Genomic DNA, 48,242 nt, shown 5'->3' with positions numbered 1-48,242 from the left:
TCGCACCTCAGGGAGCGGACGTGGGCTCCGAAAATCTCGTCCCCCTGAAGTACCTCCGAGGGCACATTGCCCTCGGACGCCCCTGAGCGGGACGCGTTTTCGCGCTGTTCGTACGGCAGAACGGGCGATCGTCGAGACCAGCCGGCAATAGTTTCGCCTGGCGAAAACCTATTGCTGGTCGCAGCGGGAGAGCCCTCGATACGAGGCGTACTCGCTTCGCTTGGTCGGCGCTACGCGGCCGGCGGGGATGCGTCAGACCCGTATCCCCTTGCCGACCGTCACGACGCCACCGGCGCTGACGGAGAAGCGTTCGCGGTCGGCGTCGGGGTCGACGCCGAGTTGCTCGCCGTCGCCGACGACGACGTTCTTGTCGAGGATCGCCTTGCGGACGACCGCCCCCTTGCCGATGCGTACGCCCGGCATGAGAACGGCGCCGTCGATGATCGCGCCGTCCTCGACGATGACGTTCGATGACAGCACCGAATTGCGAACGGTCCCACCCGAGATGATGCAGCCCGAGCCGACGACCGAGTCCTCGGCCACGCCACCCTGGACGAACTTGGCCGGCGGGAGGTTGTGTGTCTCGCCGCGGATCGGCCAGCGACCGTTGTAGAGGTTGAAGATCGGGTGCACGGACACGAGATCCATGTGCGCCTCGTAGAAGGCGTCGAGGGTTCCGACGTCGCGCCAGTAGCCCTTGTCGCGCTCGGTGGCGCCGGGCACCTCGTTGTCCTTGAAGTCGTAGACGTAGGCGGTGTCGCGGGCGACGAACGCCGGGATGATGTCGCCGCCCATGTCGTGGTCGGAGTCGGAGTCGGCGGCGTCCTCGCGCAGTGCCTCGACGAGCGCTTCGGTGGTGAACACGTAGTTACCCATCGAGGCGAAGGTCGAGTTCGGGTCGTCCGGGGTGCCGGGCGGGTCGGCGGGCTTCTCCAGGAATCGGGTGATCTTGCCGGAGGCGTCGGAGTCGATGCACCCGAAGGCGACCGCCTCGGCGCGCGGAACGCGGATGCCGGCGACGGTGACGTCGGCACCGGAGGCGATGTGCGCCTCGACCATCTGCGACGGGTCCATGCGGTACACGTGATCGGCGCCGAAGACCACGATGTACTCGGGTTGTTCGTCGGTGATCAGGTTCATCGACTGAAAGATCGCGTCGGCACTGCCGGTGTACCAGCGAGGTCCGAGGCGCTGCTGTGCGGGAACGGGCGTGATGTATTCGCCGTGGAAACCCGACGTCCACCAGGTCTGCGAGATGTGCCGGTCCAGCGAATGCGACTTGTATTGCGTAAGCACGCAAATGCGCTCGTATCCGGCGTTGACCAGGTTCGACAGCACGAAGTCGATCAGCCGGTAGGCACCGCCGAAGGGCACCGCAGGCTTGGCCCGGTCCATCGTCAGCGGGTAAAGGCGTTTGCCTTCGCCGCCTGCGAGGACGATGCCGAGGACGTGCGGCTGTGATCTCACTCCCCCAACTTAACCGCGATCGACAGCCTCGGCCAGATGACAGCACCGACGGATTCACAGTCGTGTTCGCACAGCGATGGCGAACTGCCCGCGATGCCACTAGCGTCGTCATCATGAGGGTGGCGATGATGACACGGGAGTATCCACCCGAGGTGTACGGCGGTGCCGGCGTACACGTGACCGAATTGGTCCGTCACCTACGCGATCTCGCGACTGTCGACGTGCACTGCATGGGTGCCGAACGCGACACCGCAGCGGTTTACTCACCCGATCCTGGCCTGGCCGGTGCGAATGCGGCGATCACGACACTCTCCGCCGACCTGCGCATGGCAGTCGGGGCCGAAGGCGCCGACGTCGTGCACTCCCACACCTGGTACACCGGCCTCGCCGGACACGTCGCCGCGCAACTGTACGGGGTACCGCACATCCTCACGGCGCATTCGCTCGAACCGTCACGCCCGTGGAAGGCCGAGCAACTCGGCGGTGGCTACCGGGTGTCGAGCTGGGTCGAACGCAACGCGGTCGAATACGCCGATGCGGTGATCGCGGTCAGCTCGGGCATGCGCAACGACGTCTGCAACACCTATCCACGGCTCGACCCCGAGCGGGTCCACGTGGTGCGCAACGGCATCGACACCACCCAGTGGTATCCCGTCGACGACCCCTTCGGACCGGAGTCGACGCTGACCGCGCTCGGCGTCGATCCCCAGCGTCCGATCGTCGCCTTCGTCGGACGCATCACCCGTCAGAAGGGCGTCGCACATCTCGTCGCGGCCGCCCACGACTTCCACCCCGACGTCCAGCTGGTGCTCTGCGCCGGTGCGCCCGACACCCCGGAGATCGGCGCGGAGATCGAGGCGGCGGTCGGCAAGCTGTCCGCGTCCCGACCCGGTGTGCACTGGGTCCGGGAGATGCTGCCGCTCCCCCGTATCCGCGAGATCCTCACCGCGGCATCGGTCTTCGTGTGCCCCTCGGTGTACGAACCGTTGGGCATCGTGAACCTGGAGGCCATGGCGTGCGGAACCGCGGTCGTGGCCTCGGAGGTCGGCGGGATCCCCGAGGTGGTGCGCGATCACGTCACCGGTCGTCTGGTGCCCTATGACCCCGTCGATCCGCAGACCTTCGAACACGATCTGGCTCAGACGGTGAATGCCGTCGTGGCCGATCCGGTGATGGCGACGGCAATGGGGGCGGCCGGTCGCGAGCGCGCCGAGGCCGAGTTCTCCTGGGCGACGATCGCCGAACAGACGCTCGGGGTGTACCGCTCCGTCCTGCGCTGACGCACCACCTGCGCAGCAGGTGGTCAGTTCCCGGCGACCGGCCGGCAGGTCGTGACGACGACCGACAGCGTCACCTCGACCCTGCCGTCGCCGACGAATTCCGCGGCACGTGAGCGGATGTCGGCGTCCTCGGCGTGGAAGGCCGACGGGCCCATCGCGACGAGGTCACCGACGGTCTGTGCGTCGAGTTGGAGAACGGAACGGACCGGCGACGAGTCGACGACCTCGAAACCGTCGGCGAAAGTGGCCTGCAGCCGTTCGGATTTGCCGGAGTCGACGCTCAGCATCTGCATCGGCTCGATGATCTCGGCGAGATGGTCTGCGGCCGGGCTGACGACCACGAGGCCTCCGCCGGGCTGCAGTATCCGCGCGAACTCTGCGGCATTGCGCGGCGCGAACACCGAGAGCGCAACGGTGGCAGCGTCATCGGCGATCGGTAGGCCGCGCCAGATGTCGGCGACGACCGCCGCGTGGCTCGGAGTGCCGCGCGAGATCGCCCGCGCACAGAACTTGGAGAGGTCGATACCGATGCCGCGTGCCTCGATCGAGGGCGATGCGTCGGCGAGGGCAGTCACCGCGGCGCGAAGGTAGTGGCCCCCACCGGCTCCCGCGTCCAGGACGACGGGTTTGTCGACACCGGCACCGAATTCGCGTGTCCGTTCGGCCACCGCGTCCAGAACCGGGATGAAGAAGCCGGCTTCGTGGACACGTGCGCGGGCCGCGACCATGGCCGCGGTGTCGGCACGCAGCGAGCCCGAACGTCCGTCGAGCAGTGAGACATAACCCTGTTTGGCGATGTCGAAGGAATGACCGTCACCGCAGCGGAGTGATCCTCCACGCGGCGACGGCCTGGACCCGGCTGCTGCCGGGGAAGTCTCGTCGTGCCCGGTCCCGGGCGGCGCGGTCTCGAAAGGCCCGGCACACACCGGGCATCGAAGCAGCTCGACGACGTCGGCGAGATCTCCGTTCAGCCGGTGACCCCGCGGAGTTCCTCACCCAGTGCGGCGGCTTCGTCGGCGGTCAACTCGACGACGAGGCGACCTCCGCCCTCGATCGGAATCCGGACAACGATTCCACGCCCTTCCTTGGCCGCTTCGAGGGGGCCGTCCCCAGTACGTGGCTTCATTGCCGCCATTCTCAAGCTCCCTTCACAGTGTCCCTGCTTTGAACATGATACGTGTCGTCGTCTCAATCGAATGCGAGTGCGCGACACAAGCACTGTTCCGACGTGTTCCGATCACCTGTCGAAGGTGATTGACGGACCTGCTTCGCGCGTGGCGGGTTTGGGGTCCGGATCGTCGTAAACCGCCTGATCCCGGGCGTTCTCGGGGTTGTCGGCATCCCCTGCGGCAGCGTCGGGAACGCCTGTCGTGGCGGGGGTCACATGTGTCCCGGACTCGCGCTCACGGAGGCGCGCGATGACCGTTCGGAGGTCGTCGACCTCGCGCGCGAGACGCGCCAGCGCCCAGTCGACCTCGGACTGCTTGTAGCCCCGGAACGTCTGCATGAAGCGCAGCGCCCGGACGTCGTCGCCGCTGATCCCGACCGTCGGCAGACGGGTGAGTGTGGTGTCGGGTTCGACCGGGGGCAGTTCCTCCCCGCGCCCGAAGACGAACCAGACGATGGCGAACACTGCCCCGGCGACGAGCGCCATGATCAGCAGGTACAGCAGCAGGGTCTGCATACGTCCCATCCTGACAGACCGGCGTCGGGCGGCCCCCGCGGCACCTGGCCGCCCCGTCGGGCGATTCGACCACTTCTCGACTCCGGCGACACTGCGCCACGCCAAGGGCGTGTCACGGTGTCGCCGGAGTCGAGAAGTGGTCGGTTGCTCACGCAGCCGTTATGAGGCCATCACCTTGGCGTCGACGGAGCGAAGGCTGTTCATCGGCGGACGGTCCTCGAGGTAGACCTCGGTGGTGTGCGGGGTGAACGAGCCGTCGGACTCGGCGGTGAACTGGGTGAGTCCGACACCGGAGTCCTCGATGCCGCATCGCCGCATGAGCGTGCCGACGATCTGCCGGCTCATGACGCCGAGTTCGATGAGCGGACGGTTGCGGTGGGTGCGCACGCCGAGATTGACCTGGCCGATACCGGCGAGACCGTACCGGTCGTAGGTGTCGATGAGGAGACCGATCTCCACGCCGTAGCCGGGCGCGAACGGCACCGACGACAGCATCTCGCGGGTGCCGGCGTACTCACCGCCGAGCGGCTGCAGGACCGCGGTGAGGTCGGGCTTCTGAGAGGCCAGCAACGGGCGGGCGACGAGTTCGGTGACGCGACCGCCGCCGTTGGCGTCCTGGGTGCCGCCGGTCCGCAGCGGGCGGCGGTAGTAGCCCTTCACCAGATGGATCTCCGGGTTCACCAGGAGCGGGCCGAGCATCTTCGGCACGAACATCGGGTCGGGGTCGATGAGGTCGGAGTCGACGAAGGCGATGATGTCGCCGGTGGTCGCGGCGATCGAACGCCACAGCACCTCACCCTTGCCCTTGACGGGTTCGAGTTCGGGTACCGCCTCTTCGCGGCTGATGACCTGCGCGCCGGCGGCGAGTGCACGCTCGGCGGTGGCATCGGTGGAGCCCGAGTCCAGGACGATCAGTTCGTCGACGAGCGTGCCGTACAGCGGCATGATCGAGGCGATCACGTCGGCGACGGTCTCCTCCTCGTTCAGCGCTGGGAGCACCACCGAGACGGTGCGGCCGTCCTTGGCGGCGACGAGTTCGTCGATGGTCCAATCCGGCTGTTCCCAGGTGTGCGTCGCCGACCACTGCCGCTTGGTACCGAGCGCCTCGGCCGGCGTCGGCCACACGGCGGCCTTGTCGCGACTGATGGGGTTACGTCGCTTCTGCTTGGTCATGCAAGTCCCCTGACTGTTCGGGCGGGCGGTCTCGTTCCCGCAATGGCAGCGACCATGTCGACCACACGACGGGTGGCGGCGACCTCGTGTACGCGAAAGATCCGGGCGCCTTGGGCGGCGGCCAGAGCGGTCGCGGCGAGAGTTCCCTCCAACCGTTGCTCCAGGTCTGTACCCAGAGTCTCCCCCACAAAATCTTTGTTGCTGAGCGCCATCAGCACCGGCCAGCCTGTATTAACAAGATCTTTCACACGGCGTAACAGAGCGAGCCCGTGGTGAGTGTTCTTGCCGAAATCGTGCGTCGGGTCGATAACGATCGCGTCTCGATGTACGCCTGCTGCCAGGGCCCGTTCCGCTGCCCGGGTCACCTCGGCGAGCACATCGGCCACCACCGCGTCGACCGAATCGCCGTAGGAGACCCGGTGCGGGCGGGTCCGGACGACGGCGCCGCCGGTGTGCGAACACACGATCCCCGCGCCGCGTTCGGCCGCCACTGCGACCACCTCGGGGTCGAATCCGGCCCATGTGTCGTTGATGAGATCGGCGCCCGCCGCGCACGCCTGGTCGGCGACCTCGCTGCGCCAGGTGTCGACGCTGATCAGCACATCCGGGTGGCGGTCGCGGATCCACGAGATCATCGGCACCACGCGAGCCGCCTCCGTGGTCGCGTCGACCTCTTCGCCGGGCCCTGCCTTCACCCCGCCGACATCGATGATGTCGGCACCTTCGGCGACCACCTGGTCGACGCGACGCTGTGCGGCGGTGTCGTCGAAGCTGGCGCCACGGTCGTAGAAGGAATCAGGAGTGCGGTTGACGATCGCCATGACCAGCGCGCGGTCGGTAGCCACCGGACGACCACACAGGGTCGGCGAAACGGTCATCCCTTGGGGACCTTGGCTGCCGCCACGTCGTCGGGGTAATCCTCGTAGAACTCCACGTAGCCCTTCTCCTTGCCGACCAGAACGTAGACCGAATCGGCCTCGACGTCGGCATAACCTTCCTTACGGAGTTCGACTTTACGGTTCTTGAACGTCGAGGTCTGCTCGAAGTCGTCCACGATCCGCACGAACAGCGGCACCGCGTAGGACGGCAGCGCCTTGTTGAGGTGTTCGGCGAGCCGCTTCGGCTCGAGGTCGGCACCGTCGCGCAGCTTGATCGCCACCATCCCGGCGCGGCCGTCGGTGCCGGGCACCTCGACGCCGTAGGCCACCGACTGGGCCACCGCGTCGTAGGAATCGACCGCACCCTCGACCTCGGTGGTGGCCACGTTCTCGCCCTTCCAGCGGAAGGTGTCGCCGAGACGGTCGACGAAGGAGATGTGCGCGAAGCCCTGATCGCGGACGAGGTCACCCGAGTTGAAGTACGCGTCGCCCTTCTTGAAGGCATCGCGGACGATCTTCTTCTCGGTCTCCTCCTCGTCGGTGTAGCCGTCGACCGGCACCCGATTGGAGATCTGCGCGAGCAACAGACCCGTGCCGCCCTTGCCGACCTCGGTCAGCCGGCCCTCGGAGTTGCGCTTCGGGTTGCCCTCCTCGTCGTACTCGACGATCTTGTACGGCAGCGGGCAGAAGCCAGCCGTCTTGTCGACGGTGAAGGCGTTGACGAAGGCGAGGTTGAGCTCGCTGGCGCCGTAGAACTCGACGACGCGGTCCACGCCGAACCGCTCGCGGAATTCGTCCCAGATGTCGGGGCGCATCCCGTTACCCACGACGGTGTGGACCGAATGCTGCCGGTCGGTGGGCTTCTCCGGCTGCGCCAGCAGGTAGCGGCACAGTTCGCCGATGTAGCAGAAGGCCGTGGCGCGGTTGAGGATCACGTCGTCCCAGAACTTCGACGCCGAGAACGACTTGCCGATCGCGAAACATGCGCCCGACGCCAGCACCGACGACAGCGAGACCGACAGTGCGTTGTTGTGGTAGAGCGGCAGCGGCACGTACATGGTGTCGCTGTGGCGCAGGCGGACCGCGAGACCGCCGATTCCGGAATAGCTGGCCAGCCACCGGTTGTGGCTCATCACGCTGGCCTTGGGCATGCCGGTGGTACCCGAGGTGAAGATGTAGAAGGCCTTCGTCGAGGCCGGCAGCTGCGCGGTGATCTCCGGATCGGTGTCCGGCTTGTCCTCGGCGGCGGCGTCGAACTCGGCGAAGTCATAGACGTGCTGGGGCAACGCCGATTCCGGGATCGACTCGAAGGCCTCGGCACAGTCCGGATCGTGGACGAGGACCTCGGCCCCGAGCAGCTTCACCGAGTGCTCGAGGACGTCCCCGCGCTGGTTGTAGTTCAGCATCCCGGCGATCGCGCCGAGCTTCACCGTCGCCAGCATCAGCAGCAGATCGGTGGTGTTGTTCTTGGAGAGCAGGGCGACGACGTCACCCTTGCCGACGCCGGCCTCGGAAAGGACTGCGGCATAACGGTTCACACGGCGATTGGCCTCACCGTAGGTGGTCGTGCGGCCCTCGAACCGGACAAACGGACGGTCCGGATGAGCGTGTGCCAGCTTCTGGAAGACCGAGCCGATCGTCTTCTTCGCCTCCGGCGGGCGGCGGATGAGTCCAGGCGCGTGCTTGATCATCCCGGTCGCGTGTGGCGCCATCTTCACCACGCCGCGCAAAAGATCCCCCACTCCGACCGTCTTCACCGTGTCCTGGTTCGAACCGTTCGTCGTCGAGTCCGACTGGACGTCCTTGGGCTGGGTCTCTGGGGACATGTGGCCTCCGCTCTCCGCTGGGCGTCGTTGAGTGCCCCGCGCACTCACCGCGCTACCTTACCGGCCGGTAGGAAGTTCCCACCGCTGTGTCGCCAACTCGATCGCCTCGTCGACGGAGGCCGTGACCAGCAGTCGATCCAACGATCGCTGGGAGACGAATCCGCTCGTCGACAACTCTCGCAGCCAGCCTAGGAGCGGCGCGTAGAAATCGAACGGATCGAGCATGACCACCGGCTTCTCGTGCATGCCCAGGTACCCGCCCGTCCAGGTCTCGAACAACTCCTCCAGGGTTCCGATACCCCCGGGGAGCGTGATGAAACCGTCGGCGCGCTCGTCCATGAGGCGCTTGCGTTCACGCATGGTCTCGGTGATGACCAGTTCGTCGGACCCGAGGTCGGCGACCTCGCGCTCGATCAGCGACTTCGGGATGATGCCGATGGTGTGGCCGCCCGCCGCGCGCGCCGACGTGACCAGCGCACCCATCATCGAGACGTTGCCACCGCCGGAGACGACGGTGTGGCCCGCGCCTGCGAGCGCCGCCCCCACCTCGGTGGCGAGATCGAGGAAGCGTTGTTCGACGGGACCGGACGCACAGTAGACACAGACGGCACTCACCGGGCAATCGTGCCATCGACTCCAGGCGGGTTCACGCCGGGCTGCGTCGGGGCGGCCGCCTCGATCGCTGCGACGACGTCGTCGGGGTCGTCGACGACGGTCAGCAGGTCGAGGTCATCGGGCGAGATCATGCCGCGCGCGGCGAGCACGTCGCGCATCCAGTCGAGAAGTCCGCCCCAGAAGTCGCTGCCCACCAGCACGATCGGGAATCGCACCACCTTCTTGGTCTGCACCAGGGTGAGCGCCTCGAACAGCTCGTCGAGCGTGCCCATACCGCCGGGCAGGCAGACGAAGGCCTGCGCGTACTTCACGAACATCGTCTTGCGGACGAAGAAGTAGCGGAAGTTCATGCCGAGGTCGACCCACGGGTTGAGGCCCTGCTCGAAGGGCAGCTCGATGTTCAGGCCGATCGACTGGGCGCCGGCCTCGTGCGCGCCCTGGTTCGCCGCCTGCATCGCGCCGGGTCCGCCGCCGGTGATGACCGCATAGCCGGCCTCACCGAGCGCTCGACCCACCCTCACCCCGAGGGCATATTCCGGCGAGTCCGGCTTCAGACGCGCGGACCCGAACACGGTCACCGCCTCGGCGACGCCGCTCATGGCGTCGAACCCGGCGACGAACTCCGACTGGATGCGCAGCACGCGCCACGAGTCGCGCATGGTGCGTTCGGCACGGCTCTCCGGGTCACGCGGGTCGACCCACTCGAGCAGACGCCGGTCGGTCGTCTTGCCCCGCTGTTCCGGCCGGATTCGGATCGGCCCGACGTAGTAGACGTCGTCTGCGGCGGGATCGTGCGCAGGAGGTTCCGGATTCGTCGACATGCAGGTCACGCTAGCAGCGTGTGACGCCCCTCCCCGACCGCGCTGAACCGACTCAGGACAGGGTCGGACCGACTCAGGACAGGTAGGCGCGCAGCAGTTCGGTGACCGTGCGGATCTGCTCGACCGGGACCCGCTCGTCGCGGCGATGCGCGAGATTGGGGTCGCCGGGGCCGAGGTTCACCGCCGGGATGCCGAGGGCCGAGAACCGCGAGACGTCGGTCCACCCGTATTTCGCGCGGAAGCGTCCCTGCGCGGCCTCGACGAGAGCGGCTGCCGCCGGATGTGCCAGGCCGGGCAGCGCGCCGGCCGCGGCGTCGGTGACCTCGAGGGTGACCGTGCCGTCGGCGAGGTCGGCCGCGAAGACCTCGCGGACATGATCGAGGGCCTGCTCGACGGACCGGTCCGGGGCGAATCGGAAGTTCACGTCGACGTGCGCGGCGTCGGGGATGACGTTGCCCGCGACACCTCCGGCGAGCCCGACCGCCGAGAGTCCCTCGCGGTACTCGCACCCGTCGATGTCGACGCGGCGCGCCTCGTAGGCGGCCAGGGTGGTCAGCACTCCCCCGAGCTTGTGGATCGCGTTGTCGCCCATCCACGAGCGGGCCGAGTGCGATCGCGTTCCCGACGTCGCGAGCCTAACCCGCAGCGTCCCTTGACAACCCGCCTCGATGAGACCGGCGGTGGGTTCGCCGAGGATCGCGACGTCACCGGCGAGCCACTCCGGCAGTTCCCGCTCGATGTCGTTGAGGCCGTTGAACTCGGCGGCGATCTCCTCGCAGTCGTAGAAGATCAGCGTCAGGTCGTGGGCCGGATCCTCGAGTGTCGCGGCAAGATGCAGGAACACCGCGTCGCCCGATTTCATGTCGACGGCGCCGCAGCCGTGCAGGACGTCGCCCTCCTCGGGATGCGTCTCGCGTCGCGAGGGCAGGTTGCCGGCGACGGGCACGGTGTCGAGGTGTCCTGCCAGGATGACGCGCTGCTCCTTCCCCCGGTTGGTACGGGCGAGCACCCGATTGCCGTGCCGGAGGATCTCGAAGCCCGTCGTCTGCTCCCGCAGTGCAGCTTCCACCGCGTCGGCGATGGCCGACTCGTTGCGCGACTCGCTCTCGATGTCGACGAGGGCGGCGGTCAGTTCGACGGGATCGGCGGCGAGGTCAAGTGCGGTGCTCACGCGATCAACCGTAGCGGGGTCAGTCGGTGGGCGGTGCGATCAGTTCCGCTGCGCCGAACGAGACGCTGAACTTCACGCACCACAGGAACACCGCGGGATAGGCGGCGAGGTCGACGTCTGCGGGGATCTCGTAGACCTGGTTGCCCTTGTTGCCTTTGATCATCCCGAGGTCGACGTGGGGCGGACCGGCGGCGGTGCGCCAGCCGCTGAAGCCCTCGACCACCTCGGCCTGCGACAGCCACACGTGGACGTCGGGCCCGGTGGTGGTGTCGAGGCTCTCGATCGCGAGAACCCTTGACCCATCCGGCTTCTCGATGATCGTCACGGTCCCCGAGGTCGGATGTTCGTGACTGATCATCCGCCCCTCGGACAGCACGGCGGGCGCGGCCGGCGGTCGACCGTCCCGGGACGTCGACGGCGTCACCGCGACCGGGATCTCGTCGTCGACCTCGGTGTCGACGAAGATCAGCCACGGCTGGAAGATCACCGCGGCGACCGCGACAGCGACCACGACCAGCAGGCCCACGCCGCCGAGCACCCAGGGCAGGCGCCGCCGACGCCGCGGGGCGGAGGTCGAAGGTCGGTCGTGGCCGGTCATGGCTGCGACGATACGAGTGCCGAACACGCTCCCACCAGGACTTTGCGCCGTTCGGATGACGGACGGGCACCCGTCGGCCCCGGAGCGTGACCGGCGGAGGGCGGCAGGAGGCACGGCGTCGTACACCGCGGTCGATCACCTAGACTCGGGTCTCGTGACAACTACTGGCGCACACGCAACTGGCATCGCAACCGTGATCGACGGGGGGTCGACTCCGGGAGTCGTGCTCGACGTCTGGTTCCCCGCACCCGAGCTCGACGGTGTCGAGACCGCCGAGACCGTCGTCCTCGACGAGGAGTCGACGCCGGCGGAACTGCGCGAACTGGTCGGTGTCGACGAGGCCCGCGGCGTCAAGACCATCGCGGTCCGCACCGGCATCGCCGACCTGTCGGTCGCCCCGGTCGACGCCTACGACGTCTATCTCCGACTCCACCTGCTCTCCCACCGCCTCATCGAGCCGCACGGCGCGAACCTCGAGGGCATGTTCGGGCTGCTCGCCAACGTCGCCTGGACCAACCACGGCCCGTGCGCGATCGAGAACTTCGAATCGGTGCGCGCCAAGCTGCGCGCCCGCGGCCCGGTGACCGTGTACTCGATCGACAAGTTCCCCCGCATGGTCGACTACGTCGTCCCCGGCGGCGTCCGCATCGGTGACGCCGACCGGATCCGTCTCGGCGCCCACCTGGCCGCCGGCACCACCGTGATGCACGAGGGCTTCGTGAACTTCAACGCCGGCACCCTCGGGGCGTCGATGGTCGAGGGTCGCATCTCGGCGGGCGTCGTCGTCGGCGACGGTTCCGACATCGGCGGCGGCGCGTCGACCATGGGCACGCTCTCCGGCGGTGGCAAGGAGATCATCTCCCTCGGCAAGCGTTGCCTGCTGGGCGCGAACGCCGGCTGCGGCATCCCGCTCGGCGACGACTGCGTCATCGAGGCCGGCCTGTACGTCACCGCCGGCACCAAGGTGACCGGCCCGGACGGCACCCAGGTCAAGGCACGCGACCTGGCGGGCCAGTCGAACCTGCTGTTCCGTCGCAACAGCCTGACCGGTGCGGTCGAGGTCGTGCCGTGGAAGGGCGACGGCATCGCACTCAACGAGGCGCTGCACAAGCACAACTGAGGTCGACTGCAGACCCACCCCTTTTGGCCGAACCCAGCACCGACAAGGTGCTGGGTTCGGCCATTTGTGGAGGGTTTCCGCCGCGGGTCACGCGCGGGCAGGTGGCCGGATCACCGGATGACTCGTACTGTGGAGCCATGAGTACATCGAACAGCAGTTCGACGCCGGGCGGCGAAGACGTCCTCGGCGCCGGGGCCGGCAACAGCACCGAGAAGGATCCCGACGACTGGGTGACCGGCGACGAGCCGATGACCGGCGCACAGCGCAGTTATCTCGACACCTTGGCCCGCGAGGCGGGCGAGACCATCTCCGCCGACCTCACCAAGGCCCAGGCGTCGGAAGAGATCGAGCGGTTGCAGAGCAAGAGCGGGCGGGGCTGACCGCCGAGACGCCTAGCCGGCCAGGCGCGCGGCCACGGCGGCGATGCGTTCGTCGGTGGCGGTGAGCGCCATGCGGACGTGCTTCTCCCCGGCCGGACCATAGAAATCGCCGGGGGCGCAGAGGATTCCGCGCTCGGCGAGCCAGGCGACGGTGTCGCGACACGGCTCGTCGCGGGTGGCCCAGAGGTACAGGCCGGCCTCGGAGTGGTCGACGCGGAAACCGGCCGCCTCGATCGCGGCGAGCAATGTCCGACGCCGGGCTGCGTAGCGCTCCCGCTGCTCGTCGACGTGGGCGTCGTCGCGGAGTGCGGCGGTCATCGCCCCCTGGATCGGGAAGGGCAGCATGAAGCCGGCATGCTTGCGGACCGCGAGCAGTTCGGCGATGAGTTCGGCGTCGCCGGCGAAGAAACCGGCCCGGTACGACGCGAGGTTGGAGATCTTCGACAGCGAGTGCACCGCGAGCAGACCGGTGTGGTCACCGTCGCAGACGCGGGGGTCGAGGATCGAGAGCGGCTCGCCCTCCCAGCTCAGCCCGAGGTAGCACTCGTCGGACACCACGACGGTCCCGCGTTCGCGCGCCCAGCCCACCACCTTGCGCAGGTGGTCGACGCCGAGGACCTTGCCGGTCGGGTTCGACGGAGAGTTGATGAACATCAGCGCCGGGTTCATCGGGCCGAGAGCGACGGTCGAGTCGGCCCGGATCGCGCGAGCACCGGCCAGCAGTGCACTGACCTCATAGGTCGGGTAGGCGACCTCGGGGATCACCACGTCGTCGCCCGGGCCGAGGCCGAAGGTCGACGCGAGGCCGGCGATCGCCTCCTTGGTGCCGATGACCGGCAGGATGCCCGACTGATCGAGGTTCGTCACGCCGTGGCGCCGGGTGAGCGACTCGGCAGCGGCCTCACGCAGTTCGGTGGTGCCGATGGTCGTCGGGTACCCCGGGAATCCGGACGCGTCGGCCAGCGCGTTCCGGATGAGCTCCGGCACCGGGTCGACCGGCGTGCCGACCGACAGGTCGACGATGCCGTCGGGATGGGACTGCGCCGTGGCCTTGGCACCCGCGAGGGTGTCCCACGGGAAATCGGGCAGCCGACCGCTCACGCGCGTCGCCGACACACGCAGCGGCGCTGCTGCGCGAGAGGTGGGGATGCTCACTGCGGGGCCAGTCCTATCCGTCCGGGGGCTTCTTCGAAGAACGGGGAGCCGTCGGGCGTCAGTCGTCTTCGTTCATGGGCGGCAGGCCCTTGATGAAGGCCGGGTCTGCGTCGGTCTTGCCGACCTTGCTCGCGCCGCCGGGCGAGCCGAGATCGTCGAAGAAGTCGGCGTTGGCGCTGACGTAGGGTTCCCACTCATCCGGGACATCGTCCTCGTAGAAGATCGCCTCGACCGGGCACACCGGCTCGCACGCACCACAGTCGACGCACTCATCCGGCTGGATGTAGAGCATGCGTCCACCCTCGTAGATGCAGTCGACGGGGCATTCCTCCACGCAAGCCTTGTCCAGGACATCGACGCAAGGCTCCGCGATGATGTAGGTCACCACTCACTCCTTCGCTAGGGAAGATCGTTGTCGGCGCGAGGCGGATGAGCAGTTCGGCGTCGAACGACTCTCCGGCGTCGGCGCCGGTTGCGGTCCGAGGGCTGGTCGAACCGCAACCCAGAGTATCCGCCCCGGTGGTACCCACGACGAAATCACCCCCGGCTACAGAGCACGCAGAATGCCCTGTTGTGCCGAGAATCACATCAACGGCGGCCTGGACCCCTAGCAGGCGCCGGCCATACCGACAGAGATACGACGATGTGAAGCCCGACTTTCGCTCAGCGTGCCGTCAATTCTCGACAAACGGTGAGTGACGAGGCATCCTCGGCGGCATGTTCGTCGTGAATCCGGTCGCTGTGGGCCGCCCTCGCACCAGCCTGTGGGCTGTGTCGGGGCTCGAGCCGGCGTCGCGGGTCATGTGTATGTGCTGTCGCTGATCACCGGCTCCCGACCCGCACATTCACTCCCCTTCAAGGATTCCGTCATGACCTCGACCCTTGCCCGCACCACGTCGGCCTCTCTCCGCTCGCAGAACGTCACTCCCCTGACCCGGACCCGGGCGGTCGCCGACACACCGCGCCCGCGGACCCACCTGCCGACGCATCTGCGTCCCGCCGACCTGCTGCGCATCACCGACCAGGGTGTCGCCGATGTCCTCGACGGCCGGCACGACGCCCTGCTCCCCGCCGAATGGGACACCTCGCGCCGTTGGTCGACGCGCCTCTACGCCGACGACGACCTCGACGTCTGGCTCATAAGCTGGACGGCCGGCGAGGCCACCGAACTACATGACCACGCCGGCTCGCTCGGCGCGCTGACCGTCCTCTCGGGCTCCTTGCGGGAGTACCACTGGACGGGGGACGATCTGGCCGTGCGTGTCCTCGACGCCGGCGACCAGGCCGCCTTCCCTCTCGGGTGGGTCCACGACGTCGTGAAGAACCCGACGATCCAGGTGGCCGGGCCGACGCTCAGCGTCCACGCCTACTCCCCGCCGCTCACCGCGATGTCCTACTACGAGGTGGCCGACGCCGGCCACCTGCGTCGTACCCGCACGGTCCTGACCGACGAACCCGAATGAGCGACAAGCCGACTCCGCGCACCATCGACGACGTGCTCGCCGAGGCACGCTCACGACTGCAGCGCGTCGACGCCGCGTCGGTCCCCGCCGAACTCGAGGCCGGGGCGATCCTCGTCGACATCCGACCGGCCGCCCAGCGCGCGCAAGAGGGCGAGACGGACCTGGCGCTCGTCATCGAGCGCAACGTCCTCGAGTGGCGATGCGATCCCGCCAGCGACGCCCGGATTCCCGAGGCCGTCGACCACGACGTGCGCTGGATCATCCTGTGCCAGCAGGGCTACACGTCGAGTCTCGCCGCGGCGGCATTGCAGGACCTCGGACTCCATCGCGCGACCGACGTAATCGGCGGGTACGAGGCGCTCGCGGCTGTGTTGCGCTGATTTCGATACGGCTCCTCGCTGCGCTCGTCACCTACTCAACCAGCAGGACAAACGGCCCCCCTCGCCCCGCTCAACCAGCAGCAGGGCGCGGCGCCACTCCCGCCGGCCGAGTGACCCGAGGCGATAGCCGAGGGACGTATCGAGGTCAGGCGACGGCCGGCCAGGGCCGCGGCGCGGGGCGGGTGTCGACGGCGAGTCCGGTCTCCGGGTCGGCCAGCGCGGCGACGTGGTGCGTGAGGGCCGGGTCGATCCAGTCCTCGGCGTCGAGCACGTACGTCGGCTGGGCCGTGATGCGTTCGGTGAGAACGAAATCCGACTCGGCGGTCCGGGCGGCGAGTGCATCCAGGTTGGGCCAGGGGCGTTCGGGGTTCACGTGGTCGGGGGTCAGCGGCGACACCCCGCCCCAGTCGTCGATGCCGGACGCGATCAGTGCGGCGCATTCGGCCGGCGACACCAGGTTCGGCGGTGCCTGGACGCGCATGTGGGGTCCGAGCACGATCCGCGCGACGGCGACCGCCGCCAGGAACTCGCTCATCTCCGCGTCGGGGGTGGATCGCATCGCGGTGTCGGGCTTGGCCCGGAAGTTCTGCACGATCACCTCCTGGATGTGACCGCCGGCGGCCTGCACCTCCGCTATGGCGAGCAGGGATTCGGCTCGCTCGTACAGCGATTCGCCGATCCCGACGAGGATGCCGGTCGTGAACGGGACGCGCGCGGCACCGGCGTCGCGCAGAACCTGCATCCGGACCAGGGGGTCCTTGTCCGGGCTGCCGTAGTGCGGTTGCCCCTTCTCGGTGAAGAGCCGACGCGACGTGGTCTCGAGCATCATGCCCATCGACGGGGCCACCGGCCGCAGGTGCAGCAGCTCCTCGAGGCTCATCACCCCGGGATTCAGGTGCGGCAGCAGGCCGGTCTCGGTCAGCACGGCCACGGCGGCCGCACGGACGTAGTCGAGGGTCGACGAATAGCCACGCGCGGCCAGCCATTCGCGGGCCTCCGGCCACCGGTCCTCGGGGCGGTCGCCGAGCGTGAACAAGGCCTCCTTGCAACCGAGTTCGGCTCCGCGGCGGGCGAGGTCGACGACCTCGTCCAGTTCGAGGTACAACCCTTCGCCGGCGCGGGCGAGTTTGCCGGGCACGGTCACGAAGGTGCAGTAGTGGCACCGATCGCGGCACAGGCGGGTCAGCGGGATGAACACCTTGCGCGAGTAGGTGACCTGCCGGGAGCGACCGACCGCGGCCAATCCCTCGTCGCGGATCTCGCCGGCGATGGACTGCAGACGCACGAGATCGTCACCCGCACAGGAGAGCAACGTGACGGCCTGGTCGATGTCGATCGGCTCACGGGCCTCGGCGGCGGCCAGGGCGGCATCGATCGCCTCACGCGAAGGACGTTCCGCGGCGGCGTCTTCCGCCTGGCCGGTGCGCACGGTGGGGATGCTGAGGTCGGTCATCGTTCCCCCTCCGGAGAATCGGTGATGGTCAGATAGGGCGCGGGATCGAAGGTGCCGTTGCGTTCTCGGAACGACGCCGCCGTCCCCGGCCACAGCAGCGTCAGCCGGCCGCTCTCCGGGTCGACATACCAACTGTCGCAACCGGTCAGCCACACCGTCGACGCACTGCGTTCGTCGATCTCGCGGGTGTAGGCGGCCTCGGCCTCCGCGGAGACCTCCAGCGCCCGGATCTCGGTGTCGCCCATGAACTCCAGCGCACCGAGCACGTAGTCGAGTTGCGTCTCGATCATGTAGATCGCCGAATTGTGGCCGAGCGCGGCGTTCGGCCCGTCGAGGACGAACATGTTGGGGAAGCCGCTGACGACGGTCGACGCGTACGAGGTCATGCCCGACGACCAGTGCTCCGACAGACGCAGTCCTGCACGGCCGACGACCCGGCTCGCGGCCGGCGGACGGGCGGACTCGAATCCTGTTGCCATGACGAGCACGTCGAGATCGAAGGTGCGTCCGCTGCGCGCGGTGGCCTTCGACTCGGTGATCGACTCCAGCGCGCTCGGCTCGAACACCACGTTCGTCCGCTGCAGTGCCGGATAGAAATCGTCGCTGAGAAGGATTCTCTTGCAGCCGATCTCGTAATCCGGGGTCAGGAGGTCACGCAGCTCCGGATCGTCGACCTGTTCGTGGAGATGGTTGCGGGCACGAGCCCGGATCTCGTCGATGTCGGGATGGAGGCCGAGCCGCTGGCGGAACGCCCCGTCGGCCTCGGTGAGAAGCCGGTGGCGAACCTCGCCGGCGACCTCGGGATCGAGCAGCGCGGCGCGTTCGTCGGCCGTGTACCGGCGGTCCTCGCGCGGCACCACATAGGGCGCGGTCCGACAGAACACGACGAGCTCCTCGGCGGCGTCGGCCAGGTGCGGGATGAGCTGCACGGCCGAGGCGCCGGTTCCCACGACACCGATCCGGGCACCGGCGACGGCCACGTCGTCGTGCCAGGCGGCCGTGTGGACGACCTGACCGGGGAATTCTCCGAGACCCTCGATGTCGGGGATCTTCGCCTCCGACAGCCGGCCGACGGCGAGGACGAGACTGCGCGCGCGGAACGTCCGGCCGGCCCCGTCCGCGGTCCCGGCGGTGATCGTCCAGCGGGCCGCGGCTTCATCCCAGGCGGCCTGCCGCAGTTCACAATTCAGCAGGATGTGCTCGGCGAGACCCTCGTCGGCGACGGTCTGCTCGAGGTAGTCGCGGATCTCGTGGCCGCTCGGGTACCTCGACGCCCAGTCGGCCGGCGGGCGGAACGAGAACGAGTACAGGTGCGCGGGGATGTCGCAGGCGATGCCGGGGTAGACGTTGTCGCGCCAGGTGCCGCCGACCGCGTCGGCACGTTCGAGGACGACGAAGGATTCGCGGCCGCGACGGGCGAGCTGCGTGGCCATCCCGAGGCCGGCGAAGCCGGCACCGATGATGGCGACATCGACGTCGGGCACCGTGTCGATGTCCACCCGCTCACCCCCCTGCGTCGTCGTCACCGTCACGAACGTACCTGCGGGATCGGGATCAGCCGATCGGCTTCCGGCTCGGCATAGCGGGTGGTGCGCTGACGCGGTGCGCGACCGGCGCGGTCGGCGATGGCGACGAGGGTGTCGACGTCGAGGACGCGGCCTACCTCCGGACCGGCATCCGGCATGAGCCGGCCGTCGAGCAGCAGGCCGCCGATGTCGTCGGCGCCGCCGCGCAACAGCAGATCCACGGTGTCGGGGTCCAGCTTGGTCCAGGCCACCTGGACGTGGTCGATGAGACCGACGGACATCAACCGGGCGACGGCGTGCAGCGCGCGGGTCTCCCGCTGCGAGGCGGTCGACGTCGCGGCGGCGGTCAGGTGCGGCGGCGTGTTGGTGGCGACCATCGGCATGAGGATCAGCTCGGTGAATCCGCCCGTGCGGCGCTGGATCCCGAGCAGCGTGCGCAGATGCGCGACCTGCTGCTGCGGGGTCTCGACATGCCCGTAGACGATGGTGGCCGTCGAGAAGAGGCCGGCACCGTGCGCGGCCTCGATGACCTCGATCCAGTCGCGGGCGGGTGCCGAGCCCGTCGGCGACAGGTATCCGCGGACGGTGTCGTCGAGGATCTGGGCGGCGGTTCCGGGGATCGAACCGAGGCCCGCGGCGCGCAGGCGACCGAGATGTTCGGCGATCGGCACCCCGGTCCGGCTCGCGCCGTCGGCGATCTCCGCGGCGCGATACGCGTGGAGGTGCAGACCGTCTGCCGCACCGGTGATCTCTTCGACGAGGCGGACGTAGTCGGTGGCCGGCCGGTCGGCGGGCAACGGCCCCTGCATACAGATCTCGGTGGCGCCGAGTTCCACGGCCTCCCCGACCAGATCGGCGAGCGCGGGTTCGCCGGCACGACGTGCATCCGAGATGAGGCGGGCGGCGACCCCGGTGTCCAGATTGCGGTTGACGACGAAGGTCAGGGTGTCGGGGTCGGTGACCCGGGCCCGGACGGTGTCGGCGAGTTCGCACAGTTCCTCCAGGCCGGTACCGGAGGCGCCCAGCAGCGCGACCCAGCCCTCGTCGTCGAGGGCGTCGGGGCCGAGGGCTGTCGGGTCGTCACGGAGACGGCTCAGGGCCGCTGTGACGCGCTCGATCGGGGCCGTGATGTCTTCGGCCCACGCGCGCAGAACCATGCCCACACTCTAACGCTCGTTCGGTATCGCCCTTCGTCCCGAGGGAACGGCGGCAGGGAAAGTCAGTCGTCGGCCTCGGGGAGCCGGTGGGTCCAGCCGAGCAAGGCCGCCGGGCCGACGCCCAGCACGAACAGGAAAAGGGTCTGGACCAGGTAGTTCCCCGACGTGGTCAGGATGACGTCGCCACCCGGTCCCGGGAAGCCGCCGGCGATGACGACGACGAGCCCCCACGCGCCGAGCGGCGCATAGCGCAGCGGCGACGAGGTGTACCCGGCCGCCAGCCACAGCAGCACCGCGTTGAGAAGACCGCCGATCAGGGCTGCGACGGGCAACGCGACCCCGCCGAACCGCTGGTAGGCGAACGCCACGCTGAGCAGGCCCACCACGAAACCGTCGAGGGTCAGCAGCGCCAGGAGGAGTCGGTCACGGACGTGCGGATCGAGCGCCGGCATCGCGCTATCCGATCCCGGCGAAGAGGTCCGTCTCCCGGTTGCCGTCGAGAGCCGGACGTGGATCGTGATCGGTGAGGATGAAGTGCTCGTGGTCGACGATCGGCTGCAGGATGTTGTTCGACAGCGCGTACTCGGTCCCCGACGGCGCTACGGTCACCTGCGTGGCGTGCGCGGCGAGTCCGGCGACCTTGTGCGCGTAGTACGCCCGCACGTCGATCTCGGTGGTGATCTGATCGTCGGGGTAGCTCGGGAGTTCGCCCGGATGCGGCATGCGCCACCCGTCGGGCACGGCCCGTGCGGCCGCCAGCCCGTTCTCCAGGGCGCTGCGCTCGGTGACCGACTCGTACAGCTTCGCCGGTCCCGCCCCGGCCTCCCGGGCACGCGCAACCGCGGCTGCGGTGACCTCATGGACGAGCTTGTGGTCGGGGTGGCCGTACGTGCCCGACGCGTCGTAGCTGACGACGACCTGCGGGGCGAAGTCGCGGAGCAGATCGAGCAGCACGCCGACCGGCTCGCCGAACGGTGCCTGTACGAGAGCGCGCGGGTGATTCGCCGACGGTGCGCCGGCCATCCCGGAATCGCGCCAGCGGCCGGCCCCACCGAGGAAGCGCGGCGTCAGGGTCGGCCCGTCCGCCGGGCTCAGTGCAGCGAGGGCTCGGGTCAGCTCGGCGATGCGGTACCCGCCGAGTTGGTCGGCGCCGCCGTCGGCGACGAGCTGTGCGTACTCGTCACCGATGACCTCGCCCTCCTCACCGAGGGTGAAGGTCACGACGCGCACGTCGACGCCTTCGGCGAGGTGGCGGGCGATGGTCCCGCCGGTCATGATCGTCTCGTCGTCGGGATGGGCGTGGACGAGCAGCAGCCGCCGGTCGGCGGTGGTAGGAGCGTCGGTCACGAGAGTTCCCAATTGACCGCGGTCCCGAAGATCGACTCCTGGATCGGACCGGTGAGCGGCACGTCGCGCACCTCGGGCGTGACGCCGACGACCATCGAATCCTGGTACAGCGGCATGTAGATCGCCTGCGCGGCCAGCAGCGGCTCCGCCTCGTTGAGCGTCGAGATCGGGTCCTCCTCGGACATCGCGTCGCGCGCGAGTTCGATCAGTGTGGGATCGCAGAGACCGGAGATGTTGCTGGCGTAGCTGTCGCCGACATCCCCACCGCTCGGCGCGATGCTGGTCGGCGTCGGCGGCGTGGCGGGCGACGGCTCGGTGCTCGGCTTGGGCTGGTTGCAGTCGACCTGCGACGCGAGCGACGCGGCGGGCGGCACACCGAGTCCGGTCCAGCCGACCACGAGGTCGACGCGCTTCTGGGTCAGCGCCGAGCCGTACAGCTCGCTGTTCGGCATCGTCACCACCTGCGCACGGATTCCGGCGCCGCGGAGCTGGTCGACGACACTCGACGCGGCCGACGTGGAGCGCGGGTCTCCGGCGACGGCGCCCACGCGCACGAGAAGATCCTGGCCGTCCTTCTGGAACGGCAGGACACCCTCGGGCAGCTTCGCGACCTCCACCGCACCGGGGGTCGGCGTCGCAGCCGGGGTCGACGGCGTGGACGAGCCCGACGCAGAGGGCGTTCCCGGCGCCGGTACGTCCGTGGACGGTCCGGGGACCGGAGAGGTCTCTCCGGCCGTCTCCGGGTCCGCCCGGCGGTATCCGGCGTCGGCGAGGAGTGCGTCGACCGCGGCACGATCGGGACGCGGCCGCGAGACGGGCGTGTAGCCGGGGTCGGACGGCGCGAAGACGGTGTTCGCGTACGGCTCGACGATCCAGTCCCCCGCACCGGCGAACGTGGTCAGCCGCGGGTCGACGAGACCGAGGATCGCGCGCCGCACCTCGACCGAGCTCATCGCGTCGGTGCGGGCGTTGACACTGATCCCCAGCGACCGCGAGGTGAGGCTGCGTTCGGTCTCCAGGCCGGGCAGGGCCGCCAGTTCGGCGGCGGTTGCCGGTGAGGCGCCGAGGGCGACGATCTCGGAGTCGCCGGACCGGACCGAGTCGAGCATCTGGGCGTTGCTGCCTGCGCGGCGGAGGACGACCTGGTCGAGTCGCGGCGGCGTCACCCAGTAGCGGTCGTTGCGGGCCAGCCGCACCTCGTCGCGGGTCTTGTCGATCCCGACGATCGCGTACGGGCCGGCCGACACCGGTTTGCCGGTGTCCATGCCGGTCTGGAAGCCGGCCGGGGCGCCTTTGAGGACGTGACTCGGCAGCAGACCGGTGAACAGCTCGCGCCAGGCCGGATATGGCCGCTCGAAGCGCACCTCGACGAGCTTGCCGCCTTCGCGGGACTGCACGGAGTCGATGAGGCGATAGCCGGCCGGGGCCACCACGTTGGGCTGACGTGACATCTGCTGCCACAGGTAGCTGAAGTCGTCGCCGGTGACCGGCAGACCGTCGGACCACTGGGCGTCGGTGTGGATCCGGTAGGTGACCGTGAACGGCTGCCGCGATGTCACCTCGGCGGAGGTGACGAAGTGGCGCTGGAGCTCCCAGACGGGTCCGGCGGGTGTCTGCACGGGCGAGAAGGCGCTCGGCAGCGTCATCGCGGCGACCGCGGTGGTCACCGGGTTCTGATCGGCCGCGATGTGCGGGTTGAACCCGTTACCGACCGAGTCGGTGGCCACGAAGACCGTCTTCTCGACGGGGTACTCGGTCGGCGTCGGCGGCGGACCGGTGTCCCGGACGGGCGGCGGCGGATCCGCCGTGCACGCCGTCAGGGCGATGAGCAGGGCGGCGCCGCACGAGAGCAACCCGAGCACACGGCTCCGGGTCCGGTTCGTGGCGTCGCGACCCTGTGGCCTCGCGCGTTTCACCTCGGATACCCCCATGACGATGCTTCTCGGTCGATCAGACGAGTGCCGGTCCCCCGCTCGCGCGGGAGACCGGCACGGCGGTCAGCTGACCGCAGCGTCCCGGGACTTGGCCCGCGAGCGCTCACGGGCACGCGTCGACGAATCGAGGTGAACCTTACGCACTCGGACGACCTCGGGGGTGACCTCGACACACTCGTCGGCGGCACAGAATTCCATGGCGCCCTCGAGATCGAGCTGCATCGGCTTGGCCAGCGTCTCCATCACGTCGGCCGAGGACTGCCGCATGTTGGTCAGCTTCTTCTCGCGGGTGACGTTGATGTCGAGGTCCTCCTGGCGCGGGTTGATGCCCACGACATGGCCCTCGTAACTGTCGTCGCCCGGGTTGACGAAGAAGGTTCCGCGGTCGGCGAGCTGGATCATCGCGAACGGGGTGACGGTGCCGGAACGGTCGCTCACCAGCGAACCGGTGTGGCGGGCGCGGATCTCGCCGGCCCAGCTGTCGTAACCCTGGAAGACGGCGTTGGCGATGCCGGTACCGCGGGTCTCGGTGAGGAAGTCGGTACGGAAACCGATCAGACCGCGCGAGGGCACGATGAACTCCATACGAACCCAGCCGGTGCCGTGGTTGTTCATCTGCTCCATGCGGCCCTTGCGGGCGGCCAGCAGCTGGGTGACCGCACCGAGGTACTCCTCGGGGACGTCGATGGTGAGGTGCTCGTACGGCTCCTGCACCTTGCCGTCGACCTTGCGGGTGACCACCTGCGGCTTGCCGACGGTCAGCTCGAAGCCCTCACGGCGCATCTGCTCGACGAGGATGGCCAGGGCCAGCTCGCCACGTCCCTGGACCTCCCAGGCGTCCGGACGGCCGATGTCGAGCACGCGCAGCGACACGTTGCCGATCAGTTCGGTGTCCAGGCGCTGCTTGACCATGCGGGCGGTCAGCTTGTGACCGGACACGCGACCGGCCAGCGGCGAGGAGTTGGTGCCGATGGTGACCGAGATCGCCGGCTCGTCGACGGTGATACGCGGCAGCGGCTGCGGGTTCTCGAGGTCGGCGAGGGTGTCGCCGATCATGATCTCCGGCATACCGGCGACAGCCACGATGTCACCGGCCGATGCGGACTCGGCCGGGGCGCGATCGACGCCGACGGTGGCGAGCAGCTCGGTGATCTTGGCGCGCTCGACGACGGGCTCACCGTCGACCTCGCGGCACCAGGACACCTGCTGCCCCTTGCGGAGGGTGCCGTTGTGGATACGCACGAGCGCCAGTCGACCGAGGAAGGCCGAGGCGTCGAGGTTGGTGACGTGGGCCTGCAGCGGGGCCTCCGGATCGCCCTTGGGCGCCGGGACGTGCTCGAGCAGGACGTCGAAGAAGGCGTCGAGGTTCTCGGCGTCCGGGACCTGACCGTCGGCGGGCTGCTCGGTGGAGCACACGCCGGCGCGGCCGGATGCGTAGAGCACCGGGAGTTCGAGGACGAGCTCGGCAGCCTTGGCGGCCTCCTCGTCCAGGTCCGACGCGAGGTCGAGCAGGAGGTCCTGCGTCTCGTCGACGACTTCCTGGATGCGGGCGTCGGGACGGTCGGTCTTGTTGACGACCACGATCACCGGCAGCTCGGCGGCGAGCGCCTTGCGCAGCACGAAACGGGTCTGCGGCAGCGGGCCCTCGGAAGCGTCCACGAGCAGGACGACGCCGTCGACCATCGACAGGCCGCGCTCGACCTCACCACCGAAGTCGGCGTGGCCGGGGGTGTCGATGACGTTGATGACCACCTCGGTGCCGTCCGGCTGACGCCGGTGCACCGCGGTGTTCTTGGCGAGAATGGTGATGCCCTTCTCACGTTCGAGGTCTCCGGAGTCCATCACCCGGTCGACGACCTCGGCGCGCTCTGCGAAGACGCCGGACTGGCGCAACATGGCGTCGACGAGGGTGGTCTTTCCGTGGTCGACGTGCGCGACGATCGCGACGTTACGGAAGGTGGGGGCAGCGCTCACAGGCTCTCTTTCGTGTTGATGGGGACCGCCTCGGCGGCCGGCACTCGGCGCGAGCCGAACATCTCCGACGCTCGCGGCCGAACAGCTCTGACCGGCGACAAGTGCAGATCACCTAGGGATTCAACGCTACAGAGTATCTGTTTATGCGGTGAGACTGCGATCACAGGCGCCCGAACACCCGTTATTAGGGTCTGCTAACCTCGCCGCATGGGCAAGGTCGACGCAGCCAAGGTGGGCTCTCTGAAGCCCAAGAAGAAGTGCTGCAAGAGCACCAAACGGTGCGTGCGGTGTCCCGTGGTGATCCACCGGATGCGCAAACTCGACACCTCGGACATGAGCAAGAAAGAACTCAACAAGGCGCTGAAGAAGGCGCGCGCCGCCTGAGCGTTCAGCTCGGCGGGATCTCGTCCTCATCGACCGACCGCACCGCCACCGCCAGCGCGACCGCCGCGATCCCGACGGCCTCCAGCGGCCGGGGAACCTGCCCGAGCACGATCAGCCCGATCACCGCGGCCGTCACCGGGAGCAGCGCGAGCAGGATCGCGAACCGCGCGCGGCCGACGCGGCGCAGCACGACCTGATCGAGGGCGTACGGGATCGCGGTCGACGCCACGCCCAGCACCAGCCCCTGGCCGATCAGTGCGGCCGGCGAGACCCCCTCGCGTACCGCTGCGGCCACCCACCACGCCAGCGGCGAGGTGACGAGGGCGGCGATGACGAAACCCGTGGCGAGGTCCTCGACTCCCGCACCGCGCGCCGCGACCCGCTTCCCCAGCACGATGTAGCCGGCCCAGCACGTGGCGGCGGCCAGCGCGAGCAGCACCCCCACACCGGTGCCCGACCACCGGACGTCGGCGATGAGGACGACGCCGAGCCCGGCGAGGACGAGTGCCGCGATGTCGCGCCGGGTGCGGGAACCCAAGGCCGCCACCGTGATCGGGCCGAGGAACTCCAGCGCCACCGTCGTACCCATCGGCAGATGTGCCAGTGCCTCGTAGAAGCTGATGTTCATCCCCGCGGTGATCAGGCCGAAGCATCCGGCCAACCGCAGGCGCGACCACTGCCACGCCGACCGCGGTGGCCGCACCCAGATCAGCAGCACCAGTGCGGCTCCGGCGATGCGCAACCACGCCACCGCCGACGGGGCGACGTCGTCGAAGAGGCCGACGGCGACCGCCGCACCGAGATACATCGACGTCGCGCCGAGCACCATCAGCCCCGGCGGGAGCAGGACGTCTTCTCGCGCGGTGCCCGTCATCGGGCGGCCGTCGTCATCCGATGACCGCGACCCGCTCGGGAACCAACCGGATGCGTACCCGGTCGCCGATGGCGACGGATTCATCTGCCACGGCGTCGATCTCGCCGACCGCGGTCTCGATCCGGACGCGTGGGCCGGCCGGGAGTTCGGCGACGAGCACGACCGTCGCGGTACCCGTGCCCGTATCGTCTGCCCCTGCCGGACCCATGACCTCCACCGACTCCGGGCGGAGGCCGAGCCGACGCGAACCGTCGGGCAGGTCGAGGACGATCTCGCCGAGCACGGTGTCGGCGATCCCGGCGCGCAACTGCGCGTCGACGACGGTGGTGACGCCGAGGAACTGCGCCGTCCACTCGTCCACCGGGCGCCGCCACAGGTGGGAGGGCGTGGCGACCTGCACCATCGCGCCGTCGCGCATCACCGCGATCTCGTCGGCCATGGTCGCGGCCTCGGCGTGATCGTGGGTGACGACGACGGTCGGCACGCCCGCCGCGCGCACGATCTCCGAGATCTCCACCGCCAGTTCGTCTCTCAGACGCCGGTCGAGTGCGGCCAGGGGTTCGTCGAGCAGGAGGAGCCGCGGATGCGGAGCGAGCGCACGCGCCAGGGCGACTCGTTGCGCCTGACCTCCGGAAAGGGTGTCGACGGAACGCTTCTCGTAACCGGGGAGACCGACGACGTCGAGCAGTTCGGTGACGCGGTCGGCGATCCGGCGACGCGACCAGCGCCGCATCCGCAGTCCGTAACCGATGTTCGACGCCACACTGCGTCCGCCGAAGAGCTGTCCATCCTGGAAGACCACCCCGAAGTCGCGTCGGTGGACCTCGACCCCGGCGAGGTCCTGACCGTCGAAGCGCACGACGCCACGCGTCGGCTGCTCCAGACCGGCGACGGCGCGCAGCAGCGTCGACTTTCCACACCCGGACGGTCCGAGGACTGCGGTCACCAGCGACCCTGATCCCCCGACCTGCCAGGACAATCCGTCGATCACGGAGTGCCTGCCGTAGGCGACGGCGAGGTCGGAGATCTCGAGGAGGGCGTGGGCTCTCGCCGCAACGTGTTGTCCGGTCACAGCAGCGGCACCTCCGAACGGGGACGCAGGGCCTCGACCACCAGCACGGCGAGGGTCGTCGCGGCGACCAGCACAACCGACGCGGCCATCGCGGTCGCGAGGTTCGCCGCGCCCGGCCGGTTGAGCGCCGATCCGATGAGCACCGGCAGCGTCGTCGTGTCGGCGCGGGCCAGGAAGCTGCTGGCCCCGAACTCGCCGAGCGCCATCACGAAGGCGAAACCGGCGGCCGCGCCCAACGACCGGCCGACAATCGGCAGGTCGACGGTCGCGAACACGCGGGCGGGCCGGGCGCCCAGCGTCGCGGCGGCCTGGCGCAGCCGGACCGGCACCGACTCGAGTGCCGGGACCATGATGCGGATGACCATCGGGATGGCGATCAGCGCCTGCACGCACGGGATGATCGCCGGCGATGCCGCAATCGCATACGGCATCGACGCCAGGACGATCAGGTATCCGAAACCCAATGTGACAGCGCTGATCCCGAGCGGAACCAGGGAGATCGCCGAGGCGATCGAACCGACCACCCCGCGGGACCGATGGAGCGCGACGGCGGCGAGCACGCCCACCACGAGCGCGATGACGGTCGCGAAGGCCGCCGACACCAACGAGTACTGCAGACTCTCCAGGGGCGTGACCCCGTTGACCGGTTCGGCGAGGGCCCGGTATCCGGCGAGCGTCCAGTCCCCGCCGACCGTCGGCCGCAGCGACCGGGCGATCAACACCACGACCGGCCCGACGAGCAGCAGCACCGTCCAGGCGCTCACCAGCCACATCGCCGGACGCACGAAGCGCCCGTGCGCTAACGTCGCATCCTGACTGTTCGCGAAGGCGACGTTCCGCCGACGCCGCTCGACACCGCCACGGGCCGAACCGGTCCCGGCGGGGTCGGCGAACACGCGGGTGAGCATCAGGGCCGCGAACACGACGACGATCTGCACCATCGACAACACCACCGCCTCGGGGATGCGGAAGTAGCCGATGGCCTGGGTGTAGATCTCGGTCTCGAGGGTGCGCAACTCGCCTGCGCCGAGGATGATCACGACGCCGAAGCTGGTGGAGCAGAACAGGAAGATCAGTGCGGCGGCACCGGCGATCGCGGGCAGCAGTCGGGGGATCACCACCGTCAGCGTCGCCCGCAGCCGTCCGGCACCCAGGGTGCGCGCCGCCTCCAGCAGCCGGGGGTCGAGGTTCCGCCACGCCGCCCCGACCACCCGGACGACGACGGCGACGTTGATGAACACGTGCGCGGCCAGCACCGCACCCAGTCCGGATTGGATGTGCAAGAAGGACAGCGGGCCGGTCAGCAGCGACCGGAAGGCGACGCCGACGACCACCGTCGGCAGTACGAACGGCACCGTCACCGCGACGGCGAGGAGGACCGAGGCCCGTCCGCCGACATGGGCGTACAGCCAGGCGATCGGTGCGGCCGCGAGGAGCGCCAGCAGGGTCGACGCCGCCGCCTGCCCGAGGGTGACCCCCAGGAGCGTGAGTGCGTCCGTCCGGGTGAGGAGTTCACCGAGTCGCTCCCCCGACGCCGCGGCCAGGTTCACCCCGCGGCGGACGAGCGCGAGCACCGGCCACGCGAAGAGAACTGCGATGAACAGAGCCGGGATAAGACGCAGCGCCACCCGACCGGCGACCGTCGCCGTCCGTCCCGCGGGCCGCGCCCCGGCCCGGCTCACCGGACGGTCACCTGCCGACAGCGTCACGCCACTGGTCGAGCCAGCTCTCGCGGTTCTCCGCGATCGTGGCCGGCGGCAGCGAGGACATCCACGCCGGCACCTCCGCGCGGGCCGGCCACCCCTCGGGCAGTTCGACGTCGCGCTGCACCGGGTACACGTACATCGACTCCGGCAGTGCGGACTGCACCTCCGGGCTCAACATGTAGTCGACGAGCTTGCGTGCACCGGTCGAGTTGCGGGTGCCCTTGAGGACGCCGATGTACTCGACCTGCGGGAAACAGCTGTCGAGGAGGGCGCTGGTGTCGGGGGTCGCGGCGGGTGAGGACGCGTACGACAGCACGATCGGCTTGTCACCCTTCCCTTCTCCGGCGCTGAACAACTGGTTGTAGGCGACCTCCCAGCCGGACACGATGGTCGCGCCACCGCCGACGACCTGCTTCCAGTAGTCCTGCCAGCCGTCGCCGAGGGCGCCGACCGTCGTCAGCAGGAAGGCCGTACCCGGTGAGGAGGTCGCGGGGTCGGTCAGCACGGTCTGCGACGCGTACTCCGGCTTCGCCAGGTCGCGGAAGCTCGCCGGCGGGGTCAGCGAGCGCGATTCGTACCAGGCGTCGTCGATGTTGAGGCAGACGTCGCCGCGGTCGACTGCGGTCAGCTTGTCGGCCGCACCGGGGACCGCGTACTCGTCGGCGGCGAGCGGAGACTCATAGGACTCCAGGGCTCCCGCTTCGATCGGCCGGGACGCGAAGGTGTTGTCGATGCCGTAGACCGCATCGCCCTTGGGCGCGCCGGGGGTCAGCGACACGGTCGACGCCAGCTGACCGGCATCGCCGGAGCGCACGATCTTGAGGGTGAGCCCGGTCTGCCGGCGGAACCCGTCGATGACCGACTCGGGCAGCTCGAAGGACTCATGGGTCAACAGGGTGACCTGGCCGCCCGTCGTCGACTCGTCGGCACAGGCCACCGCGGTCGTGAAAACCATCCCCAGGCCGACAGTGAGCGCGACGGCCCGGGAGACGATTCCCGACCATCCTCGACGACGCCCGGCACTCTCGGCCTGCAGTTCGTCCACGCCCGGCAGGTGGTTCACATCCGACTCCTCGCGACTGGCTGTCTGTTCACCCCATATCCAACCAGGTGGCGACGAGACGCACGATTCAGTGCCCACGAGAATCACTCGTGTAACAATTGCATCAATAACCACATACGTCACAGCTGCAACCGGCCGGACTGCCTGGACACAGAAGACATCGAGGGGCTTAGAATGACCCGCGACGTCCGGGGTGGGAAGATCGACGAACGCCCTCAAGCCCCGGGCGATTCACACGACCAGGATCCACACGACCACGAGGCGCACGAGGCTTGCTCTTCCAGCCGACGCAGCGCCACGACCGATAGGACACCACCAGTGCGTTTCACACGGCCGTCGAGGTTGCGTTCGACCACCTCTCGCCCGCACCGGACCCGGCGCAACCGCCTGTTCCTCAGCGCCTCGGCCCTCGTCGCCGCAGCCGGCCTCGCACTTCCGGCCGTCGCCGGCGCCGCGCCCGCTCCCAAGGTCGACCAGCGCGTGCTGGACTCGCTCGGTGCGTTTGCCCCGGCGATCATCGGCTCGGTGGCCACCCCCGGCCCCGACGGCAAGGTCAACGCCCAGCTCCTCCAGCAGGCCGAGGCGTTCGCCAACACGCCGGGAATGCCTGCCGAGGTCTCCAAGGTCTGGCGGTCGGTCGCCGACTTCCTCGGCGAGCCCGGACGCAAGGCCGCGGCCCGCCAGCTGGCCGCCGAGGCCAAGCCCGGCGATCCGGAGATCCCGAAGGGCCCGACGGCGCCGAAGATCCAGGAATTCCTGTACCCGACCTTCGGTCTCGGCTGCATCCCCGGCGGCGGTTCGCTCGGCCGCGCCCTGGTCACCGCAGGCCCGCAGGAAGCACCGGCGCCCGGCCCCAAGCGCGGCGAGGGCGGCTATGTCTACACCGCACTGGGCACCGGCCCCGCCATCGACAACAAGGCCAATCCGCTGATCGTGAGCTGGCTCAACGTCGACACCGGACGCACCGGAACCACCACGCTGAAGCGGAACCCGAAGATCAACGTCAAGGACGGTCCCGGCACCTTCACCGGCATCGCCCGGACCGGCAAGGGCCGCGTCATCTCCGCGATCCACGGAAACGTGACCACCAAGACCAAGGAGCAGGTCGTGTCCTGCACGATCGTCCCGGTGATCGGCCTCGCCGTCATCTGACCTTTCGACTCCGTCCCACGACACCCCGGCACGTCGCCGGGGTGTCGTTGTTTTCATGCCGATCCCCATGGTCACGACACTTGACGACGCGCAACCCGGCGAAGCGGCTGTGGCGCCCGTCTCAGATCACGCGGGAGCAAAACACCAGGTCGTCGGGGATGTCGGTATCTTGCCGATCGCGCGCATGTCACAGGTCGGACTCGCGACTTGCCGCACTCGTCTCACACATGGTCTCTTTTAACTCAAGTCCCATCTGTCACACCCGCCACACGTGGCGGGGTGTTCGGCTGTTTGAAGGAGTGCCATGTCCATCACGTCTCGGTTCACACGTCCCCTGATCGGTCGGCGCGGAATCCGGCGCTGCGGCGTGGGCCTGGTGGGCGTGGCGATGGCCGCAGCAGCGGTCACCTCCACCGCCCCGGCCTCGGCCGCGCCCTCGCTCCCCCTTCTCCCGCCGAACATGCTGAGCGCATATTCGATCCCGTTCGACGCCGAATTGGCCGGCGCGGTCCGTCTGCTGAAGTCCGCGGGCGTCGACCAGATGGCCCTCAAGGCCGCTCAGGCGGTCATGGGCAGCTCCGGGCAGCTGTCGGTGCAGGACGTCGTCGGACGCGCCGGTGCGCTGCCCTTCGACGCGTCGCAGCCCCAGCCGGCCGCCGCTCCCGCTGCGGCCACGCCTCAGCCGGTGGCCTCCACCGATCCGCTGGCGCTGCTGAAGAGCCTGGGCATCCAGACGCTGACCCCGTCCGTCGCCCCCTTCTGCACGACCCCCACCCCGGACAACCCGCTCGGTCTGGTCACCGCGGGCGCCGGAGCGGTCGCGGGCCCGTGGCCGCTGAAGACCGATCCGATCGCCGAGCTCAAGCCGCTCCTCGACATGCTGCCGATCGCCGGCATCCCCGACAAGATGAACGTGGTGGAGAACGGCGAGACCGCCTACGCGTTCGTGCCGGCCTCCACGAACGCCGGCAAGGGCGGCAAAATGCAGGTCGCGTGGTTCAACACCAGCACGCTGCAGGGCGGCTTCGCCGACCTCGAGCCGCTCAAGAACGGCGCCACCCTCACCGCCCTGCCCCTGCTCTCGGGCGTGCGTCTCGCCCCGGTGAAGACCGGCAAGGGCACCATCCTGTCCGCCGTCTTCGGCACCGCGCAGAACGGCTCCCAGAACTGCTGGTTCCTCCCGGCCGTCGGCATCGTCGACGCCTGATCCCCGGCCAACGGCGAGACCTCCTCTCGCCGTTGACCTTCCCACCCCCGTCACACCGAACGAATAGACGACACATGAATACGCACGGCATCTCTTCAACCCGTCGGAGTGCCTCCATCGCCCGCACGGTCGCGGTCGCCGCAGCCCTCACCATGGGCCTGACCTCGTTCGGCCTCGCCGCCGAGGCCGCCGCGGAACCGACCACGACCACCCCGTCGACCAGCACCCCCTCGCCCGGCGCCACCACCGACGCCACTGATGAGGACACGGGGGCACCCGCCGACGACAACGCGGGCACGATCGACGCCCGTGGCCCCGGCCAGGCGCCGGGTGCCGTCTACGCCAACCGTGACCTGCCCCGAGGCCGCATGGTGGCCGGGTCCGCCTCCGGCAACGACTTCACCTACTGGAGCACCGGCGCCGACGGCAAGGCACATCTGTCGTCGGGCGTGCTGATGGTCCCGTCCGGCCGGGCACCCGCCGGCGGCTGGCCGGTCGTCGCCTGGGCGCACGGCTCGCGCGGCATCGCCGACAAGTGCGCTCCGTCGGAGCGTCCGACCAAGGACGACACCACCGAACTGAGCCGGTGGCTCGGCCGCGGTTACGCCGTCGTCTCCACCGACTACGCGGGCGTCGGCACGCCGGGAACCCCGCAGTACTACGACCTCGAGGCCACCGCCCGCAACATCGTCGACGCGGTCAGCGCCGCACGCGACGTCACCGACAACCTGTCCCGTTCGTGGGCGGTCGTCGGCGAGGGTCAGGGTGCCGCGGCGGCGATCACGCTGGCCCGCCTGGCGCCGAAGCTGCAGGCGCGCAACTCGCTGGACTTCAAGGGTGCGGCGGCGACGTCGATCCCGGCCGAGTTCGGCGCGCTCCTCGCCAATCTCGGACCGTCGTCGGCGAGCATCCCGTCCGGTCTCGCCGCCGACGCGCTGTATACGCTCAGCGCGATCCGCAACGTGAACCCGAAGCTCGACGTCGACTTGCTGCTCACCGACACCGGCAAGAAGTGGATGGCCAAGGCCGCCAACGAATGCATCACCGAGTTCCGTAAGAACGTCGACGGCCTCGCCATCGGCTCCCTGTTCGCCAAGCCGGTGTCGGGCAACACGGAGCTGACGAATCTGCTCACCGAGGCCACCGACCTGCCGAGCCGTGGCTTCGTCAAGCCGGTGATCATGACCCAGTCGCTCCAGGACACGTCGGTCGTCGTGCCGCTGTCGCTGAAGTACCTCAACGAGGCGCGTGCCGACCGCAAGGTGCAGGCACGGACCTACCTCACCCTCGACGCTGCGCAGTCGGCGAAGTTGTCCGACAACGACATCCGCGCCTTCATCGCCAAAGTCCTGAAGTGAGTCGGTGATGGGTCGCCGCCTTCCCGAACGTCGCCTGTCCGGGCAACGTGCCTTCGACCTCGCCTACGCGGCGACGACGGCGGCGGCGACCGTCACCGGCGCTCTCGGGCACCGGCGGGCGGCGGGCCTCACCAAGCCGCTGCCGATGCTGCTGCTGGTGGCACAGGCGGTCGCCGGGGCGCCCGAGCGCGACGCCCTCGACAACGCCGGATTGGCGGGTGCACTGGCGTTCTCGATGGCCGGCGACCGGTTGATGCTGCTCGAGGAGTTCGAGACCGAGCCAGCCGCCAAGGATCGCTATCTGCGTCTCGGTGCGTCGTTGTTCGCCGGTGCCCAGTTGAGCTACATCGCGACGATGTGGCGTGCGGGTGCCCGCCCGTCGGCGAAGCAGCTACTCCCCCGCGTCGGGGTGCTCGCCGAGTCGGCCGCGGTGCTGGCCCGCCACCGGCCGGCGCTGCTGCCCGTCCTGGGCACCTACGGCAACACCCTGGCGACGATGTCGGCGACCGCGAGCGCCATGTCCGATCCGCAGCCGCGGTTGCGGATCGGCGGACTGACGTTCCTGCTGTCGGATCTGGCGATCATCAACCGCCGCCATCTCGTCACCGACCCGCGCATCCGGATGGCGGGCGAGGCGTGGGTGCTCGCCAGCTACTTCGCCGCGCAGTACCTGCTCGTCGGCGGACTCACCGAACGCCTGCGTCGACGCTGATCGTCGCGGTCAGGCAGTCGCCCGCCCGCTGCACGACGAGTACTGCGGGTTGACCATCGGGACGAATGCCAGGGCGCCGAGCTTCTGCTTGATCGTGAAGGCAACCGGCCCACGACCGGGATGGATGTCGACCTGCCACTTGACGGTGAATCCGCGCCCCGGCACGAACACGGTGCCGGTGCGTCCGGTCCGCAGGTTTCGCCACGACACCGTGACGTCGTAGGTGTATTCCAACGCAACGGGTTTCGCACGATCGGTGCCGATGAGCGCGATCGCGGGCCCGGGTAGGCCGTCGGCCGGGAACCGGATGTCGTTGAACACGTCGACGCGGATCTTCACCGGCCCCGCCGGCCACGGGTTCGCCGAGGTGCAGTTCAGGGTCGTCACGTAATTCGGTTCGGTGTAGTCGGGGATCGCGTTCGCACTCCCCGGCCCGACCACGCCGATGAGCGTTGCCACCACCGCCGCGACGACCACTCCGACCCCCGTCCGGAACGCGCCGCGTGATCCTGCTCGCCCCGTCATGCTCTCCCCGCTGATCATGGGGGCAGTCTAGAGCGGCGCGCGCACCGCGTCTGCCAGAATCGATTCCATGCCGAAGATCCAGATCGCCCAGGAACCCGCGGCCGACGAACTGCTCTCGACCGATTCGTTCGCCCTGCTCGTCGGGATGTTGCTGGATCAGCAGTTCCCGATGGAACGTGCCTTCGCCGGACCGGCCAAGATCCGCGACCGCTTCGGCACGATGGACCCGGTCGAGATCGCCGACGCCGACCCCGAGGCCTTCGCCGACCTGTGCTCCACTCCCCCGGCCATCCACCGTTACGGCCGGTCGATGGCCGGGCGCGTGCAAGCGCTCGCGAAGGTCGTCGCCGAGGAGTACGGCGGGGACGCCTCCCGCATCTGGACGGAGGCGAGCAGCGGCGCCGACCTGATGAAGCGTCTTCGCGACCTGCCCGGGTTCGGTGAGCAGAAGGCGAAGATCTTCGTCGCCCTCGTCGCCAAGCAGCTCGACGTGAAGCCGTCCGGCTGGACCAAGGTCGCCGGCGACTACAGCAAACAGGGATACCGCTCGGTCGCCGACGTCGTCGATCCCGACTCGCTGCAGAAGGTCCGCGACTTCAAGAAGGCGGCCAAGGCGGCAGCGAAGGCCGCGAAGGAGTAAGCGTCTCGACGTTGGTCACTTGACCACGAATCACCCGACCTTGACCCACGATCAGAAGCCGGTGGCCTAGTGTCTGGAACCATGGAGTCTCTTCCCGACCGAAGCGCGCCTTCCGGGGCCGACCCGACTCGTGCGCTCGTCCAGATGCCGCTCCGGCTGGGGTTCACCGTGACCGGCGTGGTCCTCGCCGCAGCTGAGTCCGCGGTGACGATCGCCCGCATCACCGCGGGCAGCGTTCAGCACGAGATCACCAGGGCGTTCGGGGTCGAGGACGAGCTCGGCGCGGCGCGTACCCCCCTCGAACTCCTCAACCAACTGTCCGAGTTGCTGGGTCCGGACCGACCGTTCGGACGCATCCTGGCCGCGGGCGGGCCGATGGAACGCCTCCTCAACCCGGGCGGGGTCGTGGACCGGCTGACCGCACCCGACGGTCCGCTGGAGAAACTCACCGCCAAGGGCGGACTCCTCGACCAGATGGCCGACGAACGCGGGATCCTGATGCGTCTGACCGCCAAGGACGGACCTCTCGACCGCCTCACCCGACCGGGCGGGGTCGTTGATCAGTTCACCGAGAACGAAGGCATCCTCGAACGCCTGACCTCCGAGGGCGGCATCGTCGACAAACTGACCGCACCCGACGGCATGCTGGAGAAGGTCACCGTTCCCGGCGGCATCCTGGACCGCTTCGCCGCGGAAGCCGGCCTCCTCGATCAACTGGTCGGCGAAGGCGGCGCCGTCGAACGCGCCATCGCACCGGGCGGACCGCTGGACCGCATCACCGAGCTGACCGAGGTGATCGGTCAGCTCGCACCGAACCTGATCGCCATGCAGGACACGGTGCACGAGCTCGCCGAGACAGTGGACCTGCTGAACCAGACGGTGGCTCCCCTCGGCGGACTCGCCGAGCGCCTGCCCAAGCGGCTCACCCGCAGCCCCAAGGGTTCCGGCGGCAACGGCAACGGCGACGCCGCCCCGGCGGACACCAACGGGTACCCGAAGGGCTGAGGGCTGAGCCCACCTACCCACTGCTCGTTGAGTAGCCGAGGAGCGTGCGACGAGGCGTATCGAAGCGAGCCTCACCCACCCACTCGCCGGTTGTGTCAGAACGGCGGCGGGTTCTGTCGGTCCCAGTCGTCTTGTCGTTGACGGTGGGTGTCGGTGCGGGCGGCTCGCTCGTCGCCGAGTCGCTTCCGGGCCGGATGGTCCGGTGGCTGGGTTATCAACGACGCGAACAGGTCCCGTCCGGTGTACGGATTCCCCCGGTACACATGGCCGGTGGGCGCTTCGAACCAGATCGACATGTACTCGTCTTGCGAATCCCGCCACGCTCCGAAGGTTTTGATGCGGTGGTGGAAGCGGCACAACGGTTTCAGGTTGCCCTGAAAGGTCTTCCCGCCGCGGGCGGGGTTGGTGTGATCGAACGGGTGCGTGTGGTCGAGGTCGACGGTCCACACCGGCTGGTTGCAGCCGGGAAAGGTGCAGCACAACTCACCGGCGCGGACCAGCGCCTGCAACTTCTTGCTCGGCACGTACGTGCTGGCTGACGCCGCTGCTCGGGCGTCGGCTCCGGAGGGTTCGGAGCGGACGCCTGTCGTGATGAAGGTGTGGATGGCGTCGCCGCACAGTCGGCGCATGGTGCCGGCGTCGATGAGGCCATGGCCGTCGAGCATGCCGGGGTCGTTGTCAAGACCCTGCAGGGTCGTCTGGTTCGCGACGATGTGATAAGTCGGGCGCGGAGCACGGCACGTGGAGCAGTCGCAGGTGCATTCCTCGGCCGGCTCGGTCGCTGCGCCGGTGGTCTCGGATTCGGTTGCAGCAGCGTCAGACACGTCAGGTTCGACGACCGCTGGGCCGCTGCGGGATTCATCGGCGGCCCCGGCCACCGGCATGTCACCGGTGGTGGTGTCGGTTGTCGCGTCGGTGTCGACTGCCGCATCGGTGTCGACTGCCGCATCGGTGTCGAGGTCATGCGCGAGAGGTTCGGGTGCACAGTCCCGACACCGGCACTCCAGGGCTCGTTTGCCGTGGGCGAGCGCGACCAGCGCATCGGCACGGCGTTGGGCCATCGTGCGCGGGTCACGGGTGTGCACACCGGTGGCCATCGCCGACAGTTGCGCGTTGAGGGCGGCGGCATCGGTGTGCGGCAAGTGCCCGGTGATCCGAGATCGGCCGGACTGATGCCGGTCCGGACGAAGCGTCACCCCACGATCACGCGCGGCATGCTCGTTCCGGCGCTTCACCGCTTCCGGAGCATGTGTGTGGACGACCTTGTCGACGAGCGCGGTGAACCGAGCCGTCGACATCGGGTCACGGGCCAGGATCACCTCGGCCAGCGCCGCGTCCACAGCCGGCATCGTGGCGTCGTCGACGAAATCGGTGCGCTTCTCCGCGATCTGGAACCGGTCGAGGTCGATGCGCCCGCACGCGAGCGCGGTGCCGGTCAACGGCAACCGATACCGCATCGCGTCACCGGCACGGATCGCCGCGCGCGCTTCGGCCGGAGTCATGTTCATCGCAGCACCGAACTCGGCGGCGGCCTGTTCGAACCCGTTGGGACCGAACTCTTCGTACGGGTCACGACCCGCCGCCACCTCGGCGGTCATCGCGATCAGTTCGTCGATCGACCCTGTTTGACCCGAATGAGATTCGCTGCGCCGCAGCAGATAGTCCTCTTCCCGTTGCTCATGCAACAGGCTGGCGGCCATCAGCATGCGGCAGGTGTTGGCCGCGTTCATCGTCGCCGAATACATGGCCGTGCTGATCAACGCCTCGGGAGACAGTCCGGCCAGTGGCCTGAACACATCGAACCCAGCGACGTCGACACCCGCGTCGGGGTGCTCCCCCGCGGGGTCGATGGTGCCGAACTCGAAAGCCATGACAACACCATACGAGTCGCCACCGACAATTCTGTTCGCCACGGGATCGCCAGATACGGCAGTGCGTCAACGACTTTCGGTAGTAGACATTCCCGCGTGACCATTTCCTTCCCGCTTGGCGGCTAGCGCCCGCGGGAAGGAGACCCGCCCGCGGGAAGGAAACCGTTACGCGAGAGCCGCCCGCAACAACTGCACATACCGGTCGACGTCGAGCATGATCTCCGGACTGGTCGTCACCGACACCGCGACGCGGTCGCCGATACCGTGCACCCCGTGGGTGAGCCCCTGGACCGGCGACAGTGCGGGAAAGCCGGTGGTGAACAGGATCTCGCCGCCGTCGAGGTCGAAGTCGGCAGCACCGCGGTTCACCGAGCTCACCACGGTGACACCGGTGACCGTCTCCGGTCGGGTGTCGAGGTCGAAGGCCCGGATGCCCCACCGCGTGAGGATCGCCGGGGTGACCTCCGATACGCGCCGCTGCGCGACCCGAGCAGGGTCGGCGTCCGCGGCGCGGGCGGCGTCGATCTCGCCACGGATGAGCCGTGCCCGTTCTCCAGGATCGTCGACTTCGAGGTGCAGGTCGACCCCCACATTGCGGAAGTTGTTACGCGCCTGCGACCTCTCCGATCGTCCGACGGTCAGCTCCACACCGAGACGTGTGCAGTCCTCGCCGAGGTATCGCGGTAGCGCCTGCGAGATCGCGGTCAGCACGGCGACGGTGACCGGAGTCCCGGCTGCGGTGAGACGCTCGCGTTCGAGCACGATGACCCGTAGGAGCCTCCGCGATCCGGGATTGTGGTTCAGCGGTGTCAACGAATAGCCCGGCGGGCACGGGTTCGCCTGTCCCCCAACCCGAGCGACCTGCACTCCGCGGCGGATCGTCGAGACGAACTCACCGGGAAATCGCAGCATGCCGAGGGCGAGGGTCCCGACCTCGCGCACCGGCCCTGGCACTCCGGAGGCCCCCAACCGGCGTTCATCGTCATACGGCGCGGTGAACAGATCTCGCGCGATCTGCGATGCGCGTCGTCCGTCGCCGAGCGAGTGCGAGATCTGCAGCACGACAACGACTCCCGTGACCGACTCACCCTTGCCTCTCGGGAGGTCGGTCACCGGACCGAACAGATACAGGCGCCAGGCCGCGCGGGACGGCACCAGCTGATCGACGACGAGTTCACCGACTGCGTCCAGACACGACGACCAGGTCCGCGTCGTGGTGTCGACGCGGACCTGGTCGGGTGTGGGTTCGGCGGAGACCCAGTACGGACGATCGGCGGTCGCCGCGACGTCGTGGACCCGTAGGCACAGGTCGTCGACGTGCCTCGCCCGCGCCATCAGTCGCCGGCCACACTCGTCGATCGAGATCGACGGTGCGGCAAAGCAGTACAGCAGGAACTGGTCGTTCGGGATGCGTTCGGACATCCAGTACGACGCGGCGTCCGCCGCCGCCATCCGCTGCATGCGGCCAGGGTAGTCCCCTACTTCTGGCCGGCACTCCATGCATAGGGCAGGTCGGTGCCGTTGAGGACGTGGTCACCGATGGCCTGCAGCTTGAAGATCAGCGGGTTGTGTACCGAGATCACCCGGGCGTTGCGCCAGTGGCGGTCGAGGCGCAGCCGCTCGGAGGTGATCGACGCGCCGCCGACCTCGAACAGCTGGGTGGTCGCGTCGAGCACCAGCGGGATGACGGTCGCCTGCGCGCGGGCGACGTCGAATTCGACCTTGTCGAGCAGCTTCTCGTCCTGCCAGCCGGTCTCGGCGAGACGGTCGAGCTGATCGGCGATGTCGAGGACGATGGTGCGCGCCGAGTAGGCGGCCGCGGTCAGCCGGCCGATGACCTGCTGCACCAGCGGATCGTGGCGGGGCAGGTCTGCGGTCGAGTGGGTGAAGGTGCGCTTGCGTTCGCGGACCCACTCGGACACGTCGTCGGTGGCGCGCTGCGCGATGCCCGCGAGCACCGAGAGCTGCACGAGCTGGAGGTAGGACGTCGCGTAGGTCCGGCCCGCGGAGCCGTAACCCGCGCCGAGGATGCGGTCATCGGCTACCTGTACTCCACTGAACTCGGTGGTGCCGCTGGCGGTCAGGCGCTGGCCGAAGCCGTCCCAGTCGTCATGCTGGGTGACGCCCTGGGCGTCGGCGTCGACGAGCACCGAGACGCGCTCGCCGTCCTGGTCGGCGGCGACGAGGATGTGGTCGGAGTACAGGCTGCCGGTGCTGTAGTACTTGGTGCCGTCCAGGCGCCACGCGTCACCGTCAGCCGTGAGGCGGGTCTGGTAGCGGTCGATGGCACCGACCCCGGGTTCGGTGATGGCGTTGCCGACGAGCGTGCCCTCGGCGACCTTGCGCAGCCAGCGCTCGGCCTCGGGATCGGGCAGCGCGGTGAGCTGATCCTCGACGAACGACCAGTGCACGCGCAGCGCCTGCGGGAGGTTCGACTCGGCGGTGGCCAGGTCGATGAGGAGCCGGAACACCTGGCGCACCGAGGCTCCGTACCCGCCGAGCTCGACCGGGACGCGCAGGGCCCCGAACTTGGCCTCGCGCAGCCACGACACCTCGTCGTGTGCGAGCCGGCGATCGTCCTCGCGAGCCACCGCACCTTCGGCGATTCGGGCGAAGATCGGGGCGAACACCTCGTCGAGCCGTTCGTCGGTGGTGCCGGCGGCCGACGTGCTCGTGGGCACGGTTGCGGTCATCAGATGGTCCTTTCGGTACAGACTGTCGGCCGATAGTGTGGCCGTCGCCCGAGCCGAGGACCACGATTGAAACCGCGTTGAACGCAACGTTCCCAAGCCCCGGCTTCGCCGCCACACTGATGACCGAACCCGCAGGTATGGGCGTATGCGCGACCACTTTGAGACGTCAGCCCCGCCTTTGTGCCATTGTGTGCGTATGCCAATCTCGATCGCTGATCTCGATCCGAACACCCCTGTTGTCGTCGGCGTCGGCCAGGCCTCCGAGCGTCTGACCGATCCCGGATATGAAGCGCTTGGTGAAGCGGACCTCGCGGCGCGGGCCGTCACCGCCGCCTTCGACGACGCCGGGGCCTCTGACCTCGCCTATTCCATCGACACCATCGCCGCGATCCGCTCGTTCGAGATCTCGAGCCCGCTGTCCTCGTCGCCGCTCGGCCGGCCGGACAACATGCCGCGCGCCGTGGGCAAGCGCGTCGGCGCCGACCCCCGCCGCGCCGTGCAGGCCGTGACCGGCGGTCAGACCCCTCAGACGATGCTCACCGAACTCGCCGGCGACATCGCGGCGGGCGACTCCGATGCCGCGATCATCTTCGGCGCCGAGGTCATGTCGACCGTGCGCCATCTCCAGTCCAAGCCGGACAACGAGCGCCCGAGCTTCGCCGAGGAGGTCGGCGGACAGCTCGAGGACCGCGGATTCGGCCTCAAGGGCATCATCACCGTCGCCGAGATGCGTCACGGTCTCGCCTCGGTGATCCCGCAGTACGCGCTGCTGGAGAACGCCCGCCGCCACAACACCGGCCTGGGTCGCGAGGCCTACGCCACCGCGATGGGCGAGCTGTTCGCCCCGTTCACGAAGGTCGCCGCGGCCAACCCGCATTCGGCCGCGCCGACCGAGCGCGACGCCGCCGAGCTGGTGACCCCGACCGAGGGGAACCGGATCGTCGCCGATCCGTTCACGCGCTACATCGTCGCCCGCGACCAGGTGAACCAGGCTGCCGCCGTCGTCGTCATGTCGGTTCGCGCCGCGCAGGCCGCCGGCATCGACCCGTCGAAGTGGGTCTTCCTGCACGGTCACGCCGAGACCGTCGAACGCACCTCGCTGCTTCGCCCGAACCTCGGTGCCGCGCCTGCCGCCCCGGCCGCGGTGAAGCACGCGCTCGAGGTCGCCGAGATCGGCCTCGACGACGTCTCGGTCATCGACATCTACAGCTGCTTCCCGATTGCCGTATTCAACATCCTCGACGGGCTCGGCCTCTCCCCCGACGACCCGCGCGGCCTCACCGTCACCGGCGGACTGCCGTTCTTCGGCGGTCCGGGCAACAACTACACGCTGCACGCGATCGCCGAGGTCGTCTCGCGCGTCCGGCAGTCCCCCGGCGACTTCGGTCTCGTCATCGCCAACGGCGGTGTGCTCAGCAAGCATGCGGCCGGCGTCTATTCGACGACCCCGGCACCGTGGCGCGCCGACCACAGCGCCAAGGTCCAGGCCCAGCTCGACGCGTCGCCCACCGTTCCCACGGTCGGCGACGCCGACGGCCCGGCGATCCTCGAGACCTACACGGTCATCCCGTCGAAGAGCGGCAAGCGGACCGGCGTCGTGATCGGCCGCCTCGTCGACGACGCCGCTCCGGATCGCCTCGGCGCCCGGTTCGTCGCCAACCTCGACTCCGACGACGACGAGTTCTTCGACCTTCTGCTCAACTCGGACGACCCCACGGGTACCGAGATCGTGGTCCGGTCGTTCGACAAGGGCAACCGCGTGAAGCTGACCGAAGCGGCGATGGATGCCAAGTACCCCGCCGTCACACCGGCTTTCCGCGACAGCTACGAGCACGTGGAGATCCGCCGCGACGGCCACCTGCTCGAGGTGACCATCAACCGTCCCGACGCGCGCAACGCGCTGAACCCGGCCGCCAACGCCGAGCTGGACTCGATCTTCGACGCCTACTTCGCAGACGACGACCTGTGGGTCGCGATCCTGACGGGCAAGGGCGACAAGGCATTCTCCTCGGGCAACGACCTCGCTGCAACGGCGAGCCCGGCAGCACTGTCGGTGCCCAAGAACGGATTCGCCGGTCTCACCGCCCGCGAAAGCCTGCCCAAGCCCGTCATCGCCGCGGTCAACGGCTTCGCCCTCGGCGGCGGTTGTGAGATCGCCATGGCGTGCCACATCATCGTCGCCGACGAGGAGGCCTCGTTCGGTCTGCCCGAGGTGAAGGTCGGGTTGGCCGCTGCCGCAGGCGGTCTGGTCCGTCTGCCGCGGCTGGTGCCGCCGGCACTGGCCCGCGACATGATCCTGACCGGTCGTCGGATCTCGGCCTCCGAGGCTGCCGCAGCCGGACTCGTCAGCCGGATCGCCCCCGCCGGAAAGGTTCTCGAGACCGCCCGCGAGGTGGCCGGGGAGATCCTCGCCGCGTCGCCGACCTCGGTCCGTGCGTCGATCGCGACCATGGAGCAGTCCGACGCGATCACCGACACCGTCGAGGCCGTCCGCGCGAGCACCAACGTCCTGGACTCGCTGATCGTCAGCGGCGACACCCTCGAGGGCATCATGGCGTTCGTGATGAAGCGGACGCCTGAGTGGAAGGGTCGCTGACCCCGTAAACAGGTCGAGGTCGGGCATCGCCTCGAGCGCACGAAAGCGCCACGGAACCCCCTGAAGTGCTGAAGACTTGTCACCGGCTCACGCCGGAGCGAGCCGCCGCACTCAGGGGGTCCCGGTAGAAAGGCGCTGTCATGCCCGATCACGACCAGCCCGCGCACGACGAGCCCGACCGCGACGAGCCGGCCGGCAGCGGTCCCGGCCGTGGCGATGCCGGCCCCGTTCGAAAGGCGTCCACCCGCACCCGGGAGCGTGGTCCTCGGGACAAGCATGGACGGGACACCCTCGCCCCCACCTACCGCCCCGACCCACCCGCGTGGACGCTGCCGCGCGGCACGATCGTCCTGCTCACGATCGCCGGGCTTGTGGTCGCGGTCGCCGGCATCAAGGCGGTGGCGTCGTTCGCCGCGCCGACGTTCCTGGCGCTGATGCTGACCGTCGCGGTGCAGCCGGTGCCGAGATGGTTGCGCACCAAGGGTTTTCCCGGCTGGGCGGCGTTCCTGACGACAGTCCTGCTCGTCTACGGCATCCTGATCGGGCTCTTCGCATCGCTGGTGTTCTCCGTCGCTCGACTCGCGTCGATCCTTCCGGACTACGACGACAAGTTCGACGCCATCATCACGAACTTCCAGGACTTCCTGACCAGCCATGGCGTCAGCCAGGACAAGGTCCACGACATGATCTCCCATGTCGACACCAGCAAGGTCGTCAACGTGGTCACCGAGTTGCTGTCCAGCACCCTCAGCGTCGCGTCGGCCCTCGTTCTCGTACTCGCCCTGCTGCTGTTCATGGCCGCCGACTCGGTGGGATTCGATGACCGGATGAACCATCTGCGAGGTATGCGGCCCGACATCGCCTCGGCCTTCGGTTCCTTCGCGCAGGGCACACGCAGCTACCTGTGGGTGTCGACGGTGTTCGGCCTCATCGTCGCCGTCTTCGACAGCATCGCTCTCGCCTTGCTGTCGATCCCGCTGCCGGTCCTGTGGGGTCTGCTGTCCTTCATCACCAACTACATCCCGAACATCGGGTTCGTCATCGGCCTCGTCCCGCCCGCGCTCCTCGCGCTGCTCGACGGCGGCGTCACGACGATGCTCATCGTCATCGCGGTCTACAGCGTCATCAACGTGGTCATCCAGTCGGTGATCCAACCGAAGTTCGTGGGCGACGCGGTCGGTCTGTCGACCACACTGACGTTCCTGTCGCTGATCTTCTGGGCCTGGGCCATCGGGCCGCTGGGCGCGATCCTCGCGGTACCGCTGACGCTGCTCGCCAAGGCGCTCCTGATCGACATCGACCCCGCCACCCGCTGGGCCGACGTCCTGTTGTCCTCGTCCGGCGCCGGGCCGGAACCCGAGAACCCGCCCGTCGCGACGACGCCGGAACCACCCGCGGGCGACGCATCGCGCGTCACACCCCGGCCCGATTCGTGAGCTGGACTACGCTCCGGAGCGAACATTCGGTAGATTGCCATTCGACCCCGATCTGACCACAGCCGTTTACAGATAGGTTGCGCACCGCTCATGGACATGAACTGGTCTCCGGCCGACGCCGCGTTCCGCGACGAGGTACGGGCGTTCCTCGACGAGAAGCTGACCGACGACCTCCGCGCGGCGGGCACGCTGCGCACGTCGGTCTACTCCGATCACGAGGCCTCGATGAAGTGGCAGGCCATCCTGCACGAGCGCGGTTGGGCCGCGCCGGCGTGGCCGGTGGAGTACGGCGGTTGCGACTGGTCGCAGTCCCAGCACTACATCTTCAGCCGCGAGTCGATCCTGGCCGGCGCACCGGCGCTGTCGCCGATGGGCATCCGCATGGTCTCGCACGCGATCATGGCGTTCGGCACCGAGGAGCAGAAGAACTTCTTCCTCCCCGGAATCCTCGACGGCAGCGTCTTCTTCTGTCAGGGCTACTCCGAACCCGAGGCCGGCTCCGACCTCGCCTCGCTGTCGATGGCCGCGGTCGACGACGGCGACGACCTGGTGGTCACCGGTTCCAAGATCTGGACCACCCACGCCTCCGAGGCCAACTGGATCTTCTGCCTGGTGCGCACCTCGCGCCAGGAGCGCAAGCAGCAAGGCATCACCTTCCTGCTCATCGACATGAACTCCCCCGGCATCGAGGTCCAGAACCTCGTCTTCGCCTCCGGCGAGCAGGTCCAGGCGCAGGTGTTCTTCGACGGTGTGCGCGTCCCCAAGAAGAACGTGCTCGGCAAGATCGACGACGGCTGGACCGTTGCCAAGTACCTCCTCGTGTTCGAGCGCGGCGGCGGTGCGGCCGCCCCGGCGCTGCAGGTCATGGCCGAGCAGCTCGGCCGGGACGCCGCCACGGTGACCGCCCCCGACGGCGGTCCGCTGTCGGAGGATCCGGCCTTCGCCGCGAAGCTCACCGACATCCAGGTGCGTGCGAAGATCCTCGAGGTCCTCGAATACCGCGCGCTCGCCGCGATGAGCTCGGGGAAGGATCCCGGTTCGATCGCGTCGATGCTGAAGATCCTGGGAACCGAACTGAGCCAGGAGATCACAACGCTGTCCCTCGAGGCCGCGGGCCCGCACGGCCGCGTCTTCCAGCCGCACGCGACCCGCCCCGGCGGCCCGATCTTCCAGTACACGCCACCCACCGACGGTTACGTCAGCGGCGAGCCGTGGCAGGCCGTCGCACCGCTGCACTACTTCAACGACCGTGCCGGTTCGATCTACGCGGGCAGCAACGAAATTCAACGGAACATCCTCGCCAAAGCGGCTCTGGGTCTCTGACGGGTCACAGGAGAAAACTGATGGACTTCACACTCACCCCCGAACAGCAGCTGCTGTCCGACGGACTCAACAAGTTCCTCGACGCACGCTACGACCTCCAGGCCAGTCGCGACGCCGCGAAGGTCGGCGAGGGTTGGCAGCCCAACATCTGGAAGGCCTTCGTCGAGGACCTCGGTGTCGTCGGCGCCTGCCTGCCCGAGGAGATCGGCGGATTCGGCGGCGGCGCCGAGGAACTGATGGTCGTCACCGAGGCACTCGGACACGCCCTCGTCGTCGAACCGTTCGTCGACTCGGTGGTTCTCGGTGCCGGACTGCTGCACTCCACCGGAAACGCCACCGCCCTCGAGGCAGCACAGCGCATCGCCGCGGGCGAGGCCCTCAGCGCGCTCGCCGCACTCGAGGACGGCTCGGGCGGGGTCCTGTCGCGGATCGAGACCAGCGCCGACCGCGACGGCGAAGGATGGAAACTCAACGGCAGCAAGGCCGTTGTCACCACCGCTCCGCTGGCCGACTACCTCATCGTCAGCGCCCGCACCTCGGGTGAGCCGCACGATCCCGCGGGCGTCTCGCTGTTCCTGATCGACCTCGCCGACGGCGCACCCGAGGGCCTCGAGCTCCACAAGCTGCGCACCATCGACGACCGTCAGGCCGCCGACATCACCTTCGACGACGTCCGGTTGCCCGGCGACGCGCTCATCGCCGGCGACGGTGCGATCGACCTGCTCGAGAAAGCCTGGGACACCGCCACCGCAGCCGTGATCTCCGAGGCCGTCGGGTTGATGCGCAAGGTCTTCACCGACACCGTCGAATACGCCAAGCAGCGGGAGCAGTTCGGCGTCCCGATCGGCAGCTTCCAGGTGCTGCAGCACCGCATGGTCGACATGCACCTGCAGCTCGAACAGTCGGTGGCCGCGCAGTATTACGCGATCCTGTCGCTCGACGCCGAACCCGCCGAGCGGGCCGCGGCCGTCTCGGCCGCCAAGGCGACGATCAGCCGGGCCGCACGGTTCATCGGGCAGAACTCGGTGCAGCTGCACGGCGGCATGGGCATGACCGAGGAACTGGCCATCGGCCACTACTTCAAGCGTCTCACCGCGATCGAGTACGAATTCGGCACCGCCGACGCCCATCTCGCGCGGTTCGCCAAGGCGACCGCGGAGACATCGCCCCGAGTCGACGTCTGACCCGTCCGCAAACCCACCACATTTGGCCAGGTCCACCAC

Annotated in this window: 44 protein-coding genes; 16 read left to right on the top strand and 28 right to left on the bottom strand. The window is 68.9% G+C overall.

Going from position 1 to position 48,242, the window contains the following annotated elements; translation table 11 throughout:
* Positions 1–252 precede the first annotated feature (252 nt).
* On the bottom strand, positions 253–1,467 hold the full coding sequence (gene glgC, locus OK17_RS10070; protein WP_006865633.1) for a glucose-1-phosphate adenylyltransferase: 1,215 nt from the start codon (positions 1,465–1,467) through the stop codon (positions 253–255).
* A 113-nt stretch (positions 1,468–1,580) separates the two neighbouring features.
* Between glgC and glgA the strand changes: the two genes are divergently transcribed.
* Positions 1,581–2,747: a glycogen synthase gene (gene glgA / locus OK17_RS10065; protein ID WP_204718038.1), complete on the top strand. Its 1,167-nt coding sequence runs from the start codon at positions 1,581–1,583 to the stop codon at positions 2,745–2,747.
* Positions 2,748–2,770: 23 nt separating this feature from the next.
* Here the strand turns inward: glgA and OK17_RS10060 are convergent, their stop codons facing one another.
* The 10 genes from OK17_RS10060 to OK17_RS10015 form a co-directional block, all read right to left on the bottom strand.
* Positions 2,771–3,673, bottom strand: a complete 903-nt coding sequence (locus OK17_RS10060) for a putative RNA methyltransferase (RefSeq protein WP_461417363.1) — start codon at positions 3,671–3,673, stop codon at positions 2,771–2,773.
* A 41-nt stretch (positions 3,674–3,714) separates the two neighbouring features.
* A complete protein-coding gene (locus OK17_RS10055) occupies positions 3,715–3,882 on the bottom strand; it encodes a DUF3117 domain-containing protein (protein WP_004019232.1) in 168 nt (55 codons plus the stop codon).
* A 102-nt stretch (positions 3,883–3,984) separates the two neighbouring features.
* Positions 3,985–4,431, bottom strand: coding sequence for a DivIVA domain-containing protein (locus OK17_RS10050; RefSeq protein WP_232717629.1), 447 nt, complete (start codon positions 4,429–4,431; stop codon positions 3,985–3,987).
* A 159-nt stretch (positions 4,432–4,590) separates the two neighbouring features.
* The gene (locus OK17_RS10045) at positions 4,591–5,604 is read right to left on the bottom strand and encodes a glucosyl-3-phosphoglycerate synthase (RefSeq protein ID WP_232717628.1); all 1,014 of its coding nucleotides are present in this window, start codon (positions 5,602–5,604) and stop codon (positions 4,591–4,593) included.
* Positions 5,601–6,482, bottom strand: a complete 882-nt coding sequence (gene folP / locus OK17_RS10040; RefSeq protein ID WP_232717627.1) for a dihydropteroate synthase — start codon at positions 6,480–6,482, stop codon at positions 5,601–5,603. Before folP ends, OK17_RS10045 begins: the two co-directional genes overlap by 4 nt.
* Positions 6,479–8,308, bottom strand: a complete 1,830-nt coding sequence (locus tag OK17_RS10035; protein WP_232717626.1) for a long-chain-acyl-CoA synthetase — start codon at positions 8,306–8,308, stop codon at positions 6,479–6,481. The genes folP and OK17_RS10035 overlap by 4 nt, the downstream gene beginning before the upstream one ends.
* 57 nt (positions 8,309–8,365) lie before the next feature.
* A complete protein-coding gene (locus OK17_RS10030) occupies positions 8,366–8,923 on the bottom strand; it encodes an LOG family protein (RefSeq protein ID WP_232717625.1) in 558 nt (185 codons plus the stop codon).
* Positions 8,920–9,744, bottom strand: a complete 825-nt coding sequence (locus OK17_RS10025; protein WP_461417362.1) for an LOG family protein — start codon at positions 9,742–9,744, stop codon at positions 8,920–8,922. Before OK17_RS10025 ends, OK17_RS10030 begins: the two co-directional genes overlap by 4 nt.
* Before the next feature lie 73 nt (positions 9,745–9,817).
* Complete coding sequence (gene dapE / locus OK17_RS10020; RefSeq protein ID WP_232717623.1) at positions 9,818–10,915, bottom strand: succinyl-diaminopimelate desuccinylase; 1,098 nt, start codon at positions 10,913–10,915, stop codon at positions 9,818–9,820.
* A gap of 19 nt (positions 10,916–10,934) precedes the next feature.
* Positions 10,935–11,453 (bottom strand): DM13 domain-containing protein, encoded by a 519-nt coding sequence (locus OK17_RS10015; RefSeq protein ID WP_461417364.1) that lies wholly within the window; start codon positions 11,451–11,453, stop codon positions 10,935–10,937.
* A 214-nt stretch (positions 11,454–11,667) separates the two neighbouring features.
* Here OK17_RS10015 and dapD point away from each other — a divergent pair, with 214 nt between their 5' ends.
* The gene (dapD, locus tag OK17_RS10010; RefSeq protein WP_119033813.1) at positions 11,668–12,633 is read left to right on the top strand and encodes a 2,3,4,5-tetrahydropyridine-2,6-dicarboxylate N-succinyltransferase; all 966 of its coding nucleotides are present in this window, start codon (positions 11,668–11,670) and stop codon (positions 12,631–12,633) included.
* A gap of 137 nt (positions 12,634–12,770) precedes the next feature.
* Entirely contained in the window at positions 12,771–13,013 is a 243-nt protein-coding gene (locus OK17_RS10005; protein WP_232717622.1) for a DUF3072 domain-containing protein, read from the top strand.
* Positions 13,014–13,025: 12 nt separating this feature from the next.
* On the opposite strand, the gene dapC is transcribed toward OK17_RS10005, so the two are convergent.
* Together dapC and fdxA are read right to left on the bottom strand one after the other, a co-directional pair.
* Positions 13,026–14,168 carry a succinyldiaminopimelate transaminase gene (gene dapC, locus OK17_RS10000; protein ID WP_308195971.1) on the bottom strand — a complete coding sequence of 381 codons (1,143 nt, stop codon included), beginning with the start codon at positions 14,166–14,168 and terminating at the stop codon, positions 13,026–13,028.
* A 58-nt stretch (positions 14,169–14,226) separates the two neighbouring features.
* Positions 14,227–14,556 carry a ferredoxin gene (fdxA, locus tag OK17_RS09995; RefSeq protein WP_119032849.1) on the bottom strand — a complete coding sequence of 110 codons (330 nt, stop codon included), beginning with the start codon at positions 14,554–14,556 and terminating at the stop codon, positions 14,227–14,229.
* Positions 14,557–15,037: 481 nt separating this feature from the next.
* On the opposite strand from fdxA, the gene OK17_RS09990 reads away from it, so the two are divergent.
* Together OK17_RS09990 and OK17_RS09985 are read left to right on the top strand one after the other, a co-directional pair.
* Positions 15,038–15,631 (top strand): cysteine dioxygenase, encoded by a 594-nt coding sequence (locus OK17_RS09990; protein ID WP_461417360.1) that lies wholly within the window; start codon positions 15,038–15,040, stop codon positions 15,629–15,631.
* The gene (locus OK17_RS09985; RefSeq protein WP_006865617.1) at positions 15,628–16,011 is read left to right on the top strand and encodes a rhodanese-like domain-containing protein; all 384 of its coding nucleotides are present in this window, start codon (positions 15,628–15,630) and stop codon (positions 16,009–16,011) included. The genes OK17_RS09990 and OK17_RS09985 overlap by 4 nt, the downstream gene beginning before the upstream one ends.
* 145 nt (positions 16,012–16,156) lie before the next feature.
* Here OK17_RS09985 and cofG read toward each other — a convergent pair whose 3' ends face one another.
* The 7 genes from cofG to typA form a co-directional block, all read right to left on the bottom strand.
* Positions 16,157–17,464, bottom strand: a complete 1,308-nt coding sequence (cofG, locus tag OK17_RS09980) for a 7,8-didemethyl-8-hydroxy-5-deazariboflavin synthase CofG (protein WP_461417359.1) — start codon at positions 17,462–17,464, stop codon at positions 16,157–16,159.
* Entirely contained in the window at positions 17,461–18,897 is a 1,437-nt protein-coding gene (locus OK17_RS09975) for a flavin-containing monooxygenase (protein ID WP_406567021.1), read from the bottom strand. The genes cofG and OK17_RS09975 overlap by 4 nt, the downstream gene beginning before the upstream one ends.
* A 95-nt stretch (positions 18,898–18,992) precedes the next feature.
* Positions 18,993–20,147 carry an FO synthase gene (locus OK17_RS09970; RefSeq protein WP_461417358.1) on the bottom strand — a complete coding sequence of 385 codons (1,155 nt, stop codon included), beginning with the start codon at positions 20,145–20,147 and terminating at the stop codon, positions 18,993–18,995.
* A gap of 62 nt (positions 20,148–20,209) precedes the next feature.
* Entirely contained in the window at positions 20,210–20,599 is a 390-nt protein-coding gene (locus OK17_RS09965) for a facilitated glucose transporter (RefSeq protein ID WP_461417357.1), read from the bottom strand.
* Positions 20,600–20,603: 4 nt separating this feature from the next.
* Complete coding sequence (gene mshB, locus OK17_RS09960; RefSeq protein ID WP_461417356.1) at positions 20,604–21,494, bottom strand: N-acetyl-1-D-myo-inositol-2-amino-2-deoxy-alpha-D-glucopyranoside deacetylase; 891 nt, start codon at positions 21,492–21,494, stop codon at positions 20,604–20,606.
* Positions 21,491–23,425 (bottom strand): ABC transporter family substrate-binding protein, encoded by a 1,935-nt coding sequence (locus OK17_RS09955; RefSeq protein ID WP_461417355.1) that lies wholly within the window; start codon positions 23,423–23,425, stop codon positions 21,491–21,493. Before OK17_RS09955 ends, mshB begins: the two co-directional genes overlap by 4 nt.
* Before the next feature lie 66 nt (positions 23,426–23,491).
* A complete protein-coding gene (gene typA, locus OK17_RS09950) occupies positions 23,492–25,402 on the bottom strand; it encodes a translational GTPase TypA (RefSeq protein ID WP_461417354.1) in 1,911 nt (636 codons plus the stop codon).
* A gap of 207 nt (positions 25,403–25,609) precedes the next feature.
* Here typA and OK17_RS09945 point away from each other — a divergent pair, with 207 nt between their 5' ends.
* Positions 25,610–25,786: a hypothetical protein gene (locus OK17_RS09945; RefSeq protein ID WP_162904497.1), complete on the top strand. Its 177-nt coding sequence runs from the start codon at positions 25,610–25,612 to the stop codon at positions 25,784–25,786.
* Between the two features lie 4 nt (positions 25,787–25,790).
* Here OK17_RS09945 and OK17_RS09940 read toward each other — a convergent pair whose 3' ends face one another.
* From OK17_RS09940 to OK17_RS09925, 4 genes are read right to left on the bottom strand one after another with little or no spacing between them, the layout of a single operon-like run.
* The gene (locus OK17_RS09940; RefSeq protein ID WP_119032858.1) at positions 25,791–26,660 is read right to left on the bottom strand and encodes an EamA family transporter; all 870 of its coding nucleotides are present in this window, start codon (positions 26,658–26,660) and stop codon (positions 25,791–25,793) included.
* Between the two features lie 13 nt (positions 26,661–26,673).
* The gene (locus OK17_RS09935; protein ID WP_461417353.1) at positions 26,674–27,732 is read right to left on the bottom strand and encodes an ABC transporter ATP-binding protein; all 1,059 of its coding nucleotides are present in this window, start codon (positions 27,730–27,732) and stop codon (positions 26,674–26,676) included.
* Positions 27,729–29,414 (bottom strand): ABC transporter permease, encoded by a 1,686-nt coding sequence (locus OK17_RS09930; RefSeq protein WP_461417352.1) that lies wholly within the window; start codon positions 29,412–29,414, stop codon positions 27,729–27,731. Before OK17_RS09930 ends, OK17_RS09935 begins: the two co-directional genes overlap by 4 nt.
* Before the next feature lie 7 nt (positions 29,415–29,421).
* On the bottom strand, positions 29,422–30,501 hold the full coding sequence (locus OK17_RS09925; protein WP_461417351.1) for a thiamine ABC transporter substrate-binding protein: 1,080 nt from the start codon (positions 30,499–30,501) through the stop codon (positions 29,422–29,424).
* Between the two features lie 318 nt (positions 30,502–30,819).
* Here OK17_RS09925 and OK17_RS09920 point away from each other — a divergent pair, with 318 nt between their 5' ends.
* From OK17_RS09920 to OK17_RS09905, 4 genes are all read left to right on the top strand, one after another.
* The gene (locus tag OK17_RS09920; protein ID WP_461417350.1) at positions 30,820–31,653 is read left to right on the top strand and encodes an Rv1157c family protein; all 834 of its coding nucleotides are present in this window, start codon (positions 30,820–30,822) and stop codon (positions 31,651–31,653) included.
* Between the two features lie 304 nt (positions 31,654–31,957).
* On the top strand, positions 31,958–32,860 hold the full coding sequence (locus tag OK17_RS09915; protein ID WP_232717612.1) for a hypothetical protein: 903 nt from the start codon (positions 31,958–31,960) through the stop codon (positions 32,858–32,860).
* Positions 32,861–32,934: 74 nt separating this feature from the next.
* Entirely contained in the window at positions 32,935–34,218 is a 1,284-nt protein-coding gene (locus OK17_RS09910) for an alpha/beta hydrolase family protein (RefSeq protein WP_461417349.1), read from the top strand.
* 7 nt (positions 34,219–34,225) lie between these two features.
* Positions 34,226–34,930, top strand: coding sequence for a lysoplasmalogenase family protein (locus tag OK17_RS09905; RefSeq protein WP_232717610.1), 705 nt, complete (start codon positions 34,226–34,228; stop codon positions 34,928–34,930).
* Positions 34,931–34,939: 9 nt separating this feature from the next.
* Here OK17_RS09905 and OK17_RS09900 read toward each other — a convergent pair whose 3' ends face one another.
* Entirely contained in the window at positions 34,940–35,392 is a 453-nt protein-coding gene (locus OK17_RS09900; RefSeq protein ID WP_232717649.1) for a hypothetical protein, read from the bottom strand.
* A 130-nt stretch (positions 35,393–35,522) separates the two neighbouring features.
* Here OK17_RS09900 and OK17_RS09895 point away from each other — a divergent pair, with 130 nt between their 5' ends.
* Both OK17_RS09895 and OK17_RS09890 read left to right on the top strand, forming a co-directional pair.
* Entirely contained in the window at positions 35,523–36,095 is a 573-nt protein-coding gene (locus tag OK17_RS09895) for an HhH-GPD-type base excision DNA repair protein (RefSeq protein ID WP_006865599.1), read from the top strand.
* A gap of 81 nt (positions 36,096–36,176) precedes the next feature.
* Positions 36,177–37,100, top strand: coding sequence for a hypothetical protein (locus OK17_RS09890; RefSeq protein ID WP_461417348.1), 924 nt, complete (start codon positions 36,177–36,179; stop codon positions 37,098–37,100).
* A 95-nt stretch (positions 37,101–37,195) separates the two neighbouring features.
* On the opposite strand, the gene OK17_RS09885 is transcribed toward OK17_RS09890, so the two are convergent.
* From OK17_RS09885 to OK17_RS09875, 3 genes are all read right to left on the bottom strand, one after another.
* A complete protein-coding gene (locus tag OK17_RS09885) occupies positions 37,196–38,971 on the bottom strand; it encodes an HNH endonuclease signature motif containing protein (protein WP_461417347.1) in 1,776 nt (591 codons plus the stop codon).
* A gap of 165 nt (positions 38,972–39,136) precedes the next feature.
* Positions 39,137–40,432, bottom strand: coding sequence for a WS/DGAT domain-containing protein (locus OK17_RS09880; RefSeq protein ID WP_461417346.1), 1,296 nt, complete (start codon positions 40,430–40,432; stop codon positions 39,137–39,139).
* 17 nt (positions 40,433–40,449) lie between these two features.
* A complete protein-coding gene (locus OK17_RS09875) occupies positions 40,450–41,664 on the bottom strand; it encodes an acyl-CoA dehydrogenase family protein (RefSeq protein ID WP_461417345.1) in 1,215 nt (404 codons plus the stop codon).
* A gap of 196 nt (positions 41,665–41,860) precedes the next feature.
* Between OK17_RS09875 and OK17_RS09870 the strand changes: the two genes are divergently transcribed.
* From OK17_RS09870 to OK17_RS09855, 4 genes are all read left to right on the top strand, one after another.
* Positions 41,861–44,260: an acetyl-CoA acetyltransferase gene (locus OK17_RS09870; protein ID WP_461417344.1), complete on the top strand. Its 2,400-nt coding sequence runs from the start codon at positions 41,861–41,863 to the stop codon at positions 44,258–44,260.
* A 140-nt stretch (positions 44,261–44,400) separates the two neighbouring features.
* Entirely contained in the window at positions 44,401–45,696 is a 1,296-nt protein-coding gene (locus OK17_RS09865; RefSeq protein ID WP_461417343.1) for an AI-2E family transporter, read from the top strand.
* A 90-nt stretch (positions 45,697–45,786) separates the two neighbouring features.
* A complete protein-coding gene (locus OK17_RS09860) occupies positions 45,787–47,019 on the top strand; it encodes an acyl-CoA dehydrogenase family protein (RefSeq protein ID WP_461417342.1) in 1,233 nt (410 codons plus the stop codon).
* 20 nt (positions 47,020–47,039) lie between these two features.
* Positions 47,040–48,203: an acyl-CoA dehydrogenase family protein gene (locus OK17_RS09855; RefSeq protein WP_461417341.1), complete on the top strand. Its 1,164-nt coding sequence runs from the start codon at positions 47,040–47,042 to the stop codon at positions 48,201–48,203.
* The last annotated feature ends 39 nt before the right edge of the window (positions 48,204–48,242 follow it).

This window comes from Gordonia sp. GN26 (genome assembly GCF_054823965.1).
Note: the sequence above shows the minus strand (reverse complement) of the source record. Positions and strands in the feature narration are given on the sequence as shown.

What these genes read in the sequence shown, in the direction of transcription:
- glgA (WP_204718038.1), top strand. Translation starts at nt 1,581, where the DNA reads ATGAGGGTGGCGATGATGACACGGGAGTATCCACCCGAGGTGTACGGC.
- OK17_RS10055 (WP_004019232.1), bottom strand. Translation starts at nt 3,882, where the DNA reads ATGGCGGCAATGAAGCCACGTACTGGGGACGGCCCCCTCGAAGCGGCC.
- OK17_RS10050 (WP_232717629.1), bottom strand. Translation starts at nt 4,431, where the DNA reads ATGCAGACCCTGCTGCTGTACCTGCTGATCATGGCGCTCGTCGCCGGG.
- OK17_RS10045 (WP_232717628.1), bottom strand. Translation starts at nt 5,604, where the DNA reads ATGACCAAGCAGAAGCGACGTAACCCCATCAGTCGCGACAAGGCCGCC.
- folP (WP_232717627.1), bottom strand. Translation starts at nt 6,482, where the DNA reads ATGACCGTTTCGCCGACCCTGTGTGGTCGTCCGGTGGCTACCGACCGC.
- OK17_RS10035 (WP_232717626.1), bottom strand. Translation starts at nt 8,308, where the DNA reads ATGTCCCCAGAGACCCAGCCCAAGGACGTCCAGTCGGACTCGACGACG.
- OK17_RS10025 (WP_461417362.1), bottom strand. Translation starts at nt 9,744, where the DNA reads ATGTCGACGAATCCGGAACCTCCTGCGCACGATCCCGCCGCAGACGAC.
- OK17_RS10005 (WP_232717622.1), top strand. Translation starts at nt 12,771, where the DNA reads ATGAGTACATCGAACAGCAGTTCGACGCCGGGCGGCGAAGACGTCCTC.
- OK17_RS09990 (WP_461417360.1), top strand. Translation starts at nt 15,038, where the DNA reads ATGACCTCGACCCTTGCCCGCACCACGTCGGCCTCTCTCCGCTCGCAG.
- OK17_RS09985 (WP_006865617.1), top strand. Translation starts at nt 15,628, where the DNA reads ATGAGCGACAAGCCGACTCCGCGCACCATCGACGACGTGCTCGCCGAG.
- cofG (WP_461417359.1), bottom strand. Translation starts at nt 17,464, where the DNA reads ATGACCGACCTCAGCATCCCCACCGTGCGCACCGGCCAGGCGGAAGAC.
- OK17_RS09975 (WP_406567021.1), bottom strand. Translation starts at nt 18,897, where the DNA reads ATGGCCACGCAGCTCGCCCGTCGCGGCCGCGAATCCTTCGTCGTCCTC.
- OK17_RS09970 (WP_461417358.1), bottom strand. Translation starts at nt 20,147, where the DNA reads ATGGTTCTGCGCGCGTGGGCCGAAGACATCACGGCCCCGATCGAGCGC.
- OK17_RS09965 (WP_461417357.1), bottom strand. Translation starts at nt 20,599, where the DNA reads ATGCCGGCGCTCGATCCGCACGTCCGTGACCGACTCCTCCTGGCGCTG.
- OK17_RS09955 (WP_461417355.1), bottom strand. Translation starts at nt 23,425, where the DNA reads ATGGGGGTATCCGAGGTGAAACGCGCGAGGCCACAGGGTCGCGACGCC.
- OK17_RS09945 (WP_162904497.1), top strand. Translation starts at nt 25,610, where the DNA reads ATGGGCAAGGTCGACGCAGCCAAGGTGGGCTCTCTGAAGCCCAAGAAG.
- OK17_RS09940 (WP_119032858.1), bottom strand. Translation starts at nt 26,660, where the DNA reads ATGACGGGCACCGCGCGAGAAGACGTCCTGCTCCCGCCGGGGCTGATG.
- OK17_RS09915 (WP_232717612.1), top strand. Translation starts at nt 31,958, where the DNA reads ATGTCCATCACGTCTCGGTTCACACGTCCCCTGATCGGTCGGCGCGGA.
- OK17_RS09910 (WP_461417349.1), top strand. Translation starts at nt 32,935, where the DNA reads ATGAATACGCACGGCATCTCTTCAACCCGTCGGAGTGCCTCCATCGCC.
- OK17_RS09905 (WP_232717610.1), top strand. Translation starts at nt 34,226, where the DNA reads ATGGGTCGCCGCCTTCCCGAACGTCGCCTGTCCGGGCAACGTGCCTTC.
- OK17_RS09895 (WP_006865599.1), top strand. Translation starts at nt 35,523, where the DNA reads ATGCCGAAGATCCAGATCGCCCAGGAACCCGCGGCCGACGAACTGCTC.
- OK17_RS09890 (WP_461417348.1), top strand. Translation starts at nt 36,177, where the DNA reads ATGGAGTCTCTTCCCGACCGAAGCGCGCCTTCCGGGGCCGACCCGACT.
- OK17_RS09885 (WP_461417347.1), bottom strand. Translation starts at nt 38,971, where the DNA reads ATGGCTTTCGAGTTCGGCACCATCGACCCCGCGGGGGAGCACCCCGAC.
- OK17_RS09880 (WP_461417346.1), bottom strand. Translation starts at nt 40,432, where the DNA reads ATGCAGCGGATGGCGGCGGCGGACGCCGCGTCGTACTGGATGTCCGAA.
- OK17_RS09875 (WP_461417345.1), bottom strand. Translation starts at nt 41,664, where the DNA reads ATGACCGCAACCGTGCCCACGAGCACGTCGGCCGCCGGCACCACCGAC.
- OK17_RS09870 (WP_461417344.1), top strand. Translation starts at nt 41,861, where the DNA reads ATGCCAATCTCGATCGCTGATCTCGATCCGAACACCCCTGTTGTCGTC.
- OK17_RS09865 (WP_461417343.1), top strand. Translation starts at nt 44,401, where the DNA reads ATGCCCGATCACGACCAGCCCGCGCACGACGAGCCCGACCGCGACGAG.
- OK17_RS09860 (WP_461417342.1), top strand. Translation starts at nt 45,787, where the DNA reads ATGGACATGAACTGGTCTCCGGCCGACGCCGCGTTCCGCGACGAGGTA.
- OK17_RS09855 (WP_461417341.1), top strand. Translation starts at nt 47,040, where the DNA reads ATGGACTTCACACTCACCCCCGAACAGCAGCTGCTGTCCGACGGACTC.